The organism is Paeniglutamicibacter sp. MACA_103, from assembly GCF_045798555.1.
Lineage (GTDB): Bacteria > Actinomycetota > Actinomycetes > Actinomycetales > Micrococcaceae > Paeniglutamicibacter.
In genome coordinates, this window is sequence record NZ_JBIXLN010000026.1 from 1 (window position 1) to 56,029 (window position 56,029).

Consider the following 56,029-nt stretch of genomic DNA (forward strand, 5'->3'; position numbering starts at 1 on the left):
ACCCGCGATTTTTTTGTTTCCGGGCGGAAGGTCGCCTGCTATCCCTTGATCGAGGTGATCTCGTTGGGAACCTCGGGCAGGGTGACGCTCTTTGAGACCTTGCCCGCCTTCAGGTCCACGAGGTGCAGCTCCTGGGTGGCAGGCTCGGTGACATAGGCCGTTTCACCGGAGACGTGCACGGTGGGCCGCGGCTGCTGCCAGTCCAGGGGCTCCTCCCAGGCTCCGACCGCGGCGATAGCCCTCTTCTCTTTCCCGGTCTTTGGGTCGTAGACGTGCAGCTTGCCGTCGGTGCCCAGCAGCAGCGCATCACCTTCGGCGCTGCGGGCCAGGGAGCGGAACGAATAGCTGTAGTCGATGTCGACGAGCTTGAGGGTGTTGGCGGCGGTGTCCGTCAGCGAGAAGGTTCGCGGGCGCTCCAGCTCGGCGTCCTTGTCCTTCTTGTAGTCCCCGAGCACCACGCTCGAGGCCTCGGATCCGGCCTGGTTGCCGATCCGCCCGTAGGCATCCGGCGCGTCGAGCTTGGAGATTTTGTCTCCCTTGATGACCAGGATGCCGTCCTGGCAGCCGACGACTATGGCCTCGTTCTTCGCCACGGCCTCGCCGTGGACGCCCGGGCAGTCCCTGGATTCGGCCACGGTGGTGCGCCGGTCCTCGGCGTCCGCGGCGGAGAGCAGCTTGACGGCATTGACGGCCTCCGAAGTGCCGTCGGTGACCAACAATTTCCCGTCCGAGAGCTGCACCGCGACCCCGTGGTGGGCTTCGGGCAACGCCACGTCATCGGTGCGCGGAAGGGCCCCGTTCTCCAGCTTGGCGGAATCGAAGACGTTGATCTTGCCGGTGGCGTCGTCGAAGAGGGCAGTGCGCCCGGCATGGACGACCGCGTGCCCCGGCTTCCCGGCCGGGAACACCAGGTCGGTCAGCGAGGGTTCGGCGGTGTAGTGGTGGGCATGGTCCCCGTGCTTCTCGGACCAGGCCCCGGCGTCCAGGACCTGGAATCCCCCGGAGGTCGAGACGAGGACACGGCGGCCGTCGCCCGCGGGGTTGACGCGGTTGAAGCCTTCCAGCTTGTGGTCCGAGAGGACGGCGCCGTCCCGTGCATTGGCGACCAGCAGTCCCCCGTCGTAGGTGAGCACGAGCCTGGGGGTGGCGGCCCCTGCCTCGGAGACCTTGGTGGTCGGGCTTGTCGCCGGCGCTTCGGGTACGGTTGCGGCCTGGCCCGGCGCGCTGGAGGCGCATCCCGCCAGCAGGGTGCCGGCGGCCATGAGCGCCAGGGCGCCGGTGCCGATGCGCAACCGGCGGGTACTGGCAACGACCTGGCCGCGGCGCTTGGTGATTAATTTTTCGTGTGACATGGAAATCACGGTAAATTAAATGAGAATCATTCACAACAGTGACAGTGACTCGTAACGGTCTTTTACTATTGAGAATGCATCGCATCTAGTATGGGTGGTTAATCGTTGTCACATGCGCCCCGGCCATTGCTTCCGCGCCACCGTGGACACGCGGACCGGCCACCCCTGCACCCTTTACTCGCCGTAGTCGGTGTCCTTCTACGGGTTCCCGGACTTGTCGTAGGTGGTCCAGATCCCCACCTGGCGTCCGCGATCCAGGCGCCCGGAACGCATGCGGGTGCCGTCGATCCTGAACCACTCCCAGTCCCCGTGGAATTCCCCATCCAGGGTGAACCCGCGCGCCCACAAGCTGCCGTCCTTGTGAAGCTTTTCGAAAGGTTGCAGGTCAGGGGCATTGCCCGCGTCGCGACTCGTCATGGCTACATGGTGCCACAGGTGCCCCGCGGGCAGGCTGGCCCCATCCTGCCCGCGTCGAATACCGTGCCCAACAACCCTTGGACTCCGCCCTACCGCTGGGTAGGATCAGCCGCATGCGGCCCCGCCGGTCCACCTGGACGGGACCACACCAACTCGTCACCTTTCTTGAGGGAGAACCAACGTGTCCGAGAAAATTCCCTTGCGGCGCAATGCATTGATCGCCGCCGCAGCATTCACGCTCCTGGCTTCAACGGCCATGACCGCCCCGGCGCAGGCCCAGCCCGCCGGCCCGAACACGCAGGGGCAGGACAACAAGCAGGACAACGCGCCCACCACGACCATCGAGCTGGTGGGCATCAACGACTTCCACGGCCGCATCGAGGCCAACGGCGCCGAGGCCGGGGCCGCGGTGCTTGCAGGTGCCGTCAAGGACTACAAGGACAGGAACCGCAACACGCTCTTCGTATCGGCGGGAGACAACATCGGGGCCTCCACGTTCACGTCATTCTCCCAGCAGGACAACCCGACCATCGATGCACTCGTCGCCGCCGGGCTGGACGTCTCGGCGGTCGGCAACCACGAATTCGACCACGGCTTCAGCGACCTCGTTGAACGCGTAATCCCCCGCTACGGCGCCGGCGATGCAGCCGCCGGAGCCGACTTCGCGCTGGGCGCCAACGTCTATGAGAAGGGAACCAAGAGCCCCGCCCTCAAGGAATACGCCCTGCGGAAACTCAACGGCGTCACCGTTGGCATCATCGGCACCGTCACCGACCAGACCGGCACCTTGGTCACCCCCGCCGGCATCTCCGGGCTCGATTTCGGGGACCAGCTGGAGGCCGCCAACCGGGTGGCCACGCAACTGAGCGACGGTGAGGATTCCAACGGCGAGGCCGATGTCGTGGTGCTGCTGACCCACGAGGGGTCTTCGAGCACCGATTGCGCAGCCATCGGATCCGAGGACACCTCCTACGGGGAGCTGGTCCGCGGGGCATCGCCTCAGATCGACGCCATCCTTTCGGGGCACACCCATGCGGGCTACTCCTGTTCCTACCCGGTGGACGGCTGGGCCAAGGGCCTTGAACGCCCCGTACTGCAGGCACACCAGTACGGCACCACATTGGACAGCCTGAAGGTCACAGTATCCAAGAAGCACAAGCAGGTCGTGGGACTCGACGCGCAGCTGGTGTCGCTGACCACCGTCGGCGACGACGGGGAAGCAGTCCCCCGCTTCGAATCGGTGCCGAAGGTCGCCGAGATCGTCGAGGCCGCAACGGCCCAGGCAGAGATCGTCGGCGCCCAGAAGATCGGGGCCATCAGCGCGAGCATCACCCGCGGCGGAACCGCCGGGTCCAACCGCGGCGTCGAGTCCTCGCTGGGCAACCTGGTGGCCGACATGCACCTGTGGGCGACCTCCAACGACACGTTCGGCGGAATTCCCGCCCAGATCGCCTTCATGAACCCCGGGGGCCTGCGTGCGGACCTGCTCTTTGGGACCGATGGCACCGTCACCTACAAGGACGCAGCCTCCGTCCAGCCGTTCGGCAACACGCTGTTCACCATGGACCTGACAGGCGCCCAGATCAAGTCGGTGCTCGAGGAGCAGTGGCAGCCGGAGGGGTCCAGCCGCCCCAAGCTGCACCTCGGGATCTCCGAGGGCTTCGGCTACACCTACGACCCGAACGCCGCCCGCGGCGAGCACATCCTGTCCATGAGCTACCAGGGCGAGCCGATCGCCAACGACGCGGTGTTCCGGATTGTCACCAACTCGTTCCTGGCGGCGGGCGGAGACAATTTCTCCACCTTCACCGAGGGCAGCAACGTGGCAGATTCCGGCCAGATCGACCTGGTCGCCTGCATCGGGTACTTCCAGGCCCACCCGCTGGTGGACCCCGCCCCCTTGGGCCGGGCACAAGTAGCCCAGTAACCGGCACGGCCACAGCGACCTTCCGCCCCCGGGAGCGGGAGGTCGCTGTCGCATGTTGGGACGAAACGGAACCCGCGATCCCCTGTGCACGCGGCATCCCGCGCCGAACGCGGGACGCCGTTGCCCCGGCCAGTCGAGGCGGCCTCCCCACTGGCTCTGATTCATTGTTTGTGACATTTTCACGTCATAATAAGCTGTGTCGTTTTGGGAACCGGAGCCTTCAAACCGGTGCCCGATCCGGCGCCTGAGGGTCCAGCAGACCCCGGATCAACGACCGCGGCAGGGACTTGGTCCAGCCAGCCAATCAACCGGGAAGCAATCCGTGCATCAGAAACGCTGTGTCTTGGGACACGCAAGAATAAGGTCACTCATTCAATTCCCTACGGCTCACGACGGCGAATTCGGAGCACGGAATGACCTGGGGTATGGTCAACCGCCCCTGGCGGGACCACGCCGGGCCTCCTTTGCACCGATACACCGGGCCACCGCGGCCCCGGCCCGGCGTCGGGGACGCTCCGAGCACCGCCCGGCCATTGTGAGCCAGCTCGCACCAAGGGCCCTTGGTGGTGTTGCATGACACGCATGAGCAGACTTTCCGTAGAACTTGAACCCGAAGCGGCGGCGCAGCGCGAAACCGCGAATGCTGCCGGCGCCAATCCCACCAAGCATGAGAACGAACTCAAGCGCGGGCTAAGCAGCCGGCACCTGCAGATGATCGCCATCGGCGGCGCGATCGGCACGGGACTCTTCGTTGCCTCGGGCGGCACGATTTCCCAGGCCGGCCCGGGAGGCGCCTTGGTCGCCTACGCCCTGGTCGGCCTGATGGTGTTCCTGCTGATGCAGTCCTTGGGCGAAATGGCGGCCAAGATCCCTGTCGCCGGCTCCTTCCAGACCTTTGCCACGCGCTTCGTCTCCCCTTCCTTCGGGTTCGCGATCGGCTGGAACTACTGGTTCAACTGGGCCATCACGGTGGCCGCGGAGCTGGTCGCCGCCGGCATCATCATGGACTTCTGGCTGCCGGGGGTCCCGGGCTGGATCTGGGCCGGAATATTCCTCGTCGTGCTGACGGGACTCAATGCGCTTTCGGCCAGGTCCTTTGGCGAAAGCGAATTCTGGCTCTCGCTGGTCAAGGTTTCCGCCGTGGTGCTGTTCCTGATCGCCGGCGTGCTCATGATCGTCGGCATCTTCGGGGAGAACTCCCTCGGGCTCAGCAACTGGCAGAACCGCGAGGACGTCTTCCATGGTGGATGGGTTTCGATCATTTCCGTCTTCATGATCGCCGGCTTCTCCTTCCAGGGCACCGAGCTGGTCGGCGTGGCCGCCGGCGAGGCAAAGAACCCCCGGCGCGAGGTGCCCCGGGCGATCCGCAACGTCTTCTGGCGCATCATGATCTTCTACATCGGCGCCATCTTCATCATCGGTTGCCTGATCCCGTTCGCGGACCCGAGCCTGCTCGCCTCCGGCGAAGCCGACGTGGCCGCTTCCCCCTTCACCCTGGTCTTCGAGCGCGCAGGCATCGCCTTTGCCGCCTCGCTCATGAACGCGGTCATCCTCACCGCGATCCTCTCGGCGGGCAACTCCGGGCTGTATGCCTCGACCCGCATGCTGTACTCCATGGCCCATGACGGCAAGGCCCCGAAGATCTTCGGCCGAACAAACTCGCGCGGCGTTCCCATTCCGGCGCTGCTGGCCACCGCCGCGGTGGGACTCTTCGGATTCCTCTCCGCGATCGTCGGCCAGGGTGCCGCCTATGCATGGCTGCTCAACGTCTCGGGCCTGTGTGGCTTCATCGTCTGGGCGGGGATCGCAATCTCGCACTACCGGTTCCGGCGCGGGTTCCTGGCCCAGGGCAACAAGGTCAGCGACTTGCCCTACCGGGCGTCGTTCTTCCCGATCGGTCCGCTGCTGGCGTTCGCCGTGCTGATTCTGGTGATTGCCGGGCAGAACTACGAGGCGGTCGTTGCCGGGCGCGGCATGGAGGTGCTCTCCTCCTACATCGGGTTGCCGATCTTCCTGGGGCTGTGGCTTGTGCACCGGCTTGTCACCAAGTCGAGGGTCGTGCCGTTGCTCGAGATGGACCTGGCCGCACCCCAGGACGTCGAAGACGAGATCGCGTCCAAGGTCTAGCCCGAACGGCATCCCGCCGGGGAACCTACTGCACGCGCTGCGGGGATCCCCGGCGATAGCCGCTGGCCACCACGCCGAGCCAGAGCTGGACGCCGGCAACGAGGATCAGCAGCAGCAACGGCAGGGTCCAGTCGCCGCTGAGCGAGTACAACAGCCCCATGCCGAACGGCCCGCTGGTGGCCACCAGATATCCGACCGACTGGGCCAGCGTGCTCATCGCGGTGGTTTCCTCCGCGTTGTCCCCGCTGTATGAGATCACCAGCAGCACCAGGGGGAACACGGAGAACCCGATTCCCATGGCCACCGCGCACAGCCAGGCCAACGAGAGGGGCAGCCACACCAGGCCCCCGAGCCCGGCGGCAACCATGACCGAACACATGATGAAAGCTCCGCGCAGCATCCCGTGCTTGTTGACGAGCCAGAGGGAGAGCATGGTTGCGGGGATCGTCATGGCCTGCAATATCCCGAGGATGATCCCGGCGTCGGCCGGGGCCATGGACCGGGAGATCAGGATGCTGGGCAGCCAGCTCATCATGGCGTAGGCCATCAATGCCTGCACGGTGAAGAGCCCGGTGATGACCAACCCGCGCCGGGTACGGATGAGCGAAAGCGGGCTGACACCCGATGGCGACGGCGCGGCCGCCCTCTCCGAGCGGGCCATGACCATGAAGGGCAGGAAGGCGAGCACTGCGGCCAGCGCCAGGAAGCTCCAGGTGGCAAGGCCCAGCGTGGGGGAACCGGCGGCCAGTGCCAACGGGACGCTTAATGCGGAGGCGGCGGTGGCGCCCACCGACATCGTGATCGTGTACATCCCGGTCATCATCGAGGTCTTCTCCGCAAAGTTCTCGCGGATAAACGACGGCATGGCCACATTGCACAGCGCGATGCCGCACATGGCGGCCACCGTTCCGGCCAACAGGGCCCAGGTGGTCGGCAGCGCCCTGAAGGCCAGCCCGGCGGCAAGCACGCCCAGGGCCAGCAGTATCGTTCCGGAGAGGCCAAGTCGCCGGGCCAGCCAGGCCGTCGCCATTCCGGCCACGGCAAAAACCAGGGTGGGGATCGAGGGCAGCAGCGCCGTGACGAACGGGCCGTAGCCCAGGAATTCCTGCAGGTCCAGAAAGAGCGGCGAGGCGCTGGTGATGCCCGCGCGCAGGTTCAGCCCGACCAAGATCACGGCCAGCAGCGACAACACCATGAATCCACGGGGCGCCGAGCGTGGCATCGGTCGGGAACCGTGGGTTTCAGCTGTCGGGTTATCCTTCTTGGGCATGCTCACAGGGTACTGGGCAAGTCCATTCCGAAGCCTGCGGACCGGGAGCAAGGTTGCTCACACCGCGGCCGCATACCGGGAATCCACCGAGGTGCTGCCTCCCATCCGCAAAGGGGTTGCAGAACGTGGCACGGCCCCGTGGACGGTTGCCGTTTCCCGTGGCCCCGGCTCCGCGATACGGGCCTAGGTGGCTTGCGGGTCCCCGGAAAGCCACAGACGCACTTGCTCCGCGGCGGCCTCAAGAGTGGCCAGGGCCTCAGGCAGATTCAGCCGCGCCATGAGCAGCGCACTCATGGTCAGCCCGGCGACAATGCGGGCCCGGGAAAGAACCAGCGCTTCGGTTTGCATCGGGTCAGCCGCGCGCAGGGCGCCGGCAACGCCGTCCCGCAACTCGATCTGGTAGCCATCGATCAGGAGCCTCAACGCCTCGTCGTTTCCCGCGATGCCCGCCGCGGTGTTCAGCAATAGGCATCCTCGGCTCGTGGTCCGATCCGCGGACTTCACCAGGGCATCTGACAATGACGCCAAGTAGTTCGAAACGCCCAGGGCGGGTTGCGTGGCGCTGTGCAACAGGTTCAACCGAGGTCGCAGGATCGTCTCCATGTAATCCTGGATCACCGCATCAAACAGGCCCCGCTTGGAGCCAAAGCCATGATAAATGCTTGAACGGCCCAGGCCCGTGGCGGACTCAAGATCCGCGATCGATGTTGCATCGAATCCCTTCTCCCAAAAGACGCGCCGGGCATCGCCGAGTGCCTTGCCGGTATCGAATTCTTGCGTTCTGGCCATGGAACCCGAACCCCCTATTTTGTGTAACGGTCGTTCCAGTATATATTGGAATGAGCGTTACACAATCACATTTCCGACCAAGGGGCGCTCCAGATGTTGTTGACAACCATGATTTTCGCCGGCCTGGCCGCCGCGGTCCATGTGTACATTTTTGTATTGGAGTCCCTGCGCTGGGACTTCCCTTCCACCCGCAAGGCCTTCGGGATCAAAACGGACGCCGAGGCAAGCGCGACCAAGCCGCTGGCCTTCAACCAGGGGTTCTACAACCTGTTCCTGGCCGTCCTCACGGTTGCCGGCATGGTCTTTGTACTTGCATCGTCTACGACGGTCGGAGCAACGCTGATCTTTGCAGGCACGGGCTCGATGGTGGCGGCGGGCCTGGTCCTGCTCCTTTCCTCGCCCAAGCTTGCCCGCGCGGCAATGCTCCAGCTCGCTGCGCCCGCCTTGGCCATTGTTTTTGGCGTGCTTGCCTTCGCTCGCTAAGTCCCCCGGTTATCCCTCTGAAAAGGAGCTCCGACTTCATGTCCACTTCCACCAGCACCCAGATCCACCTGGCCAGCCGCCCCACCGGGTGGCCGACGGACTCGAACTTCAGCACCGTCGCGGTGGAACTGCCCGGCCTCGCCGAGGGCGAGATCCGGGTGGCCAACGAATTCATATCCGTTGACCCCTACATGCGCGGGCGCATGAACGACGCAAAGTCCTACGCTGCGCCGTATGCGCTCAACGACGTCATGACGGGCGGCGCGGTCGGCCGCGTGGTCGAATCACGCGCGGACGGATTCACCGTTGGCGACCCGGTGCTGCACCAACTGGGATGGCGGGATGTCTCCCAGGGCGCAGCAAGCCATTTCCGCGTGGTGCACGAGATTCCGGGCCTGCCACTGTCCGCCCACCTCGGCATCCTGGGCATGACTGCCTTCACGGCCTATGTGGGCTTGCTCGAAATCGCCGGGCTCAAGGGCGGCGAAACCGTATTCATCTCCGGTGCTGCGGGGGCCGTGGGAAGCGCGGCGGGACAGATTGCGCGCCTCAAGGGAGCCAAGCGCGTCATCGGGTCCGCCGGAAGCGATGCGAAGGTCGAGCTGCTGACCGAAAAGTACGGCTACGACGCCGCCTTCAACTACAAGGACGGACCCGTCCGCGGGCAGTTGCACGAAGCGGCTCCGGAAGGCATCGACGTTTATTTCGACAATGTGGGTGGCGAACACCTGGAGGCCGCACTGGATTCATTCAACCCCGGCGGTCGCGGCGCCCTGTGCGGAGCCATCTCCGTGTACAACTCGACGAAGGCCCCGGTGGGTCCGCGAAACATGAGCAACATGGTGACGCGGGGACTGAACCTCAAGGGGTTCACCGTGGGGAACTATGCGGAGCACTACCCGGCGTTCATGGCCGACATGTCCGAATGGATCGCCCAGGGGAAGATCGTTTTCGACGAAACCATCGTCGAGGGCCTGGAGAACGCTGTTGATGGATTCCTGGACCTGATGCGCGGGGCCAACACCGGCAAGATGGTCATCAAGCTCTAACGGGCCGGGAAGCCGGTCAGAGTTGCCGTGATTCCGTGTAGAACCATTCAATGTGTTCGCGCAGCAGCTTTGCCGCCATCGAGCCGTCGCCACTCGCGACCGCCGTGTGGATGCCGTGGTGCTGGGCCCGAAGGACCTTGGCGATATTCTGCCAGGCGGCGTCGCTGGCCACCGATTCACTGACATAGTCGCTGATCGACAGGCGCAGCGATTCCATCATGGCCTCGATGACGGCGTTGCCGGCCAGGGACGAGAGCAACACATGGAATTGGGAATCGAGGTCGTGGAATTCCTCGCGGTCCAGGCCCGGTGAGTCCATGGCCTCAAGCAACTCGCCCGTCTTCCGCAGCACCTGGGCGCTGCGTTCGGGGTTGCTGCCCAGGTCGGCGGACTCGGCGGCCCAGGTTTCCAGCAGGATGCGGGACTCGACGATGTCTGCAACCGAAAGCTGGCGCGAGGCAACGTGAAGCCGCAGTGTCGCCGAAAGGCCAACGGCAGGATCGGAAATGACCACGGCACCGGAGTTGGGCCCGGACCCGGAGGACGTGCGCACCACGCCCATGGCGTCAAGAATGCGGATGGCGTCGCGGACCGAGGCCCGGGAGATCCCATGCGATTCGGCCAGGGACCGCTCGCCCGGCAGCTGGTCGCCGATCTTGATCTTTCCCGAGCGCAGGTCGGCTTCGATGCTGGTCAGGACAGTCTCGTAGGCGCGGGCCGGTTGCGGCGAATTCTTTGCTTTGCTTCTCACTGCTTCTTGTCCCCATGGTCATTGCTCATGTGTGGCCCTTGACCGCACGACGAATCATTCAAGCCTAATGGGTTGCGGAGCCGGCGACGGCCCCGTGTTTCGGCGATATTCTTCGCCGACGCACGGGGCCGCTTGCCGGCCGTCGCGGCCGGTGTTGCAGGGCCCGCGTTACGGGGTCGGCAACATCCAGCCCAGGATTGGCGTGGACTGCAGGTACACGAGCACACACAGCACCAGCAGCATGCCCACGGACCAGCCGGCAACCTTCTTCAGGATGACCGATTCCTTGCCTTCCATGCCCACCGCGGTGGCGGCAATGGCCAGGTTCTGCGGGGAAATCAGCTTGCCCACCACGCCACCGGAGGTGTTGGCGGCAACCAGCAGGTTCGGGTCGATTCCGGCGTTGATGCCTGCGGTCTGCTGCAGCTTCGCGAACAGCGCATTGGCCGAAGTGTCCGAACCAGTGACGGCCGTGCCGATCCAGCCCAGCATCGGGGACAGGAAGGCAAAGAACGCGCCGGTTCCCGCGAGCCAGGTGCCGATGGTGATGGTCTGGCCCGACAGGTTCATGACGTAGGCCAGGGCCAAGACGGAAAGGATCGTCGTGGCTGCCCACCGCATGTTGTAGATGGTGCGCCCGATTTCCAGCACGGCTTCCGAGACCTTGATCTTGTACTTTCCCCCGTCGTCATTGAGGGAGTAGACAATGGCGACAATCAGACCGGTGATCAGCAGCAGGGTGCCGGGGTTCGAGAGCCACTGGAAGTTGTAGATCGTCGAGGAAACGGGCTTGCCCTCGCCGTTGAGGACGTGGCCGTAGAGCAGGGGCCACTGGATCTTCACGTCGGTGGAGGCCAGCGCGCCGGGGATGTTCACGCCCAGCTTCCAGAGCTTGGCAATGCCGAAGACGACGATGACCAGCAGGTAGGGGAAGAGTGCCAGGAACGTGGGTCCAACTTCCAACTTTTGCTCGTGTCCGCGGTAAGCGGTGGCCGATCCGGCGCTGCCGCCCTTGCCTGCATGCTTACCTGCGTGCTGCACTCCCTCGGCGGCTTCGCCCACAAGGACGCGGGCACGGGCCTCATCGCGGCCCTTCGGGGTCCAGAAGCGCAGGAAGATCACGGCGGCACCCAGGCCGGCGAGCGAGGCGACGATGTCGGTGAGTTCGTAGGAGAAATAGGTGGCGCAGAGGAACTGGGCCACTGCAAAGGAACAGCCAATGACCAGGGCTGCGGGCCAGACTTCCTTGACGCCTCGCTTGCCGTCAAGAATGAACAGCAGCAGGGTCGGCACGAAGATGGCCAACAGCGGAGCCTGGTGGCCGACGACGGCGCCGATGTGGTTTGCGTCCAAGCCCGTCAGGCCGGCTGCGGTGGTGATGGGGATTGCCACGGCACCGAAGGCCACCGGAGCGGTGTTGGCAACCAGCACCGCGGCGGCCGCACGCAGCGGGGCCATGCCGAGGGCCAGCAGCATCGTCGCGGTGATGGCCACCGGTGCGCCGAAACCGGCCAGTGCCTCGAGCAGGCCACCGAAGCAGAAGGCAATCAGGATGGACTGGATGCGGATATCGCCGCCGCCGATCACGTCAAAGACGCGACGCAGATCCTCAAAACGGCCCGAGACGACGGTGACTTGGTAGAGCCAGATCGCCATGATGACGATCCAGACCACCGGGAAGGCCCCGAAGACCGCGCCCAGTACCCCCGACATCAAGGCCATGCCCAGGGGCATCTTGAAGACAAAGATTGCGACCAGGATGGCAACAAGCAATGAGGTAAGGCCGGAAACGTACGCCTTGGCCTTGACGACTGCCAGCATGACGAAGAACGTCAGCAGCGGCAGCAGGGAAATAATGGCCGAAAGCGCAATGCTTCCTGCCAGCGGATCGGTGGTGGGTGTAAAGGTGTCCACTGGGCGTCCTTCGCGTTGGGAGTGGATCGCGGATAAGGGTGGTTCTTGGTGGACGCCGGTAGACATCCGTGGTCGGACCACTATGGTCCGACCACACCAGCATAACCCAAGGCGTAGCGAAATGGTGAGTGGTGTCACAAAATTTTTTTGCCCCGGCTTCCGGGTGGACGTGGGCCCGATCACGTCCTAGTATGGTCAGACCACATCAATTCCTCGGCTGAGCACGCCGGAAGGATCACTGAATGAAAATCGCACTTTTCGCCACCTGCATCGTTGACGCCATGTATCCGCAAACTGCTCGCGCCACGGTCAAGATTCTCGAACGACTGGGCCACGAGGTCGTCTTCCCCACCGGGCAGGCATGCTGCGGCCAGATGCACATCAACTCCGGCTACATGGACGAGGCACTCCCCGTGGTCACCAACCACGTGAAGGCCTTCGAGGCCGAAACCTACGACGTGGCCGTTGCCCCGTCTGGATCCTGCGTTGCCTCCGTCAAGCACCAGCACCCGGTCCTCGCCGAGCGCTGCGGGGACACCGCCCTGAAGGCACGCGCCGAGGCCGTGGGCGCCAAGACCTACGAGCTGTCCCAGTTGCTGGTCGACGTCCTCGGCGTGACCAATGCCGCCGAACAGCTCGGCTCGCATTTCCCGCACAAGGTCACCTACCACCCGTCCTGCCACGGCATGCGGTCGCTGAAACTGGGCGACCGGCAGCTGGACCTGCTCAAGTCCGTGAGTGGCATTGAGTTCGCGGACCTGCCCGAGGCCGACCAGTGCTGCGGTTTTGGCGGCACCTTCTCCCTGAAGAACGCGGACGTTTCAACCGCAATGCTTCAGGACAAGGCCAGGAACATCGAGTCCACCGGCGCCTCGCTGTGCGCCGGCGGCGACGCCTCCTGCCTCATGCATATCGGCGGCGGGCTCTCGCGCACCAAGTCGGATGCGACGACGCTTCACTTTGCCGAGATCCTGGCAAGCACCATTGACGAGCCGGTCTCGGTGACCGGCGAGATCCTCGTAGGAAAGGCGGGCGTGCGATGAGCAACGTCTTCATGGGCATGCCGACCCTTCCGGTCTTCGGCGACGGCAACCTCCACATCGAGGAACCGTTTCCGGCAGCCGCGCACCGCGAACTGGGCAACACCCAGATGCGTGCCAACCTGCGCCACGCCACCCACACCATTCGCGACAAGCGCCTGAAGGTCGTCGCCGAGCTTCCCGACTGGGAGGAACTGCGCGACGCCGGCTCCGCCACCAAGAACCACGTCATGTCCAACCTGCCGGCGCTGCTGGAGGAGTTCGAAACGAACTTCACCGCACGCGGCGGCGTGATCCACTGGGCCCGCGACGCCCACGAGGCCAACCGGATCGTCGCGGACCTGATCCGCGAGCAGGACACCACCGAGGTCGTCAAGGTCAAGTCCATGGCCACCCAGGAGATCGGGCTCAACGAATACCTCGAGGAACAGGGCATCTCCGCCTTCGAGACCGACCTGGCCGAGCTGATCGTCCAGCTGGGACACGACAAGCCCAGCCACATCCTGGTGCCGGCCATCCACAAGAACCGCACCGAGGTGCGCGACATCTTCCTCAAGGAGATGCCGAACGTGGACCCGAACCTCACCGACGAACCGCGCCTGCTGGCCATGGCCGCCCGCGAACACCTGCGCCGCAAGTTCCTCTCCGCCAAGGTCGCCATCTCCGGTGCCAACTTCGCGCTGGCCGATTCAGGCACCCTGGCCGTGGTCGAATCCGAGGGCAACGGCCGGATGTGCCTGACGCTGCCCGAAACCCTGATCACCGTCATGGGCATCGAAAAGCTGCTGCCCGCCAAGGACGACCTCGAGGTCTTCATGCAGCTGCTTCCGCGTTCCTCCACCGGCGAGCGCATGAACCCGTACACCTCGCTGTGGACCGGGGTTACCGAGGGCGACGGACCGCAGAACGTGCACCTGGTGCTGCTGGACAACGGACGCACCGCGGCCCTGGCCGACAAGTACGGGCGCACCGCGCTGAACTGCATCCGCTGCTCGGCCTGCATGAACGTGTGCCCGGTCTACGAGCGCACCGGCGGCCACGCCTACGGATCCACCTACCCGGGCCCGATCGGCGCGATCCTCACCCCGTTGCTCACCGGCATCAAGTCCGAGGAGAATAGCTCGCTGCCCTACGCGTCCTCACTCTGCGGCGCCTGCTACGACGCCTGCCCGGTGAAGATCAATATCCCCGAGATCCTGGTGCACCTGCGCGGGGAGGACGTGGATTCAAAGCGCGGGGCAAAGAAGCTTCCGAGCCAGATGGACCTGATGATGAAGGGCGGGCAGTGGGCGTTCTCCTCCGGGAAGCACCTGGGCCTGCTGGAGAAGGGTTTGCCGCTGGGCAAGCTCGCGGGGGGACGCGACAAGAAGATCAAGCGCCTTCCCGGCATCGCGGCCGGCTGGACGCAGTCCCGCGACATCCCCGCTCCCCCGTCCCAGTCGTTCCGCGACTGGTGGAAGAAGGACCACGAGCCGGTTGCCCCCATCAACGAGCAGGAGAAGCTGACCAAATGAGTGCCAAGGAAGAAATCCTCTCCCGCATCACCTCCGCCCTGCGCGATGCCCCGGCACCGGGACCGGTCCCCCGCGAGTACCGGATGTCCTCGGACATGCCGGAGGCCGAGCTCATTGAGCTGCTGGTCGACCGGCTCGAGGACTACAAGGCGCACGTGGACGTCGTGGAATCCGGGCAGCTGTCGGCGACCATTGCCGAACGCCTGAAAGACGCCGCCAGCTATGTGGTGCCGCACGGCATCGACGAGACCTGGCTTGTCGATGCCGCGCTGGCCAACGACCCGCGCCGCCGCAACGATGCTCCGGGCGCCGTGCTGAGCGTGGCCGAGTTGGACGGCACCAGCGCGGTGCTCACTTCCTCGGCCGTGTCCATCGCCGAGTCCGGCACCATCGTGCTGGACGGCAGCGGCGACCAGGGCCGCCGCGCGATCTCGCTGGTCCCGGACCACCACGTGTGCGTGGTCCCGGTCTCCACGATTGTGCGCCTGCTCCCCGAGGCGCTGCCGCGCATGGACATCACCCGCCCGCTGACCTGGATCTCCGGTCCCAGCGCGACCAGCGACATCGAGCTCGAGCGCGTCGAGGGCGTGCACGGCCCGCGCCAGCTGGACGTCATCATCGTCAAGGGGCTCTAGGCCCTCAACCACGAAAGCGGTTCCGCGGCTCACACGTATTCGTGCACCGCGGAACCGCTACTCGCGTTGAGGCCGTTAGACTGCGATCCCGTGAACGGGTGCCACGGCACGAAGCCGGCCGAAGCTAGTCGGATGCCGTCCACGCGTCACGTTTGTCCTGCACCGCGAATGAGGTTCACCCCGCGATTTGCACCGGCCCCGAGGAACGAGCCGCCGGCCGGCTCGTTCCCCGGTGAGTCCGACAGGCAGACGGTTATCGTTTGCCGTTGACCATCTGCGGCACGTTCAGCGGGTTGGCATCTTGCAGCGCCTCGGGAAGCAGGCCCTGTGGAAAGCCCTGATATGCCACGGGGCGCAGGAAGCGAGAGATCGCCGCGGTGCCCACGGAGGTGCTGCCCACGGATGTGGTTGCCGGGTACGGGCCGCCATGCTGCTGCGCGTAGGTCACCGAGACGCCAGTCGGCCACTGATTCCACAGCACGCGGCCTGCCTTGCGGGAGAGCACCTCGATCAGGTCGGCGACCTCGCAGTTTTCGGTGCCCACGAGGGTGGCTGTCAGCTGGCCCTCGAAGCTTTCGGCCAGGGCAACGAGTTCCGACTCGTCGGTGTATTCGACGACCAGTGCGGTCGGGCCGAAGCACTCGGTCTGCAGGGACTCCGGGTGTGCCAGCAGGTCGTTGGCGCTGGTGAGCAGCAGGGTCGGGCTCGGCGGCTCGGCCAGCGGGTTCGAGCCCTGGGCCAGGACCTGGACCTTTTCGTGGCCCTGCAGGGCCCCAAGCACCTCGACGTAGCCGGCCTGGATGCGCGCGTTGAGCAGCGCTGCCGCGGCCGGAAGTTCGATGGCGCGCAGAGTTTCCACGATTTCCGATCCGCGCGGGACGAAGATCGTTCCCGGTTTGGTGCAGAACTGTCCGGCGCCCATGGTGAAGGAAGCGACGAATTCGCGGGCGATCGCGGCGCCGCGCTCGGCCGCAGCGGCGGCGGTGACGAAGACGGGGTTGTTGCTGCCGAGCTCGCCGTAGAACGGGATCGGCTCGGGCCGGGCGTTGGCCATGTCGAAGAGCGCGCGGCCGCCGGGGATCGATCCGGTGAAGCCCGCTGCCTTGACGCGGGGGTCCTTCAGCGCGGTGGCGCCGGCCTCGGTGCCCATGACCAGGGCGAAGACTCCGGCGGGGACACCGGCCGCCACTAGCGCCTCGGTGATGGTGGCGGCCGTGGCCATCGAGAGTTCCGGGTGGCCAGAGTGTGCCTTGAGGATGACGGGGTTGCCGGCGGCCCATGCGGAGGCGGTGTCTCCCCCCGCCACGGAGAACGCGAACGGGAAGTTGCTGGCCGCAAACACGACGACGGGCCCCATGGGCTCTAGCACGCGGCGCAGGTCCGGGCGGGGCGCGCCCATCGGCCACTGAGCGTCGGCGTGGTCGATACGGGCGTCCAGGTACGCGCCGTCGCGCAGCACCTCTCCGAAGAGGCGCAGCTGGAAGGTGGTGCGCTTGAGCTCGCCGGTCAGGCGGGCCTGCGGCAGGTTGCTCTCCTCCATGGCGATCGGGATGAGGGTGCTTGCTGCGGTGTCAAGGGCGTCCGCAACCTGGTCCAAGACCTCGGCACGCTCGGACGGGCGCAGGGCGGCCCACGAGGATGCTGCCTGCTGGGCTGCGACGAGGATTTCCTCGAGCTCGGTGGCGGTCGTCGGTGTGACGGTGATGGTGCTCGTCATGATGGGGTTCGTCCTTTCACGGGGGGGGAATTCGGTGGTGACCCGCCGGTCAGAGCCCGGGGGTCAAAACTTTGCGTTCGGTCAGGAGTCCTGGGGCTGCCGGGAGTCCAGGGTACTTATCTCTCCCAGGGTCAGCGGGGCCGCGACGGGGCGCTTGGCGAAAGCCGCAAACGAGGCTTGTTCGGCCCCGGCATCCTCGGTGCACTTGGAGGAGAGGCAGGAGGCGGCATAGCCGCAGACCCTGCCCTGGCACCAGCCCATCCCGGCGCGGGTGAAGGACTTCATGGTGCGCGCATCCGTGGCGCCCAGGGTGTCGCGAGCGTAGACGACCTCGGCGTGGCTAACCTCCTCGCACCGGCACACCAGGGTGTCGTCAGTGAGCAGGTCATCCCACTTTTCGGGGACGGGGTGCGCCCGATGCATGGCCCCGGCGAACCGGCGGTGGCGCTGGATCAGCCGTGCTGTGCCGGCGCTTGGCACCTCGCCATTGGCCGCGGCGGCCCCCGCAACGAGTCCCTCGGCAACGGCCAGTACGGCCCCGCCGACGCCCGTCACTTCACCGGCAAGGTAAAGGCCCGGCACGTTAGACGCCTGTTGGTCGTCGACGACGCATACCAGGGAGCCGTCGGCGTCGATGCGGGTCATGGCCCCCAGGGCAACGGCGAGTTCGACCTGCGGGGTGAAGCCCCAGCCGAAACCAACGACGTCCACATCCTCAAGCAGCAGGTCAGTTCCCGCAATCACGGCTCCCTCGGCGTCTACCTTGGCGATGCGCACCGAGGATGCGCTGGACTCCCCCAGCACCTCGGTGACAACCGTGCGCGTGCGGTAGCGTATGCGTTGCCTGGCAAAGACGGCAGCGTATTCCGCACCCTCGAGGGCCTTGCCCGGAACGCCGCTTGCGGCGCCCAGATGCGGCAGCCAGTTGGCCAGCGAGGAGGATTCGCACACTGCCACGACCTTGCCGCCGGCCTCGGCGATGTTTGCGGCGACCGGCAGCAGGAAGGGCCCTGTTCCTGCCACCACAAAGCGCTTGCCCGGCACGGCTCCGTTGGCCTTGATGAACGCCTGGATCCCGCCGGCAGCCATGACGCCGGGCAGTTCCCATCCCGGCACCGGCAGCTGGCGGTCGTAGCCGCCGCTGCAGGAAACCAGCTTGTCGGCGCGCACCGTTGCGGTGTCGATTGCGGTGCCGGTGGCGGGGGTCAGTCGCAGCACAAAGCGACCTGCGTCCTCACGCTCGACCATCCACACCTGGGTGTTGGGCAAGTATCGCAGCGAGCCGCGTGAGACGGCGTCGTCAAAGCGTGCCCGCAAATCCAGGTAGGTCTTCCAGTCGTGGTGGCCTTGGCCATCGGGGTCCGGGAATACGGATTCGGGACGGTGGCGCCAGAACTGGCCGCCGGGCTGGGCGCCGGCGTCGAGGACGACGACCCTTGCATCGCGTTCGGCCGCGGCAACTGCAGCGGACAGGCCGGCTGGGCCGGCACCAATGACCGCTACGTCGAAGGCAATTTCCTCGTGGGAGCTCATGCGTCGAAGTCCCCTTCAATGTTCATGGAGTCGCAGGCCTCTACCAGGCAGGCACGCTGGTTGGGTTGCCCGTCGATGGTGACCAAGCAGTCGTAGCAAGCACCTATACCGCAGAACAGGCCGCGCGCCTTTCCCTCGTTGCGGGTGGTGCGCCAGGCCTTGATGCCCTCGCCCATCAGGATGGCTCCGACGCTCTGGCCGGCATCGGCCGTCACCCGGGCGTTGTTGAGTGTCACGGTGATCCGCCGCGGTGTGGTGCTCATACTGCTGACTCCTGTGGGACTTTTCCGGTCGGGGTGAATGCGCCGAAGCGTTCGGGGGCGAAGGGCGCCAGTGACATGTCGGGGACCAATCCGGCCAGGGCCTGTGCCACGAGCTTTCCGGTGCCGGCGGACAGACCAATGCCCGCGCCTTCGTAGCCGCTGGCGTGCCAGAGGCCTGGCGCACGCGGGTCGTGCCCGATGACCGGCAGGTGGTCCGGGCAGTAGGGGCGAAAGCCGTGGTAATGGCGGATGATCCGCGTCTTCTCCAGGAACGGGAAGAGCGCGATCGCGTTGGCGGCCATCTGGCGCAGGGCGTCGGTGTTGACGCTGCGGTCGAATCCGACGCGCTCGCGGGAGGATCCGATCAAGATTGACCCGGCGGGGGTGCCCTCGACCACTGGGGAGGACTGCAGCCCGGCGTCGGAGCTGCCGACGTTGTCCACGTACTCGGCCGCGTACACCTTGTGGTGCACCATCGGCGGCAACGGTTCGGTGACCATGACAAAGCCCTTGCGGGGCTTGACCGGCACGTTGACCCCGGCCAGTGCCGCGATGTCCTCGGACCAGCTGCCCGCGGCGTTGACGACGGCCGGGGCGTGGAATTGCCCGCGCTCGGTCTTCACCCCGGCGACGGTTTGGCCGTTGCGTACAAACCCGGTGACCATAGTGTTGGTGATGACTTTTGCGCCGGCGGCTCGGGCCAACTTGAGCAGGTGCCCTGCAACTAGCATCGGCTGGACCTGGCAGTCGTCCGGGTACCAGGCTGCGCCCAGCGCGTCAGGGGAAATGTTGGGCTCGAATTCGCGCAGCCGCGGGATGTCGACTCGTTCTACGTCGATCCCGTTGGCGGCTTGCGCCTTGGTCAGGCGGTCCAGAGAGGCAAGCGAGGATTCGCGCGAGGCGACGATGATCCCACCCTTGGACTCGAATTCCCAGTGAGCTGCGTGTTCGGCCAGGTCGCCGCGCCAGGTGTCCAGCGAGAACTTTGTCAGCTCGAGTTCCGGGCCGAGTTCCTTGTCCGATACCAGAATGTTGCCCTCGCAGGCGGAACTGGTTCCGCCTGCCGGCAGGCCGCGCTCCAGCACTGTCACGGAAAGTCCCTGCATAGTGGCGAAATATGCAATCGCCGAGCCAATGACTCCGGCACCGATGACGATCACGTCGCTGGGCGCATTCATGTTTACTCCTGGTTACTGGGTGTTCTGCTCTGGTGCATCTTGATCCGGGGTGCCGGTGTTCCACATGCCCCGAGCGTGGTTGATATGGCGGATCATCAATTCGTAGATCGCCTCCCCGTCGCCCCGTTCCACACAATCGATCATTTCGTGGTGTTCCTGGGCCGAGCCGTCCAATTGATCGTTCTCCATTAGCGTCTTGAGGCCATACATGCGCGTCCGCAGGCGCAGCGACGTTGCCAGTTCAACGAGTTGTTTGTTTCCCGCGAAGCTCAGCAAACGTGCGTGGAACTCACGGTCAGCGGCAAGGTACGCTTCCGGGTCCTTGTCCCGGGCCGTGCGGACGATGACATCTGCCAGCGAACGGAGGTCGGAAATGCTGTCACTTGGGACCGATTCCAGGGCACGCTTAGTCGCTGCCGGTTCCACCAGCAGCCGGATCTCAGCGATTTCCTCGAGTTCCGCGTCCGTCATGCCCGTGATCCTGAAGCCCTTGTTCTTGACTGTCTCAACCAGCCCCTCACGGACCAGGTCCATCATGGCTTCGCGCACCGGAGTTGCCGAGACGCCAAAGGCCGCACCCAAACTCGGTGCAGAGTACAGTTCCCCTTCCACCAGGTCGCCCGAGATAATCGAGGTTCGGAGCCGCTCGGTGACCGTCTCACGCAGGCTCATCTGGCGATCGAGCTTCTCAATGGTGAATTTTGAATTTCCGCTCATGGTCTGTTCTCCGATTTTCACAGGTGCGCTCATGCTTCTTTACTCCAGTGATCTTCATACACCACTGCGGCGGAAACCAAGTCTTCCCATGCCATGCCCACACCCGTGTAGAGCGTAGGCTTGCCCCCGACACGGCTGAATTTGCCGTTCACCAGGTCCTTGAGGTTTGCCGGGTTGATCTGTTTCCACTCTTCGACGCTACGCGCGGGGATCAAATCCCCGCTTTCGCGCCAGGAGGAAGCACGACCCTCGACGACGACCTCGGAGCGCTTGACGAGCGTCTCGTCGACCTCGCGGGCGTCGAGCCCGTGCTGCCCCACCGAAGCGATGATGGCGTGGGCGGCCGGCAGCGATCCGTCAAAGAGCGGTGTCGGCGAGGAGGTGACGCACAGGATCACGTCCGCGTTAGGCACATCCTCCACGCTGCCGCGGGTGACAGTGATGTCTTCGGCTGCCAGCTGCTCGATCAGTATCTGGATCCGCTCGATCCGTTGACCCACCACGGCGAAGGTGCCGTCGGGGAAGACCGCCTGGGCGGCCCGGATGTGGTTGACAGCTTGGATGCCCGCCCCGAAGACCAGTACCCTGGGCGTCCGCGTGAACGGAGTGCTGCCCGGCGCGTCTGCGATGTTTTTGACCGCCGTCAGTGTCGCCGCCGGGGTGCGGATGGCCGTGAGTTCCGCGCCGTCCATGGAAGCAATGGGCGTGAGGTTCGAGGAACCAAAGAGCAGATAGACGCCCTGGATCTTTTCTTCGCCCTTGGCCGGGTTCAGCGGGGCGATGGTTGCAACCTTGAGCCCGGTATAGCCCTGGCCGATCGCCGGCATCAGAAGGAATTCACCGTCGGGTGCCGGCGCAAAGATGCGCGGGCCGTCGATTTCCGGATCCGTCTGGCCGCGAAGCGCATCCTCGATGGCGGCGATAGCGCGGTCAAAGGGAAGCGAGGCGCGAACCGCGGCAGCGTCAAAATATGGCAGATTCACAGCAGGAATCCCTCCGGGAATGGGTCACTCGGGTCAAGGAAATATTGGGCGGTGCCGGTGATCCAGGCCCGTCCGGTCACGGTGGGGATGACGGCGGGCAGGCCTCCGACGGTGGTTTCCTCAACCAAACGGCCAGTGAATTGCGAGCCGATGTATGACTCGTTGATGAAGTCGGTGTCCATCGCCAGTTCGCCGCGGGCATGGAGTTGGGCCATGCGGGCGCTGGTGCCGGTGCCGCACGGCGAGCGGTCGAACCAGCCCGGGTAGATGGCCATGGCGTGGCGAGAGTGCTCGGCGGTGGAGCCCGGGGCCTTGAGGTAGACGTGGTGGACGCCGCGGATGTCGTCGCGTTCGCGGTGCACGGGCTCGTCGACCACATTGATGGCGTCCATGATGGCCAGGCCGGCGGTGATCAGGTCGTCCTTGCGTTCGCGTTCGAACGGCAGGTCCAGGTCCTCGAGCTCGACGACGGCGTAGAAGTTGCCGCCGAAGGCGAGATCGTAGTTCACAGTGCCGTAGCCAGGGACCTCGACCGATGCGTCCAGGCGGTCGCTGTAGGAAGGCACGTTGCGGATGGTCACAGATTCGGCCTGTCCGTCCTTGACTGCGACCTCGGCGATGACCAAGCCGGCCGGGGTGTCCAGGCGCACGGTGGTCACGGGTTCGTGGACCTCGACCATGCCGGTTTCCACCAGCACGGTGGCCACGCCGATGGTGCCGTGTCCGCACATCGGCAACAGCCCGGAAACCTCGATGTACAGGACGCCGTAGTCTGCGTCGGGGCGCGTAGAGGGCTGCAGGATCGCGCCGCTCATCGAGGCGTGTCCGCGCGGTTCGCACATCAGCAGGGTGCGGATCCAATCGCTGTGCTCCATGAACCAGAGGCGACGCTCTGCCATGGTTTCTCCGGGAATGGTGCCGATGCCTCCGGTGATGACGCGGGTCGGCATGCCTTCGGTGTGGGAATCCACTGCGTGGAAGATCCTGTTGGTGCGCATGTTGCAAACTCTCTAGTGAATCGTCGGTGATTGCGGTGCCGCCGTTGGCCGGCCCCTGTTTGCGGGACAGGCCAACGGCAAGGCAGTTTCGAGGTTACTTGTAGCCCTTGGCCACTGCTGCCTCGGTGTCGGCGATGACTGCGGCACGCACGGCGTCGGTCAGCGGGCCGCGCGGCGGTCGGCACACGCCGCCGTTGAGGCCCACGACGTCCATCGAGAGCTTGATCGACTGGACGAACTCGGTCTTGGTGTCCCAGCGCAGCAGCGAGTGCAGGTCGCGATAGATCTCGCGGGCGCGCTCCAGGTCCGAAAGGTTGCCGGAGGTGGCCAGGCGGTAGAGCTCGACGGTGGCGTGCGGGATGGCGTTCGGGTAACCGGCTACCCATCCAACGGCGCCGGCAAGGCCCATTTCCAGGACGGTGTCATCGGTGCCGATGAGGATGTCCATGCCCGGTGCCAGTTCCTTGATTTCGTAGGCACGGCGCGGATCGCCGGTGAATTCCTTGATGCCGACGATCAGGCCTTCGTGGAACAGGCGTGCCACCAGTGCCGGGGTGAGGTCGACCTTGGTGTCGATCGGGTTGTTGTAGGCGACAACCGGCAGGCCTGCGGAGGCGGCGAGGCGGAAGTGCTCGACTACCTCGTCGTCGGTTGCGCGGTAGGTGTTCGGCGGCAGGCACATAATGGCGTGTGCGCCGGCGTCCTTGGCCTGCTGTGCCCACTTCTGGGTCTGCAGTCCGCCGTAGGCGCCAACTCCGGCCATGACAACGAAGCCCTCAGGTGCCGCGGCAACAGCGGTTTCGATGACCTTGGCACGCTCTTCATCGGACAGGGTCTGGTACTCGCCCAGCGAACCGTTCGGGGCGATGCCGTCGCAGCCGCTGCTGGCAAGGAAGCGAACGTGGTCGGCGAATGCTTCGTAGTCGACCGAGTAGTCGTCCTTGAACTGCAGCGCCGATGCGACGATGACTCCGTGCCAGGGCTTCTTAGTGGTGCTCATGTGGTGTTCCTTTCAAGGGGACTTTTCGGTGTTTTGCAAAGTTGGGGTGATGCCTTGGACTTCATGCCGTACATCACATTTAGATAGTATCATGTGACATTGCACAGGCGGAAGGGGTTCCAATGAATTAGTTCTTCCGAGTTCCGCCAGAAGCCAAAGACGCCTGGTTCTTGGCGATTTCCGCCGCCTCCTCGACCCAGAAGTCGGCACCGCGAATTCCCAGGGAATTGGGGTCGAAGACGGGGTCCAGGCCGGCCTTGCACTGCCTGTCGTAGTCGCGGGTGACCTTGTAGACCACCGATGTGAGCGCCAGCAGGCAGAGCATGTTGATCCAACCAAGGGTTCCGTAACCAATGTCGCCGATCGCCCACATAGCATCGGCACTGGTGATGCCGCCGAAGAAGGTGATGCCGAGCATGCCCAGCTTCAAGGCCCAGTCCAGCACCGGGTTGTCGTCGCGGCCGGTGAGGTAGACCAGGTTGGTCTTGGCGATGTAGAAGAACGCAACAAGCGTGGTGAAGGCGAAGAAGAAAAGTGCGACGGCCACGAATCCCGGGCCGACGCCCGGCAACACGGTACTTATGGCCTGTTGGGTGTACGCGGCGCCGGCTTTGAGGTCCGGTACGCCCTGGATCAGGACCGTGCCATCGGGGGCCGTGACGTTGTAGGAGCCGGTCATGATAATCATTAGGCCGGTCGCGAAGCAGACAACAACGGTGTCGATGTAGATCGAGAAGGCCTGGACCAGGCCCTGCTTGGCAGGGTGGGACACCGAGGCGGCTGCGGCGCCGTAGGTCCCCTCCCCCACGCCAGCGACATTGGAGAACACCGCGCGTCGCACGCCCCAGGCCACGGCCGCGCCGACGATGCCGCCGAAGACCTGGTGGACGCCGAAGGCCGAGGACAGGATCAGCCCGATGGTCGGGATGATCTGATCGAAGTTCACGGCGACGATCACCAGTGCGGCAAGGATGTAACCCACGGCCATGACCGGGACCATCAACTGTGCAGCACCGACGATCCGCTTGGTTCCGCCGATGATGACAAACGCCATGAGTGCGGTGATGCCAACGGCACTGACCCAGGTGGGAACGCTGAACGCTGTCTCGACGCTGGAGGCGATGTTGTTGGACTGGACGCCCGGAAACACGAACCCGTAGCCGACCATGGCCACGAACGACACCGTGACGGCCAGCCACTTGAGCTTCAGGCCGTGCTCGATGTAGAACGGCATGCCACCGCGGTGCTCGCCGTTGATGCGGCGCTTGTAGACTTGGGCCAGTGTGGATTCGGCGAAGGAGCTGGCCGATCCGAGCAGTGCGCAGAGCACCATCCAGAACAGCGCGCCGGGGCCGCCGGCCGCGATTGCCGTTGCAACGCCGGCGATGTTGCCCACGCCCACGCGGCTTGCCAGGGTCAGAAGCAACGCCTGGACCGGCGAGATGCCGTCCGAGCTGTTCTTCTTGCTCATGATCTGGCGGATCATGTCAGGGAATCGCCGGAACTGGACGAAACCGGTTAGTAGGGTGAAGAACAATCCGACGGCCAGGGCGAAGTACGCCATGGGGTTCCAGATCGCATCGTTGATGCTGGTGAGCATGTCCATATTTATTCCTTAAGTCTTTCGGGCAGCTACAGGAGGGAGGGCCTAGGCCGGGACGTTGGTACGCAACGCCGACTCGTCGTCAACATCGCGTAGCGACTTGCCCTTGGTCTCCTTGGCGAACGAAACGGCGACGATGGATATGACCGCTGCTCCGACTAGGTAGAGGGCAATCGGAGTCGACGAATCGAACTTCTGCAGCAGCGAGAGCGCGATGAGCGGAGCCAGGGATCCGGCCAGAATCGGCGCAAACTGGTAGCAAAGCGAAAGCGCTGTGTAACGCACGTTTGTGGGGAACATTTCCGTCATCAGCGCCGAGTATGGCGCGTAGGTCAAGGACTCTATGGCAAGACCAAGGGTGATGGCGGCCATTACGATCCAGTCGTTGCCAGTGTCCATCATCGGGAATCCGACGAATCCCCAGAATGCGGTCAGCACGGCTCCTGTCAGGTAGACGGGCTTGCGGCCAACGATGTCCGAAAGCAAGCCGACGAGCGGGATCATGCAGAAATGCAGGAAGTGCGCGCCGAACATCAGCAGGAGGATCCGCGAGGTATCCATCTCGACGACCAACTTGAGGTAGGTGATCGAGAAGGTGACAACGAGGTAGTAGAGGATGTTTTCCGCGAATCTGGCGCCAATGCCGATCAGGACAGCGCGCCAGTGGTAGCGCAGGACGTGGAGGACGCCCGGTTGGGTTTCCTGCGAAATGGCCTGGCGGGCCTGCGCTTCCTTGAAGATCGGTGCGTCGTCGACCTTGGTGCGGATCCAGTAGCCGATCAAGACCACCACGGCGGAGAACCAGAATGCCACGCGCCAGCCCCATGAAAGGAATGCCTCTTCGGGTAATGCGCTGGAGAGTCCAAGGAGGACGAGCGTGGCAACCAGGTTGCCCATCGGGACACCTGCCTGCGGCCAACTAGCCCAGAAGCCGCGTCTGTTGTCGGGGCTGTGCTCGCTCACCAGGATGATCGCGCCTCCCCACTCGCCGCCGAAGGCAAAGCCCTGGATCAGGCGCAGGGTCACCAGGAGGCCGGGCGCCCAGTATCCAATGACATCGAAGGTGGGCAGGCAGCCCATGAGGAATGTCGTGATGCCAACGACAACAAGACTCAGCTGGAGCAACGCCTTGCGACCAATGCGGTCGCCGAAGTGCCCGAATACGAGTCCGCCGATCGGACGGGCGGCGAAGCCCACTGCGTACAGCGCAAATGCGGCAATGACGCCATCGACCGGATTGCCCGTCTGCCGGAAGAAGTGGGTTCCGAATACCAAGGCCGACGCGGTTCCATAGAGAAAGAATTCGTACCACTCCGCGACGGTACCAGCCATTGCGGCAGCAACGACACGTTTTAGCCCTGCCGGGGTCGAGGGTTTCGATCCGTCGCCGCCCCTGCCGTTTCGGGTCGTTTTTTCAAGCGTTTCGTTACTGGTCATTTGGTCTCCTTGAGAAGGTGGGCTCCGTCACCCATGTGCCCTGCATCACCGAACTATGCAATGGTACATGTCACATTTTCAAGAAACAATGCTTTTCTCAGATCCAGTTCATTTTTGAGTTCAGCGCCTCCATGCAAGATTCCACGTCGCGTTGACCAGTCCCGAATGCCTGAAGGACGCCGCCAGCTATGTGGTGCCACACGGCATCGACGAGACCTGGCTTGTCGATGCCGCGCTGGCCAGCGGTCCGCGCCGCCGCATCGATGCTCCGGGTGCCGTGCTGAGCGTGGCCGAGTTGGATGGGACCGACGCGGTGCTCACTTCCTCGGCCGTGTCCATCGCCGAGTCGGGCACGATCGTGCTTGATGGCACTTCGGATCAGGGCCGCCGCGCGATGTCTCTGGTCCCGGACCACCACGTGTGCGTGGTCCCGGTATCCACGATTGTGCGCCTGTTCCCCGAGGCGTTGCCGCGCATGGACATCACCCGCCCGCTGACCTGGATCTCCGGTCCCAGTGCGACCAGCGACATCGAGCTCGAGCGCGTCGAGGGCGTGCACGGCCAGGGTCAGCTGGACGCCATCATCGTCAAGGGGCTGTAGGCTGCCACCTCCATTCCGCTGCAGGGCAGTTGATCCGAATCTAGAGTCCCCCGATCACTTCTTTCTCAATTGGACGGCCTTCTCCAGGAACCCGGACTTGCGATACCGCTGTCCCGACCGACCGCGCCAAGGAGCGCGCCCTCGTCGCAAGCGCCCGTAGCGCCTGGGCCACCGAACCGGCGAATAGGACCTGCCGGCTCCAGCGACAACCACTGCCCGCGCAGGCCAACTCGGGATGTGAAGTGCCGCCGCACCAAGAGACCCCATGCCGAACCCGGCACACGTCCACAACCCGCGTTCCGCCCACGCCTTTTGATAAAAGAAGTTGTGAAGCCTTGATTTTATCCAACAAAATTTATCAAGGAATTATTTGATAAGTACTTCCTTCATAAAGCCATGACAGGTTACGCTCCCTAGCGGCACGCGCCGCTACCGACTGATCACCGGGGGTCCGGCGCGGGCATAAAAAACAACAAGGAGAACATTCATGGCACGTTTTTCCACCCCCCTCAGACGGACCCTGGTCGTTTCCGCGGCCGTTGCCATCGGCTTCGCCAGCTTGGGGGCCGGCGCGTTCCCCGCGGTTGCGATCCCCACCGCGGTTCCAGCCGCAAAGTCCACCCCGACACCGAGCGGCGAGACAACGGTCGCCATTGGCTCAGTCCAGCCCGGTGAGGCGTACGACCAGTTCATCGTCACCTACAAGCCATCCGTGAAGAACGCAGGCAAGTCCGAGCGCGCCAAGGCCTGGGGCAAGGCCGCCAGGGACGCGGGCGTCTCCGTCAAGGAACTGCGTGCCATGGGCACCGGCGGCTTCGTGGTCCAAGCCAGCATGGAACTCCGGGGCAACGACGCCAAGGCGTTCATGGCCGATTTTGCCGCTTCCGGCCTCATCGAAGCCATCGAGCCAGATGCAATGATGAAGATTTCGATGAACCCGAACGACACCCGGTATGGCGAGCAGTGGCATTACAGCGGCACCAACGGCATGCGGCTGCCGGCCGCATGGGATTCCTCCACGGGCTCCGGGAGCGTCGTCGCCGTGCTCGATACCGGCATCACCTCGCATTCGGACCTGAACGCGAACGTCCTGCCCGGATACGACTTCGTCTCCAACTCCACCTCGGCCCGCGACGGCAACGGCCGCGACTCCAACGCCCTTGATCAGGGCGACTGGTACCTGGCCGGCGAGTGCGGAGGCAGCACGGCGGGCAATTCCTCGTGGCACGGCACGCATGTTGCCGGTACGGTTGCGGCCGTCACAAACAACTACAAGGGCGTTGCCGGCGTCGCACCGGACGCAAAGATCCTTCCCGTCCGTGTGCTCGCCAAGTGTGGCGGCAGCCTCTCGGATATCGCCGACGCCATCATCTGGGCCTCCGGTGGCAGCGTTCCCGGAGCGCCCGCCAACGCGAATCCCGCCGACACCATCAACATGTCCCTCGGCGGTGGTGGTGCCTGCGGCACCACGTACCAGGCAGCCATCGACACCGCGGTGTCCCGCGGCACCTCGGTGGTCGTCGCCGCGGGCAATGAAAGCCAGAACGCAGCCAATGTGCGCCCCGCCAACTGCACCAATGTTGTCGTGGTCGCCGCAAGCAACCCCTCCGGCGGCCCGTCCTTCTACACCAACTACGGTTCCGTCATCGACGTAACGGCCCCGGGCGGCGACACGCGCTACGCCGGCCAGGGCGTGTTGTCCACCATCAACACCGGCACCACGACCCCGTCCAGCGAGGGTTATGCCTTCTACCAGGGCACCTCGATGGCCACCCCACACGTTGCCGGCATGGTTGCACTCATCAAGTCCACGGCGCCATCGTTGTCGCCGGCCCAAGTCGAGTCCACGCTGAAGAACGGAACCCGTCCAATGCCGGCGGGCTGCAGCATCGGATGCGGCACCGGACTTGTTGACGCCACCAAGATCATGGCTGCCTTGGGCGGGACCACACCCACCCCGGAGCCCGATCCGGAACCGAGTGGCAACCTGCTGGCCAACCCGGGCTTTGAGAGCGGCTCGACCGGCTGGACCTCAAACCGCACCGACACGTTCGAGACCGGTACCGCCGCCCGCACGGGCAGTGGTTTCGCCGGCCTGAACGGTTGGGGCAATTCCAACACCTACACGCTGGACCAGAAGGTCACGATCCCATCCACGGCCACCAGTGCGGACTTGAAGTTCCACCTGCGGGTCCTGACCAATGAGGGCACGACCTCCTACGCCTATGACAAGCTGACTGTCCAGATCCTTGACGGCACCGGCACCTACAACATGGGCACCTGGTCCAACCTGGACGCCGGTTCCACCTACCAGGAGCGAACCGTGAACCTGGACAACTACCGCGGCAAGACCGTCACCTTGCGTTTCAAGGGCGTCGAGGACTCGTCGCAGTCAACGCTGTTCCGCATTGATGACGCCTCCGTGGCCACTACGTAGCGCGTCTTAGGGACCGGGGCTGTCCGTCGAGTGCGGACAGCCCCGGTCCCACATTTCCTCGCTTGCCGATGCGGCCTCAGCCCGGCTTTGAGTCCTCGTCAACCTCTCGCAGGATCCCTTCCAGACGCTTGACGGGGCGGGCGGCATCCCCGAACAAGCCGGCATCGAAGACCTGCCGAAAACCGATCTTCGGGATGGCCACCCTGATGCCGCAGAAGACCTGCCCCGCGGCGTCGGAATCGGCCATCCCCAGTGCACTGACGCCTCCCCCGGTTCCCTCGGAGTTGGCTGCGAACCCGCGCTCGCGAAAGATGCCCAGCTCGCGCACCAACGCCGCGAATTCGAGGTCGGAAAGGCTGAACGCACTGGCGTTCTCCCCGTGGAAAAGTCGTTCGATTTCTTGGGCATCGAGGCGGGCGTTATCGGCCGAGCCACATACCGCTGAACTTCCGAGTCGCTATTCGACCAATTTCCCGGCCGTCGACACTTCCTTGATCAGCTCCGCGATTTCTTCCGGAATCTCCGGGATCGCCTCGCGAACCACACCCGACTTCGGGGACCACACGAGGTTGACTTGCAGCGACGGGTCCATCGCCGGGTAGTCGCTGCGGTTGTGGCAGCCGCGGGTCTCGCGGCGCTCGATGGCCGCCTCGAGGGTGGCTCGGGCGGCCAGGGCGGATCCCTTCAGGTCGAATGCGTGGGCCAGGTCCTGGTACCCGGCGATGTCCGGGTGGATCCCGACGTTCCCCATGCGCTCCTCGATGTCGTCCAGCTTGGCGAGCCCTGCCAACAGGCCTTCCTCGTCCCGCACCACGCCGGCGTGGTCTGTCATCATGTTCCGGATGGCACGCTGCAGTTCACGAACGTTTTCCTGCCCTTCTGCCGCGAGCAAGTCATCGATCTCCGCCCGGGCGCCGGCGAGCGCCTCGGCCGACCGTGGCTGGGCACCAAGCGCGGCCGAGTACTTGGCCGCGGCCCGTGCGACGATGCGGCCAAAGACCAGCAGCTCGATCAGCGAGTTGCCGCCCAGTCGGTTGGCGCCGTGCAGTCCGCTGGAAGCCTCTCCTATGGCATAGAGGCCAGAGACGTCGGTGCTGTGGTCTTCCGGGCGCACCCAGACCCCGCCCATGGAGTAGTGCGCGGTGGGTGCGATTTCGATGGGTTCGGCGGTGATGTCGAGCATCTGCACTTCCATCATGGTCTGGTAAACGCGCGGCAGGCGCTCCATGATGGTTTCGCGCGGCAGGTGCGAGATATCCAGCCAGACTCCGCCGTTCCTGGTGCCGCGGCCTTCCTTGATCTCGGTGTAGGCGGCCAACGCCACGCGGTCCCGGGTCGAGAGTTCCTTGCGCACCGGGTCGTAGCGTTCCATGAACCGCTCCCCCAGCGCGTTGCGCAGGATGCCGCCCTCGCCGCGGGCGGCCTCCGAGATCAGGGTGCCGGCGGCATTCTCCGGTTCGATGATGCCCGAGGGGTGGAACTGCACCAGCTCGGGGTCGCGCAAGCGGGCTCCGGCATCCACGGCCAGGCGGAACGCGTCCCCGGTGTTCTCGTCGCGGCGGGAGGAGGTGCGGCGCCAGATGCGGGTGTGGCCGCCGGCGGCCAGGATGACCGAGTCGGCATGGATGAGGTAGCGCTTGCCGGTGTTGATGTCGAAGCCGTACGCGCCGAAGACCTGGTTGTCGCGCACCAGCAGCCGGGTGACGTACACCGAGTCCAGGATCGGGATCCGCAGCTGCTCGGCCCGGTTCACCAAGCTGCGCTGGATTTCCAGGCCCGTGTAGTCGCCGGCGAACGCGGTGCGGCGGAAGGTGTGTGCACCGAAGAAGCGCTGCGAGATGCGGCCGTCCTCCTCGCGGGCGAATCCCATGCCGTAGCGTTCCAGGTCGTGGATCCCCTCTGCCGCACCGCGGGCGACGATTTCCACGGTGTGCGGGTTGGCCAGGTAGTAGCTTTCCTTGATGGTGTCGGCGGCATGCTGCTGCCAGCTGTCGTCCTTGTCCATGGTGCCCAGGGCCGCGTTGATGCCCCCGGCGGCAAGCGAGGTGTGGGCGTCGTTTCGCGGGCGCTTGCCCAGGGCGAGGACATCCACCCCCATTTCCGCCAGCTCGATGGCCGCCCGGAGGCCCGATCCGCCGGTGCCGATGACCAGGACGGTGGTGGAAATCTGTTGCTCGTTCGCGTTTGTTGTTCTCATGTCTTCAACGCTAGGAACGAGACCTTGATCCGTCCAATGAATTGTTTGACTCGTTTCAATGCGGATACGCTATCGAACATGAACCTGGAACAGCTCCAAAGCTTCGTGGAAGTCGCACGCATCGGCCATTTCACGCGCGCCGCCGCCCAATTGCACCTGGCCCAGCCTTCATTGAGCAGACAAATCTCCACCCTCGAATCGGACCTTGGTGCCGAACTTTTTCATCGGGCACGGGGCAACATCACACTGACCGATGCCGGGGAATCGCTCCTTCCGTTGGCCAAGCGCATGCTCGCCGATGCGGATACGGTCCGCTACGAGATGCAGGAACTTGCCGGCCTGAAGAAGGGGCGGGTTCGCCTCGGCGCCACCCCGACACTGTGCATCAGCTTGGTTGCCGACGTGCTGACCTCGTTTCATTCCGCATACCCGGGCATCGATCTCCACCTGACCGAGCAGGGCTCGCGCGGCCTGCTCGATGAGTTGGCCGGAGGAGCCCTCGATATCGCGCTCATCACCACCTCGCAGGACAGAGCATCCACTGCCTCCAGCCTCCAGCGAACCCCGCTCCTCACGGAGGAACTCGTGGTCATCTCCTCGATGCGGAGTCCGATCCTGGAGGATATCCAGTCCCTCACGTTGGAAGAACTGGCGGCCATCGAACAAATCACCTTCCATGAAAGCTACGACCTGCGCGCAACAACCATGCAGGCCTTCCACGCCGCGGGCCTCACACCCAAGGTCGTTCTCGAGGGCGCCGAAATGGACGCGGTGCTGCGGTGCGTGGAGCGCGGGCTTGGTGTCGCGGTCGTTCCCGCCATGGTCATGCTGGACAGGCCCGGGCTGCGCTCGGCCAGGCTCACCGCTCCGAGCCTTTCTCGCACCATCAGCCTCGCCCACCGCAACGACGTGACCCTGACACGCGCAGCCCAGGCTATGCAGGAAATGATCATGGACACCGCGGACATCCTCGCATCGGCCAACCCCGCCACGACCGGATTGATCACCCGGGCGCCGCAGCAATGAACAGCGCATTGCCCGCCGCATAATGGCAGGACTCGCTGCCGGCCCCAACGTGGCGGTCCCAACACCAGTTTCTGTCCGGAACGCGGCCGTGGACGATTAGGCTGGTGGTAGGCCCATTCGCGCCAGGCAGCTGATGCTCCGTGGGCCCTGAAACAACTTTTCGAGGAATCCCTTGCCTTTCACCCTGGCCCACCCGGCTGCCGTCCTGCCGTTCCTGCGTCAACCCTTCGTCCCGATTGCATTGGTTGCCGGAGCCATGGCCCCGGATGTCCCCTACTTCGCGTTGGTGTCCTCCACGAGCACTGCCTGGTACGCGCCTATGCTCAACGGCGCCAACTCGCATGATTTTTCCCAGATCCTGACCGTTGGCTTGCCGCTCGCGCTGGTGCTGGCCGGTTTCCTGTGGCTTGTGGTGAAACCGCTGCGGTGGGCACTTCCCGACGCGTGGGTCCCGGACAAGCCAGCGCTCAAGGGACGTCCGCCCACGAGTGCCCGGGTTGCGCTGTGGACCTTCTACTCGCTGATGCTCGGACTCCTCACCCACCTTGCGTGGGATTCGTTCACGCACTCCTACGGCTGGGTCGTTGAACACGTGCCGTTGCTGGCCAGCGAGCCTTTTGCCGGGATTGCCGTCTACCGGCTCCTGCAACATGGCAGCACCCTGGCCGGATTGGCGATCCTGGCCCTCTGGTATCTCAAACGGCAAAAGGTCTCCGGGCATCGTGGGAAGACCAATGTTTCGGCGGGCCGGAAAGTGCGCGCCATCCTGCTGTCCCTGTTCCTGGTGGTTCCCGCCGTGACCGCAGCTGTCCTCGGCCTGGGCGCGAATCCCGTCATGGAGGATGCGGCGAGCGCCGGGTCTTTCCTGTGGATCATCATCACCCGTGGCGGAGCCGCACTGGTTCTTGCCTTGACGGCCTATGCCGTTGTTTGGCATGCGGTGGCCATGTTCCGGAAGCTTCGCGCGAGCGCCAGGGCCCGCGACTAGCCTTGCCAGAGTGGTGGCGCCGTACATCTTCACTTGCTATGTTGATGATTACCGACGCCGGCTTCCCTGCGAAGGGGAAGGCATCGACCAAGCGATGCTATTCCACCGGCCGTTTCGAAGCTGCGGAGTGTTGCCTCGGACCAATCAAAGCCAAGGCATCCTTTCTCCGGTGCTTCGCCTGAGGGGTAAGGAAGTCGCCACCATGACGGGCACCACCGATTCAGCAGAAAACCTCGCGGCAGCCATCGCCATTGCCGCGGACAACGTCCGCAACGCAGGCGGACCCTTCGGGGCACTGATCGTGGCCGCCGACGGGTCACGCTTCGAGGGCGTCAACCGGGTCACGGCCAACAACGACCCCACCGCCCATGCCGAAGTCACCGCCATCCGCGCTGCGTGTACCGCCCTAGGCACCTTCGATCTCTCCGGCGCGGTTCTGTACTCCAGCTGCGAGCCCTGCCCGATGTGTCTTGCCTCGGCACTCTGGGCCCGCGTTTCGCGTGTCGTCTTTGCCTCCGACAGGCACGAAGCGGCCGAGGCCGGATTCGACGACGCGGCCTTCTATGAATACTTCGAGGGTGGCGAGGAAGAGCGCTCCGTCCTCATGCCGGTCGAACGCCTCAGCGACGCCGGATTCGACCGTCACGAACCATTCGCCCTGTGGGCGGCCCTCGACACCCGCATCGAGTACTAGGCACGGCGAGCTCGATGACAGCCGCCGACCTGAATCGGGAGCTGGCGAAAGCGCGCCCGCCCCGGTCCTCCACCGGATCCTTCCGGTTGGAATGCGCAGCAGGAAATGCTTCCAGCCCAGCTGCACGCCCACTGGTGTGGTGGGCGGCTCCGTCCCGGAAACGCCAAAGCCCGGCAGGAACGTTTGCAATCCGTTCCTGCCGGGCTCCCGGTGCTTCTCGCTTGACGTCTAAGGCTTGGTGATGAAGCCCTCGGCGACCATCCACTCGAAGGCCACGTCAGCGGGTTCGCGGCCCTTGACGTCAACCTCGAGGTTCATGGTCTGCAGCGCCTCGTCGGTGAGCTTCGGGGAGATCTGGGCAAAGACTTCCTCGATGCCCGGGTACTTGTCCGCGAACTTCCCGAAGAAGACCGGGGAGACATTGTATGCAGGGAAATATCCCAGGTCGTCTTCCAGCACCGTCAGGTCCAGGGCCTTGATGCGCCCATCGGTGGTGAAGACCTCTCCGAAGTTGCAGGCACCGTTGTCGGTGGCGCTGTAGATCGCCCCGGTGTCGTAGAGCCCAACGTTCGAGTCCGGCACCGACTTGGGATTGCCTCGCTCGAGCCCGTAGAGCTCCAGCATCGGATTCAGGCCATCGGAGCGGGAGTTGAACTCCGCGTCGACGCAAAACGTCAGGTCCTTGGGATCCAGGTCCTTGAGCTCGGAAAGCTTGGAGATCCCGCCAAGGTCCTCGACCGCCTCGCTGCGCACGGCCATGGCATAGGTGTTGTTCATGGGCGCGGGGCTGCCCCAGACCATCCCGTTGCCCAGGTCCTGGTCATGCACCGACTTCCACATCTTGGCCTGGTCGGCAATGCCTTCCTCGTGCCCCAGATAGGTCATCCATGCGGTGCCGGTGTATTCCCACATCATGGTCGCCTGGCCGGACTTGATCAGTTCTCGGGCGGGCTGGCTGCCGGGAACATTCGTCAGGTCCTTGACCTTGAATCCGGCGGCCTGGCCGGCCAACACGGCGATCTTGCCCAGGATCAGCTGTTCGGTGAACGACTTGCTGGTCACGGTCATGGTCGGGTTCTCCGGCAGGTCCGGAAGCGGGCTGATGCTGCCCGGTCCGGCAGGCGGGACGTACGAACCCGCCGAGGACAGCCCACAACCGGTCAGCAGCACGCCGGCCGCCGCCGCGAGCGCGGTTGACTTGATCCACTTTGCTGCATTCATCTCTAAAGTCCTTTCGGCCGGGCAAGCTGTTCCACGACAAGGCCAAGCCAGTCGATGAGCAGCGCCAGCAATGCCACCAGCAGGGATCCGGCAATCAGCACGACCGTGAGGTTAAGGTTCACGCCGGTGGTGATCAGGATGCCCAGCCCGCCGCCGTTGATGAAGGCGGCGAGGGTGGCGGTGCCGACCAGCAGCACCAGGGCGGTGCGGATACCCGAAAGCATGACCGGGACCGCCAGCGGCAACTCGACCTTGAACAGCACGGCCATGGGGCTCATGCTCATGCCGCGGCCCGCCTCGACGAGTCGTTCGTCAACCTGCTTGAGGCCGACCATGGTGTTGGTCAGCACCGGCAGGACCGCGTACAGCACCAGCGAGATGACGGCGGCCCAGTATCCGAAGCCCATCCAGAAGGCCAGGATGACGACCAGGCCAATGGCCGGGGCCGCCTGGCCGATGTTGGCCACGGCCAGCACCGGGTTGGTGAACCGGCGCATGGAGGGCCGGGTAAGGACGATTCCCAGCGGGATGGCGATCGCCAGCACGATCAGCGCGGCGACCACCGTGAGGTTCAGGTGTTCGACGGTGTAGCCCCAGAGGACCGCCGGATCCAGCGTGGTGCGTTCGGTCTCGGTCAACTCGGCATTGGCCAGCCAGATGACCACGGCGGCCAGTGCCGCGAGGATCCCCAGCAGCTGCAGGCCCAGCACCCGCCAGGGGCGTTCAGCCGGGCGGCTGGGCTCGGTGAGCTGGGCCAGGTTGGAGCCTGCGGCCAGGGTGCTCATCGCGGTTCCTCCGTGTTGCGCTGCTCCGCCGCCACCGCGTCCTCCACGGAAAGTGCGGGGATGGCGCCGGAGTTCAGGCCGACGGGGGCATCGGAACCGTCGGCGGATGCGGAGTTGGCCTGGGAGATGGCCTCCATGATGGTCTGCACGTTGATCTGGCCGCGGAAGACGTCGCGCCGCCCGGTGACCACCGCGGTTTCGGAGCTTGAGACCAGCATGGTGTCCAAGGCGTCGTTCAGCGTCGATTGGTCGCTGACCAAGGGCATGGACTCGTCGATGGTGTCGTCGATCAGCTGCAGGCGGGAGAGCTGGCGACGGGTGAGGCGGCGGATGGGGCGGCGGCGCTTGTCCAGCACCACCGCATACGAGGCGCCCTCTCCCTGAAGCCGGGAGAGCACGTCGCTGGCCAGCTCGCCGGGCTGCGCGGTGATCGCGTCCATGAGCGCGACCTCGTTCACCCGGGTGAGGGTGAGTTGCTTGAGGCCGGCGCCGGAGCCGATGAAGTTCTCCACGAACTCGTTGGCGGGGTTGGCGAGGATGCGCTCGGGCGAGTCGTACTGGACGAGCTGGGCGCCCTCGTCGAAGACGGCGATCCAGTTTCCGAGCTTCACGGCCTCGTCGAAGTCGTGCGTGACCATGACGATGGTCTTCTGCACCTCGGATTGGATGTTCAGCAGTTCGTCCTGCAGGCGCTGGCGGGTGATCGGGTCCACCGCGCCGAAGGGCTCGTCCATGAGCAGCACGGGCGGATCGGCCGCCAGTGCACGGGCCACGCCCACGCGCTGCTGTTGCCCGCCTGAGAGTTCCTTCGGGTACCGGTCGCGGTAGATGGACGGATCCAGCGAGACCAGCTCGAGCAGCTCGTCGACGCGGGCGGCGATCTTGTCCTTCTTCCAGCCCAGCATCTTGGGGACAATGGCGATGTTCGCTGCCACGGTCATGTGCGGGAAGAGCCCCCCGGCCTGAATGACATATCCAATGCGGCGGCGCAGCGTGTCGCCGTCCATCTTGGTGACGTCCTCGCCGTTGATGACGATCTTTCCGCCGGTGGGTTCGATGAGGCGGTTGATCATTTTCAGGGTGGTCGTCTTGCCGCAGCCGGAGGGGCCGACGAACATGACAATGCTTCCGGCGGGGATTTCAAGGGTGAGTCCGCCGACGGCCGGCTTGATTTGGCCGGGGTATTGCTTGGTGACTACGTCAAGCAAGATGGATGCGCCAGTGATGGCGTCAGAGGATTCAGACACGGATACCTCGCGGGGTGGTAAGTCGGCCGATGCCGAGCAGAATGAGATCAAGAATGAAGGCCAGGATGACCACGCCGATGACGCCGACAAGCACGGAGTCGAAGGCCTTGGCGCCGCCCAGGCGGGAAAGGCCGGAGAAAATGAATCCGCCGAGGCCGGGGCCCAGGGCGTAGGCGGCAATCGCAGCAACGCCCATGACCATCTGGGCCGATACCCGGATGCCGGAAAGTATGACGGGCCAGGCCATCGGAAGTTCAACGGTGGCCAGGGTGCGCAATCGGCTCATGCCGATGCCGCGGGCGGATTCAACAACGGAGGGGGAAATGCCTGCGAGGCCGACAATGGCGTTGCGGATAATTGGAAGTGCGGCAAAGAACGAGACCACGATGACCGCCGGGGTGACGCCGAACCCGAATGGTGCGATCAGCAAGCCGATCGCGGCGAACGAGGGGATGGTCAAGCCGATGGCCGAGACCCCGTTGGCCAGGGAGGATAGAGACTTATTGCGGTAAACCAGCGCAGCGATCACCACGGCGATGATCGTTGCGAGGATCAGACACTGCGCAACGAGCGAGAAATGCTGCCAGGAGGCAAACAGTATTTGGCGGATTCTTTCGCCAATAAATTCAAACACATCAAAACCTGCTTCACTTTAGTTACGTAGCCTGCTCTCGTCGGCCCGAAAGACCTTGGATACCGTGTAAACATACGTGACTGGACGCCCCGTATCTACCTGAGAGTGCCCTGGCCATCGCATCGTGATTGGTTCGTAATTGATGGATTTATCCAGAAAATATCCCTTCAACTCACCATTTGAAGAGTCCGGGGATAGCAACATGAAACACTGGAAAATCCTTGCAGCCAAAGGGCAGGCAATCGATTCGGCCGGATCCGGCGGCAACGTCCAGGTCCTTCTGCACGCGCCCGCAGCCCACCCGCCCGACGGACGTTCATCCGGGTCTGGCCGTGGATGAAAAAAGTATTGACCCTCACACCAAGGCACCGGGTTCCGATCCACATTCAGCCCTCTCCGCGGCACGCACTTTAACGCCATGGGACGTTGTCTCGAGCACCGTTTTCGATGTCTCTGGATCGGTCACGGGTACGGAGCCGGAACACCGGGCATCGTCGGCATTTTCCCGCCATCCGAGTGGATCATGAATTACGCCCCTCTACATACCGGAATAGGGATTCCGATTCAGTTGCTCGACAAATTTCGGAATGTTTGCACGGAGCCAACCAAAGGGTTCGTGAACTTTGCCTGAATGTTCTCTGTACTCTTTGGATACGGGTATGCCCCGTCCCGCGACCACGCCGGTGTGTAGGTCGAACCGGCTTCGTTGCCTGCCACCCGCTATCAGCCTTCCGCCGCGCAGCCTTGTGGCCCGGTAGCTCCATGCCGGGAACCATCGCCCCGGATGACGCCCCGTTCGCGTTTGCCCAAATCGCTGGTCCCGGAGGCCTCAGCCGTTCCGGAAATTATTGACGGATTTTTCACGCCCGTGTTAGACATGGAGTCTGTGTGTCCGTAACTCCCCATGACCATCCAGCACAGTGCCTCTGGCCGAATCAATAAGGAATTAGCCGTGGATGATCTTGCACAATCGGAACGTATGACCCTGGCGTCCCCCGCCTACGCACTCGACATGATGGCCAATCTGGGCCGCGTCACCCTTGACTGGCGGCACAAATCGATCCCTGCCACCTTTCATGGGCAAAGCGCCGCCGAATTTGTCTCCCGTGGCGTGGAGCTTTCCCAGCTCCAGACGCCGCTGTTGACCCTGGACCTCATGGCCATGACCCACAACCTCAAGCAGATCTCCGCATGGGGCAGCGCCCGCGGGGTGCTGTTGGCCCCGCATGGCACCACCACCATGGCCCCGCAGCTGTGGGCCGAGCAGTTGGAACGCGGTGCCTGGGGAATCACCCTGGCCAACTACGCCCAGATGCGAGTGGCACACGCCCACGGCATTGCCAAGGTTCTTCTCCCCAACACGCTTTCCGATCCTGGGGCAATCGCCTGGGTGGCCTCGGTGACCGGGGACGACTTCGAGGTCGTTTCGTGGGTCGACTCGTTGCAGAGCGTGGAGATGCTTGAAGCCACGCTCACGCGGCTGGCAACAACCACGGGACGCGTGCCCACTCCGCTGCGGGTGATGGTGGAACTGGGCGGGGCCGTCGGCCGTACCGGCGCCCGTTCCATCAATGCAGTGCTGGACATCTCCCGCGCCGTGGCAGCGGCCACGCACCTCGTCCTGGTCGGCATCGGGGGCTATGAGGGGGCACCGGCGCACAGCGCCGACGAGGCCGCCCTGCAAACGGTGCGCGATTACCTGGTCGAAATGCTCAAGGCTCACAAGCTCATTTTGGCGTCGGGGCACTATTCCGAGGGATCGAACCTGATCCTGAGCACCGGCGGCCGGGCCAGCTTCGAAGACGTCGCCTCCATGCTCACCACCGCCATCGATTCCGATGCCGGTGGCCGGCGAATCGATGTCCTGATCCGTTCCGGGGACTACCTGGTGCACGACGACCGGTTCCACCGCGGCATCTCGCACTTCGCCCGTCGGGGCCTCGCCCCGTTCCGTGCCGCCATGCACGGCTGGGCGCGCGTGGTTTCCCAGCCGGAGGAGGGGCTGGCCCTGCTCGACGGCGGCAAGCGCGACTTCCCCTTCGACGAGGGCCTGCCCGAACCCCAGATGATCGGGGCCGACCTGGGCAGTGACATGGCCGAACTTGTCGGTGCGAGCATCGTGACGCAATACGACCAGCACTCGTTCTTGCGCTTTGATCCGGCCACCACCACGGTGAAGGTCGGCGACGTGGTCAGGCTCGGGCTTTCCCACCCCTGCACCGCCTTCGACAAGTGGACGCTGATCCCGGTCCTGGAGGACGCCACCGAGGACCAACGCGTCGTCTCCCTAGTTCACACCTTCTTCTAATGCGGAACGATGCCGTGCGCCCGGTCCCGGTGCGCACCGCCATCACCCGCACCCTCGTCATCGACGGCACCGGCGCCGCCCCATACCCCGGCGACGTCCTGCTGGAAGGCGGCCTCGTCGCCGGGATCCTTCCGGAGGGGAGCTTCGTCGACGACGGGGGCACCCTGGTCATCGACGGCTCCGGCCTGGCGACCTGCCCGGGATTCATCGACCTGCACGCGCGGCCGGACCCGCCCCTGCCGGCGGATCCGGAACGCCTGGCCGCCCTCACCCAGGGCGTGACCACGGAGGTGCAGTGCCAGGAGCTGCACTCCCGGGACACCGTCGCCCAGTACCTTGACCGGCTCGATCGGGGCCGCGGCACCAATGTCGCAATTCTGCTGCCGCAGGGCAGGGTGCGGGCCTTGGCCAGGGGAAGCAAGGAGGGTGCGCCGACGGCCGAACAGCTTGTAGCCCAGGTCAAGGCCGTGGCCGACGCCCTGGAACAGGGCGCGGTGGGGCTGTCCCGGGGCCCGGAACCCGTACCCGGGGCAGACGGTGCATCCGTGGAGCTCGAGGCCCTGTGCACCGCGGTTGCCGCCTACGGCGGCTACCTCTCCGCCTGCCACGACCCGAGCAGCGGCCCGCTGCTGGGCGCAGTCGGCCGCAGCATCAGGCTGGCCGCCAAGACCGGGGTTTCCCTGCAGCTTGCCCAGGTGGGCCTCGGTGCCGGGGAGGACCCCGGAACGGCCGCGGAATTATTGTCCGTGTTGGACTCGGCCATGGACTCCGGGATCGACCTGGGCTGCGATTCCCACCCGTACCTGGAAAGCGCCGTACCGCTGTCCTCGCTGCTGCCGGAGTGGGCACGGGACGGCACGGCGACCGACGTCCTGGCGCGGCTCAACGATGCCGCCGCGCTCGCCCGGATCCGTGCCGAGCTTGAGGCCGACGAAACCCTTGACTGGGACGGTGTGCGCATCGCCTCGGTGGGCTCCGGGCAGCTGTCCATGCTGGTGGGCCAAGACATCGCCCGCATCGCCGCGATCCAGTCCACCGACGCCGTCACCGCCTTCGTGCGGATCCTGGACGCCGATTCACTGGCCACCGGAATCCTGCGGCGCACGGGCAACGAGGAAAACCTGCGGGCGATCATGGCGCACCGCAGCCACAGCGGTTCCGGCGTCGGGTTCCCCGATACCGCCGCCCATCCCGGCACCTGGGGATCCTTTCCGCGCATGGTCGGCCGCTACGTCCGGGAGACCGGGACGATGGACCTTCCGGCCATGATCCACCAACTCACGGGCCGTCCCGCGGCCCGGCTGCGGCTGGCCGGGCGCGGGATTCTTGCCGCGGGAAACGCCGCCGATGTGGTGGTCTTCGACGCGGATGCCATTATTGATGTGGCCACCTTTGCCGAGCCACGGCAACCGGCGGCAGGAATCAAGCACGTGTTCGTCAACGGCGTGGCCGCCGTTTCCGGGCATCTACCCACTTCGGCCCTGGCTGGCCGGGCGCTGCGCCGCAGCGCGGAAGGAATAACACAATCCACATGAATACGCCGGAAATGATTCAGTTGCTCCACCGGGACAAGGCACTGGCGGTGGTGCGCTCCGAGGCCATCACCGACGCCGCTCAATTGTGCGGCGCACTGGTCTCCGGGGGCATCAACGCGGTGGAACTGACGTTCACGACCCCCGGGATGCTCACCCACCTGGCCCGTGCGGCCGAGACCGCGCAGACGCACGGCGCGGTGGTCGGGGCCGGGACCGTGCTGCACGCCGACCAGGCGCGTGCGGCCATCGATGCCGGGGCCCGGTTCATCATCGCCCCGGGGATCCGCCCGGAGGTTGCGGAGGTCGCCGCGCAGGCCGGGGTGCCCTTCTGCCTGGGGGCCATGAGCCCCACCGAGGTGGCCATGGCCCTGGACCTGGGCAGCGCCATGGTCAAGATCTTCCCCGCGGCCATCATGGGCTCGCAATACCTCACCGAGCTGCAGGGCCCCTACCCGGGCGTGCGCCTGCTGCCCACCGGCGGCGTCACCCTGTCCAACGCCAAGGAGTTCCTGGAGGCCGGCGCGCTGGCGGTCTGCGTCGACTCCTCGGTGGTCCCGGCCGCACTGGTCGCCGCCGGCGAACACGACGCCATCGCCAGGCTCGCTGCCGAATTCACCGCGGCCCTGCACTAGCGGCGCCCTCGGGCGCGGGGGAAGACAAACTCCGTCACCGGTGCCCGCACCCGGAGGGGCATGTGATGGGATAAGGGCATGAAACTAGCTACGCTGCGCCGGGCCGGTGCGCCCGAAACCACCTTTGCCGCCCTGATCACCGAGAAGCACTTCACCGAGCTCGACGGCTTCGCCGACGTGGGAGCGTTCCTGGCCGCCGACGCGCAGGCGCGCACCTCCGCCCTGGGCGCGGCAGCCACCGGCACCGCCACCGACCTGGCGGAGGCCGACTACGCCCCGCTGATCACCAACCCGGCCAAGGTGTATTGCATCGGCCTGAACTACCGCAACCACATTGCGGAGGTCGGCAAGGAGGAACCCGAGTTCCCGACGGTCTTCACCAAGTTCGCTTCCTCGCTGACCGGTGCCAACGATCCCATCGAGATCCCGGCCGAGGACCACCGCATCGACTGGGAGGGCGAGCTGGCGGTCATCATCGGGGAACCGGGGCGCCGCATCACCGAAACCGAGGCGCACAAGCACATTGCCGGCTACGCGGTCTCCAACGACGTGTCCATGCGCGGCTACCAGGGCCGCACCTCCGAGTGGACCCAGGGCAAGTGCTGGGACGCGGCCTCCCCGCTGGGCCCCTGGCTGGTCAGCCCGGAGGACTTCGCCACCGGCGCGAAGATCACCACGCGCGTGAACGGCGAGGTGGTCCAGGAGGACTCCACCTCCGACCTGGTCTTCTCCCCCGCCGCGCTGGTGGCTTACCTGTCGGTGTTCAACGAGCTGCGCCCGGGCGACGTGATCCTCACCGGGACCCCTGCGGGCGTGGCCCTGGGCCGCCGCAACGAGGCCGGACGCCACCCGTGGCTGAAGGCAGGGGACGTGCTGGAGACAACCATCGAGTCCCTGGGCACCAGCAGCAACACCTTCCTCTAGGCGACTGCTTCACCGGGCCATTCCCCAAGTGCCGGCGGTCCTCCGCGGCCGCCGGCGGGAGCGGGTCAGCCTGCCTCAGGGGATGAGGACGAGCCGTCCGCGCAGGCCGCCGTCGGCCAACCGGGCGTGGGCTGCCACCGCCTCCCCCAGCGGGTAGGCCTGTGCGACGGAGGTGCCGATCTTGCCTTGGTCCGCGAGTCGAGAGAGCTCGGCGAGCTGGGCACCGTCGGCCCGCACCGTGAGCGCGTCGACACGGACGCCGCGTTCCGCATCGGGTTCCCGCCCCGGCCACAAGCCAACGTAGGAACCACCATCCCGGACGGCGGAGATCGCCGCGTGCCCCAGACCGGCGGCGTCGAACACGCCGTCGAAACCCGCACGCTCCAGGGCCGTCCCCCCGGCTCAGGAAGTGGCTGGCTCCGCGAGAGACGAGGGAGGGTTCGTCGCCGGCCGAGGCCAGCGCGGTGACCTCCAGGCCCTGCCAGTGGGCCAATTCCACGGCGTATCCCCCGACCCCGCCGGCCGCGCCCGTGACGAGCAGGCGTTGCCCCGGTCGCAGCGCCAGCAGGCCCAGGGCCTGCGCCGCGGACAGCGCGTTCAGGGGCAGCACCGCGGCGTGGACGTCGTCGAGTGAGGCAGGGGCGGGGGCGACCGCCTCCGCATCGAGCACGACATAATCGGCGTGTGTGCCCAGCGGCTCGTGGTGGCCCGTGGCCAGGCCCACGACCCGGACCCCGAGCGTCCAGTCGACCCCGGTCCCCACGGCATCAATCGTGCCGGCAACATCCCAGCCCAAGCCGATTCGCTCCCCGTCGCCGCCGAAGACCCCCGAACGCATGGCAACATCCACCGGGTTCAGCGCCGCCGCGCCCACCTTGACCCTCACCTGGCCGGGTCCCGGTACGGGTACCGGGACCTCGGTGATCTCGACTGTCTCGGGTCCACCGAAGCGGGAAACTGTTGCGGCGCGCATGAACATGGCATTCCTTACGGGTTGGGGGTGGGGCGGGCGATTCTGCCGCATCGGATGAAGCCTCCGCGGTGACTTGCGGGCGAAACCGAAGCCCGGTACGAACCGCCGAGCCGATGGTCGCGGCCCAGGACCTGGCCCGCTTTCGCCTGCATGGCGTGTAACTCCATACTGGGACAGTATTGAAATCGATACAAAAGGCACACGCGTGTGCGTAAGCGGAATGGCAGGTGCGCCATGGAACACGACCCGAGCACAGGGCAGGCCGGGGCACTGTCCGGGCCATGCTCCCGCTGGCCGGCGGAACACGGGGAAACCATCCGGCAGATCATCGAGCGCGCGGGCAACAAGTGGGCCGTGCTCGTGGTCAGCTCGCTCAATGGCGGGCCGCTTCGCTACACCGACCTGCTGCACTCCATTGAAGGCCTGTCCCAGCGAATGCTCACCCACACGCTGCACCAACTGCTGCGTGACGGGCTGGTCACCAGGACTTCCTATCCAGAGGTGCCCCCACGGGTGGAGTATGGGCTGACGGATCTGGGCACCACCCTGCTCATCGCCGTCACCACACTGATCGACTGGGCAGGCACCCACCACGACGAGATCCAGGACCACCGCACCCGATTCGACCAGGCGGAGGGCACCGCCTGAGACCCGGTGCCAGGCACGCGCCGGATCCGGAGAGACATGCCGTTCCCTCTCGGCCGATCCCCCTGACGGCGCGAACATGCCACGCCAATCCGGGGCCCGGACCAAAAATCGGCTCCGACGTAACCGCGCATGGATATTGCCGCCACAACTCGTAGGCTGGGGCACATGACGTTTACCACCTGCGACCTCTTCGACAACGATGAAACCCTGCAATCGGTTTCCCTGCAATTTGAGAACCTCGGTGCCCATCCCCGCTTCAGCGGCCCGGTGCGCACGGTGCGCTGCTATCGGGACAACGGTCTGGTCAAGTCCCTGCTCAACTCCCCCGGAAACGGCGCCGTACTGGTCGTCGACGGCGCCGGGTCGCTGGAATCCGCGCTGATGGGCGACATGATTGCCGCCGCCGCGGTGGAAAACGGCTGGGCGGGTGTCGTGATCTTTGGCGCGATCCGCGACCGCGTGGCCCTGGCCGACACCCCGCTGGGGATCAAGGCCCTGGGCTCGAACCCGCGCAAGAGCGCCAAGGACTCGGTCGGCGCGGTGGATTTGGTCGTGGCCTTTGGCGGCGTCACGTTCGTACCCGGTGCGATGCTCTATTCGGACGAGGACGGGATCCTGGTCGCCGCCTGATCGCCCCGGCTGCCGCTACCGCGTGAAAGCGGCCGTCCGTCGGGTCGGCGGGCGGCCGCGGGAACAAGCCATGCCCCATCCTTGTTCTTGTGTAGGCTCGACGGCAGGAACAAATCCGTGGCCACTGCCACGGTGTAGAACCAAATGAGGGGCAGGTAATTCATGAAGGTCACGATCATTGGCGGCCACGGCAAGGTCGCGCTGCTTGCAGCCGCCCAATTGGCCAAGCGCGGCGATGCGGTCACCTCCATCATCCGCAACCCCGACCACGCCGCGGATGTACAGGACACCGGCGCCACGGCCCTGGTGCTGAATGTCGAAAACGCGACGGCCACCGAAATGGCCGAGGCCTTCAAGGGCGCCGACGCGATTGTCTGGTCGGCCGGGGCCGGTGGCGGAAATCCCGACCGCACCTATGCAGTTGACCGCGACGCCGCCATCCGTTCCATGAACGCGGCCGAGATCGCCGGGGCCAAGCGCTTCGTCATGGTCTCCTTCCTCACCGCCTCCACCGAATACCTGGTGCCGCTGGATGACCCGTTCTACCCGTACATGGCCGCCAAGATCGCCGCCGACGAACACCTGCGCGCCAGCGCCCTGGACTACACCATCCTGGGACCCGGCGCCCTGACCCTGGCGGAGCCCACGGGGCTGCTGAACCCGGAGCCGGACCCGGCGGCCGACACCTCCACCTCCCGGGCCAACACCGCCCTGGCCATCGTGGCCGCACTGGACGAGCCGGCAAGCATCGGCCGGACCATCAACTTCAGCGACGGCGACGTCCCCGTCGCCCAGGTCATGGCCTCCGGCAGCTGACCGCCTTCGCCGGGAGGCGCCCCGCCTGCCGCAACGGCGCGACGGCGACCGAGGGCACCGTCCAATTCACCGACGGCACGCTTTCGGTCGCCGGCTCCGCCTCCACCGCGCGCCGCTGACCCCGGGGCCGCCCGCAGCCCGACATAAATGGAACTCAGTTCCTTGACATGAGATGGAGTTCCACGGAAGACTGGTGTGACACAGCCCACATCGATCCATGGAGCCGCAGCAGTGAGCACCCCCACAGCAAACGCAACCCTCTCAGTCGCAGCAATCCTGGCCGAATCGGCCCGACGCCACGCCACCCGCCCGGCCATCACGTTCGGCGGCGCGAGCACCAGCTACGAGGAACTGTGGGACCAGACCCGCGCCTACGCCGGCGCCCTGCGGGACGCGGGAATCGGCGAGGGCGACCGCATTGCCGTGCTCATCCCCAATGTCACCGACTTCGCGCGCGTCTACTACGCAATCCTGTCATTGGGAGCCGTCGTCGTTCCGATCCACGCGCTGCTCAAACGCCACGAAATCCAGTACATGCTCACCGACGCGCAGGTGAAGCTCATGGTCTGCGCGGCCCCGCTGCTGGGCGAGGGAGCACCCGGCGCCCAATCCGCGGGCGCCGAGGTACTCACCGTCATGGCGCCGGAGGCCGGCGACCTGCCACGCCTCGAGGACCTGGCCGCGGCGGCGACGCCCATCGACACCTATCTGCCGCGCAACCCGCTGGACATCGCCACCATCCTCTACACCTCGGGCACCACCGGCAAGCCCAAGGGCGCCCTGGGAACCCACCTGGCACTGGTGGAACAAGTCAACGTCATCCTGCTCAACACCCTGGACATCCGCGCCGGCGACAAGATCTTCGGCGGCCTGCCGCTCTTCCACACCTTCGGGCAGACCGTGGTGCTCAACGCCGGGCTGCGCGCCGGCGCCGAACTGCTGCTGTTGCCCAAGTTCACCGGCGAGGCTGCCCTGTCCATGGTGCTCGATGAGGGCGTACACATCTTCGCCGGCGTCCCCACCATGTACCTGGGACTGCTGGAGGCCGTTAAGTCGCGCCCGGAAACCGCCCCGGAACTGCGCTACGCGGTCTCCGGCGGCGCCTCGCTGCCCATGGTGGTGCTCGAGGCCTTCAACGCCCGCTTCGGCGCGCTCATCCACGAGGGCTACGGGCTGACCGAGACCTCGCCGGTCGCCAGCTTCAACCATGTCGGCAAGGAACCGAGACCCGGAACCATCGGACAGCCGATCTGGGGCGTGGAGGTGGAAATCGCCCGCGCCGAGTTCCACGACACCGTCGAGCTGCTGCCGCGCGGGGAACTCGGGGAGCTGGTGGTGCGCGGGCACAACCTCTTTTCCGGGTACCTGAACCGTCCGGAGGCCACCGCGGAGGCCATGGTGGACGGCTGGTTCCGCACCGGGGACCTGGGAACCAAGGACGCGGACGACTACCTCACCATCGTGGACCGCAAGAAAGACATGATCCTGCGCAACGGCTACAACGTGTACCCGCGCGAGGTCGAGGAAGTGCTGGTGGCCCATCCGGAGATCACCAATGCGGCGGTCTTCGGTGTCCCCGACGAAAAGCACGGCCAGGAGATCGTGGCGGCGGTGACCCTGCTGGCCGGAAGCCTACTGGATGCCACGGCCATCGGCGACTACGCCAGGGAGCGGCTTGCAGCGTACAAGTATCCGCGGCTGGTGGAGATCGTGGCCGAGTTCCCGCTGGGTCCCAGCGGCAAGGTGCTCAAGCGTGAACTGGTCACCCGGTACGGCAAGGAGTAGCCGACGTCATCGGGAACGGGTTGCCACCCCCAGGCTGTAGGCGCTTTCGAAACGCGGGGCACCGGGAAAGTAGAACGTGTCCAGCTCGGTGATCTCAAACCCGGCATCGCGAATCATTTGCGCGGTGGAGCGGGTGAGGTGGCAGCCGCCGGCCAGTGCCTTCTGGATGGGTTCGACCCGTCGCTGGAAGCGTTGGACCTTTTCATCGGGCGCCAGCCCGTGTTCCAGGAAGTGCAGCGCCCCGCCGGGCTTGAGCACCCGCCGGACCTCGGCCAGGGCCGCCGCGGCATCCGGGATGGTGCACAGCGTAAAGGTGCTCAACGCGTCATCGAAGGAGCCGTCGGGCTCCGCCAGATCCTGGCCGTCCGGCGACCCGCGAACGATCCGCGTGCCCGAGGAGGCACGCACGCCGTCCGAAAGCCGCCAGGCGGTGTCTGAGGGTTCAATGGCCACCACTTCGGTGGTGGCCGCCGGGTAGTGGGCCACGTTGCTGCCCGAACCGAAACCCAGTTCCAGCACCCGCCCGCCGAGCCCCGTACACACCCTGGCGCGCAACGGGTCCAGGGACCCGTTGCCGCAGGCGAAAGCGACGATCCGCGGCAGCACGTACTTCGCGTAGAGGCCGGCCATCAGGCGCAGGCCTCGGACTGGTTGGATCCTTTGTCGCCCATGTCAACAGTCTCTGCCCCCTGCGCCGTGCAAGCAAGCGGACGGAGATCCGCCACGTCGCGCGGCACAAAAGAAACGGGCCCGGCGGGTGCGCCGTGATGCGCGCCTGCCGGGCCCGAGGTCACCCGGAGGCGACCGGAAGTCTTAGGCGTTCCACAATCCGTAGGAATCGGCCAGGTCCGCGATCTTCTGGGCACGGGCCAGACGCGGGAGGTAGGACCCGTCGCCGACCGTGGCACCGGCCGCGTGGGCGTCAAGCATGTCGTGGGCCCAGGACAGCTCGTCGGTGCTGGGCGAAAGGCCGAGGTTGATCTCATCGACCTGGGTGCGCGAGAGCGCCAGCTTGCCGGTCATGCCCATGGAGGCGGTGATCGCGGAGTCCGCCAGGACCTCGGCGGCGTCTGCGCCGGGAGCAGGCGGGCCGTCAATGGCGCCGGGGAGCTTGCCCACGCGCGATGCCACCACGAGCTTGCCGCGGGCATAGGCCAGAGCGAGCGGGTCGCCGGAGACGCCGGTGTCCTTGCGGAAGTCGTTCACGCCGAAGGCCAGGCGGAAGGTGCCGGGGGCCGAGGCGATCGCCGTGGCGTTCTCGATGCCGAGTGCGGATTCAACCAGGGCGAGCACCGGGGTGCCTGCCTGCAGGCGCATGGCCGTGTAGGTGACCTGCTCGGGCTTTTCCGTCATGGCCAGCATGACCCCGCGCAGGCCCGGGGCCTTGGACAGCTCGGCCAGGTCCTTGGCCCAGAAGTCGGTGTCGATTCCGTTGACGCGCACCCAGGCGGTCATGCCGGTGGACAGTGCCTCGACCACGGCCTCGCGTGCGGCATCCTTCTTGTCGTCCGGAACGGCGGCTTCCATGTCAAAGATGACCGAGTCGGCCTCGGACGCGAGCGCCGGGGCGAAGTCCTCGGGCTTCGAGGCGTTGACTAGCAGCCAAGAGCGGGAAAGTTTTGCCGGAAGGTTAGCTGCGCGACGGTTACGGAATGCCATGCCTCCAGCCTACCGACTTCGCGCACCAAGGTACCAACGCGGAAGGGTCGGCGCGTACACAAAGCCGCGAAAGGCCGAGAAATGGGCCTTCGGTGTGACTAACTCGACGCCCATGTTTCGCGCGACACCCAAATTGAAGTAGGGTTTTTGAGGCTCTGTATCGGCCGTCACAACGAAGCGCCACCAATCCCCAAGGATAGTCAGCACCATGACAGAACAAACGCTCACACAAGCATCGGGTGGTGAGTCCCCCGACGGCAATCCGCCTCTCGAGCGGGCACTTTCAAACCGCCACATCCAGCTCATGGCCATCGGCGGTGCCATCGGCACGGGCCTGTTCATGGGCTCGGGCAAGACCATCTCGGTCGCGGGCCCCTCGGTCATTTTCGTCTACATGATCATCGGATTCATGCTGTTCTTCGTCATGCGTGCCATGGGCGAATTGCTGCTGAGCAACCTGAAGTACAAGAACTTCGGGGACTTCGCCGGCGACCTCCTGGGCCCGTGGGCTTCCTTCTTCACCGGCTGGACCTACTGGTTCTGCTGGATCGTCACCGGCATCGCCGACGTGGTGGCCATTGCCCACTATGTCGCCTTCTGGTGGCCCGACCTCGCGCTGTGGATCCCGGCCATCCTCTGCATCCTGGTCTTGCTGGCATTGAACCTTCCCACGGTCCGCGCCTTCGGCGAGACCGAGTTCTGGTTCGCGCTGATCAAGATCATCGCCATCATGGCCCTGATCGTCGTCGGCCTGGTCATGATCATCATGAGCTTCGAAACCGATGGCGCACGCGCCTCCTTCACCAACCTGTGGGAGCACGGCGGAATGTTCCCGACCGGCTTCATGGGCTTCGTTGCAGGTTTCCAGATCGCGGTGTTCGCCTTCGTCGGCATTGAATTGGTCGGCACCGCGGCGGCGGAGACCAAGGATCCGGAAAAGAACCTTCCCCGCGCCGTGAACTCCATCCCGATCCGTGTGCTGCTCTTCTACGTCGGCGCCCTGGTCATCCTCATGGCCGTCCGCCCGTGGACCAGCTACTCGGCGGACGAATCACCGTTCGTTGGCATGTTTGCCCTGGCCGGCCTGGTCGGCGCCGCGGGCGTGATCAACTTCGTGGTACTCACCTCGGCGACGTCCAGCGCGAACTCTGGCATATATTCCACTTCACGCATGGTTTACGGGCTGGCCCGAGAGGGCGATGCACCCAAGGCCTTCGGAAAACTCTCGAGCCGCAAGGTCCCCAAGAACGCGCTGATCTTCTCCTGCATGTTCCTGCTCGCCGGCGTGGCACTGCTCTACGCGGAGGGCTCGGTTGCCGAGGCCTTCACCTTGGTCACCACGATCTCCGCGCTGTGCTTCATGTTCGTGTGGTCGATCATCTTGATCAGCTACATCGTCTACCGCCGCCGCCGTCCGGAGCTGAATGCGGCCAGCAAGTTCAAGATGCCAGGCGGATCGTTCATGCCCTATGTGGTGCTGGCCTTCTTCGGTTTCATCATCTGGGCCCTGACCACCCAGCCCGACACCATGATGGCCCTGATCTTCACCCCGATCTGGTTCGTTGCGCTGGGCATCGGCTATCTAGTGCTGCGCCGCAACCCGGCGCACGCGGCAATCCGTGCCGAGCACGACGCCAAGGTCGCTGCCGAGCACGCCGCACGCAGGGCCCGCCTGCGCGCCTAGCATTCCGCAACACGTCAAGACGGCGGCTGGGAGAACCCTATTTACGGGTTCTCCCAGCCGCCGTCTTTCATATGGGAGGGGAAGCCGGCCAGGCCTTTCAAGGCCCGGAACGTCAATTAAGGCAAATCGGCTGGGCATGCTTGCGTTCCGTCGGCTCCGGGGAGCAGGCAGCGACCTGAAGCAGGGAGAACTTTTCGCCGTAAAGCCCGAGGTTCACGTCGCAGTGCGCCATATACAGGGATTCGGGTACCAGCCGGATCCACTGCCCGTGAAACTCGAAGACGTCGCCTTCCCCGTAGCTCGCGCCGCGTGCCAGCAGCGTACGGACCAGGTGGTGCATCAAGCTCGGGGTCCCCTGGGGAAATTCGGTGAAGTCCTCCATTCCGGCAATCAACTCGGGAAGGCCCTTTTCCGTCAGGCCGACCGAATAGCAAACCTGCAGCCGGTGCTCCGAATCCGAGTCGATGACGATGCCGTAGTCCTCCCGGCGGATCATCTCCCGAAACGGTTGCAGCATCGCCAGGTGTTCGGGATCCACGGCTGGTCCAAACAACATGTCCTTGCCCCCTGCCCTTAGCGTTTCCGGCCGGCGACCGGGCCGTAGCCTGCCGGTGCTGAAATGGACGCGAACATCAAGGCGGACGAGGGCGGCGGCACGTCGCGGTCCATGAAATGGATTTCCAGGACCCTCGTGCCGTGCCCGTAGCGGGCATAAGCCCCCAGGGCGAACTTGGTGGCCCCGTGCATGGTGGAGAAGTACAGCTTCTGGCCGGTGGGCCCATTGGAGGTGTGGCCGTCGTCGAAGTGTTCGTGGCGGCGGGCCACCGACGTCGCAAAGCAGTTAAGCAGTTGGTTGGTCTCCTCCATGTCCAGGCCGCGGACCAGGAACTCGGGCTCGCCGCGCTTCGTGAGCCCCATGGTGTAGCCAAAGCACCTGCGGGGGTTGGGGTCCTCCACGTATTGGATGGCCCAGCCGTGCTGCTCGATCAGGTTGTTAATGCGTCGCTCGACTGCTTCGGCCGACCACCCATCGCACTGGAGGCACATGGTCCTGCTCCTGGTTCGTCTCGATGTTTCACTGACATCACCAAGTGTTCGCCGTTCCATCGGGCCGTGGGGCGCTTTTGCGCAGATTGTGGATAACTTCCCGAAACCGGGAAGACGGCCAATCCGCCGTCCAGATCTCGGCGATCGCGGTGGCGGGCAGTGGCTACACCCCGGCCACCACGGCTTCCTGCCTTGACGCTGTGCCCAGCGGCCCGAAGGCGTTGCGGTAGGCGGCACCCGGGTGGTTCTCCGGAAGCCGGTCGTGCCCGAAGATCTTGCTCCGCAGCGTCCCTTCGACGTATTCGGTCTTGGCCAGGCCGCGCTTCTGCTGCGTGGGCAGGATGTGTTGGTTCGGCTTGGATATGCACTTGCGCCAGGGGCCGATGGTGCGAACCTGTCTTGCCGCCGACGGCGGCGGGTCCCCTGCGTGGGATCCGGGTCCGAACGGACCCAGCAATTCTCGCCGTGTTCAAGGCGCCCGCCGGCCAGGGCCCCGAGCCTGCCAGGGGGATCGCCGACGGTCGATCATTTCTAGGGTTGTGCGGCGAATCCGACCGGCACCGCGGCGGCCGTCCACACGCTTCCGTCCTTGGCGCTGGACACGAACAGCAGCAGCGCGCCGGAGCCGGTGCCGGGGTTGCCCCACTGGACGCTCCCGCTGAACGGACCCAGGTCGGGTCCGGATCCGCCCATGACGATCCCGGTTCCGAGCGGCTCCGCCGTTCCGTGGGCACGGACTTCGACGTTCACGGTCGCTTCGAAGGCGCGGGAGGATCCGGAAAGCGCCACCGGGGCGCTGATCATCTCACCGGCCGCCGGCACATCAAGCTGGATCTCGCTGCTGGTCGCCCCGATGGCGTACCACTGGCCGTCGGACAGCTGCCGCAGCAAGACGGTGGTCACGGCCCCGTCCGCGAGGGCACGGATCTCCAGTTCACCGGAGCGTGCGTCCCCCTGCATGAATTCGCCATAGACCGGGTCGGTGAACCCGGCGAAATCCTCGGCGAATCCCTCGGCCGCGTCTTCCGGGGTCCCATAGCGCAGGGTGCCTCCCGGATCCGGCCAAACGACAGTGGCCGCCTCGGCGGCGGGCAGGGTCGGGGTGCCGGGCAAATCCGAGGCACTCGCCGTCGGTGACGGGGTCGGGGCGGAAGTGACCGGAGAGCTGGGCGAGGCGGTGGTTTGAGGGGCCGCGGTCGTTCCCGGGCCGTCCTGGCCGGGGCCGCCGGCCTGCTGCATCAGCATGATCGCGATCCAGACAGCCGCCGCCACGAGTGCCGCGGCAAGCAGTACGATGACGGTTTTCCGGCCACGGTCGGACGGGGCTGTGTTCTCGTTCATGGCTGCACCGTAACTATCGGAACACCATGCAAACAAGGCCGGGCAGGCCGCATTTCGGTGACGTTTTCGATGCACGCCGCCACCCCGGCAAGCGCCTCCGCCGTGTCGGCGCACGAGCCGGTTTCCCCGACCTCCCCGCCGGCGGATGGTCCGTTAACCCCGGACGGCTCTGGCCCGGCCACCCGTAGGCGGCCGGCCAGAGCCGTTGAATGAATCCGAGGCGCTACTGGCCCTTCGAAGCCTCCGCGACGGCGGCGGAGACGGCCGGCATGACGCGCGGGTCAAGCGGCGACGGAACGATGTAGTCGCTGGAGAGCTCGTCCTGGGCCAGCTCGGCGATGGCGTGCGCTGCCGCAATCTTCATTGCGGAGGTGATGCGGCGCGCGCCGGCATCCAGGGCACCGCGGAAGATGCCCGGGAAGGCCAGGACGTTGTTGATCTGGTTCGGGAAGTCCGAGCGGCCCGTGGCCACGACGGCAGCGTACTTGCGTGCGACATCCGGCATGACCTCCGGGTCCGGGTTGGACAGCGCGAAGATGATGGCGTTCTCGTTCATCTTCGCCAGGTCCTCTTCCACGAACTTGGAGGAGGAAACTCCAACGACGACGTCGGCGCCGTCGAGGGCCTCGCGGATGCCGCCGATCAGGCCGTCCTTGTTGGTGACGGCGGCGTACTTGGCCTTCACGGCATTCAGGTCGTCGCGGTCGCGGTGGATGATGCCCTTGGAATCGACCAGCACCACATCGCCCAGGCCGACGCTGATGAGGATCTCCGCAATGGCGATGCCGGCGGCGCCCGCACCCGAGATCACGGCGCGCATCTGGCCCAGTTCCTTGCCGGCGACCTTGGCCGCGTTGATCAAGGATGCCAGGACGACCACGGCGGTGCCGTGCTGGTCATCGTGCATGACCGGGCAGTCGAGGGCCTCGATGAGGCGTTCCTCGAGCTCGAAGCAGCGCGGGGCCGAGATGTCCTCGAGGTTCACGGCGCCGAAGCTCGGGCGCAGGCGAATGAGGGTCTCGATGATCTCGTCGACGTTGGTGGTGTTCAGCACCAGCGGGATGGAATCCAGGCCGCCGAATTCCTTGAAGAGCGCGCTCTTGCCTTCCATGACCGGAAGCGAGGCGGCGGCGCCGATGTTGCCCAGGCCCAGCACTGCGGTTCCGTCGGAGACCACCACGACCAGGCGGGAGGCCCAGGTGTGCGTGGCGTGCATGGCCGGGTCCGCGGCGATGGCGCGGGAAACCTGCGCGACGCCCGGGGTGTAGGCAATGGAGAGGTCGCGCTTGGTGGTCAGCGGCATCTTGGACTGAACGCTGAGCTTGCCGCCGATGTGGGCGTCGAAGATGTCGGCTTCGGTGATGGTGGCGGCAGCGTTAAGTGAGGTGTCGATGGACATGGATGTCTCCTTGAAAGTTCTGAATTGTGTCGGAGCGAGGAATCGATTCGATGATCGTAGATGTCGCAGGTTTCGGCAGATCCACGTCGACGTGGTGATCGCTTACTAGTTGGCCTCGCTG

Annotated in this window: 52 protein-coding genes and 1 pseudogene; 22 read left to right on the top strand and 31 right to left on the bottom strand. The window is 65.4% G+C overall.

All coding sequences use genetic code 11. From position 1 onward, the window contains the following. Window positions 1–38: 38 nt before the first annotated feature. Window positions 39–1,352: a zinc metallochaperone AztD gene (aztD, locus tag ACIPVK_RS13125; protein ID WP_407612489.1), complete on the bottom strand. Its 1,314-nt coding sequence runs from the start codon at window positions 1,350–1,352 to the stop codon at window positions 39–41. 198 nt (window positions 1,353–1,550) lie between these two features. Continuing rightward, the gene (locus ACIPVK_RS13130; protein ID WP_407612422.1) at window positions 1,551–1,769 is read right to left on the bottom strand and encodes a toxin-antitoxin system YwqK family antitoxin; all 219 of its coding nucleotides are present in this window, start codon (window positions 1,767–1,769) and stop codon (window positions 1,551–1,553) included. 181 nt (window positions 1,770–1,950) lie between these two features. Here ACIPVK_RS13130 and ACIPVK_RS13135 point away from each other — a divergent pair, with 181 nt between their 5' ends. Both ACIPVK_RS13135 and ACIPVK_RS13140 read left to right on the top strand, forming a co-directional pair. After that, a complete protein-coding gene (locus ACIPVK_RS13135) occupies window positions 1,951–3,696 on the top strand; it encodes a bifunctional metallophosphatase/5'-nucleotidase (protein WP_407612423.1) in 1,746 nt (581 codons plus the stop codon). Between the two features lie 582 nt (window positions 3,697–4,278). Further along, window positions 4,279–5,823 (top strand): amino acid permease, encoded by a 1,545-nt coding sequence (locus tag ACIPVK_RS13140; protein WP_407612424.1) that lies wholly within the window; start codon window positions 4,279–4,281, stop codon window positions 5,821–5,823. Between the two features lie 25 nt (window positions 5,824–5,848). Here ACIPVK_RS13140 and ACIPVK_RS13145 read toward each other — a convergent pair whose 3' ends face one another. Further along, entirely contained in the window at window positions 5,849–7,018 is a 1,170-nt protein-coding gene (locus ACIPVK_RS13145) for an MFS transporter (protein WP_407612425.1), read from the bottom strand. A gap of 258 nt (window positions 7,019–7,276) precedes the next feature. Continuing rightward, entirely contained in the window at window positions 7,277–7,882 is a 606-nt protein-coding gene (locus ACIPVK_RS13150; RefSeq protein WP_407612426.1) for a TetR/AcrR family transcriptional regulator, read from the bottom strand. A gap of 93 nt (window positions 7,883–7,975) precedes the next feature. Between ACIPVK_RS13150 and ACIPVK_RS13155 the strand changes: the two genes are divergently transcribed. Next, window positions 7,976–8,365 (top strand): DUF1304 domain-containing protein, encoded by a 390-nt coding sequence (locus tag ACIPVK_RS13155; protein WP_407612427.1) that lies wholly within the window; start codon window positions 7,976–7,978, stop codon window positions 8,363–8,365. A gap of 38 nt (window positions 8,366–8,403) precedes the next feature. Next, window positions 8,404–9,414, top strand: coding sequence for an NADP-dependent oxidoreductase (locus ACIPVK_RS13160; RefSeq protein WP_407612428.1), 1,011 nt, complete (start codon window positions 8,404–8,406; stop codon window positions 9,412–9,414). A 16-nt stretch (window positions 9,415–9,430) separates the two neighbouring features. On the opposite strand, the gene ACIPVK_RS13165 is transcribed toward ACIPVK_RS13160, so the two are convergent. Both ACIPVK_RS13165 and ACIPVK_RS13170 read right to left on the bottom strand, forming a co-directional pair. Beyond that, a complete protein-coding gene (locus tag ACIPVK_RS13165; RefSeq protein ID WP_407612429.1) occupies window positions 9,431–10,165 on the bottom strand; it encodes a FadR/GntR family transcriptional regulator in 735 nt (244 codons plus the stop codon). Window positions 10,166–10,333: 168 nt separating this feature from the next. Further along, on the bottom strand, window positions 10,334–12,079 hold the full coding sequence (locus ACIPVK_RS13170; RefSeq protein ID WP_407612430.1) for an L-lactate permease: 1,746 nt from the start codon (window positions 12,077–12,079) through the stop codon (window positions 10,334–10,336). Window positions 12,080–12,321: 242 nt separating this feature from the next. On the opposite strand from ACIPVK_RS13170, the gene ACIPVK_RS13175 reads away from it, so the two are divergent. The 3 genes from ACIPVK_RS13175 to ACIPVK_RS13185 are packed head-to-tail and all read left to right on the top strand — an operon-like array spanning window position 12,322 to window position 15,268. Continuing rightward, complete coding sequence (locus tag ACIPVK_RS13175) at window positions 12,322–13,122, top strand: (Fe-S)-binding protein (protein ID WP_407612431.1); 801 nt, start codon at window positions 12,322–12,324, stop codon at window positions 13,120–13,122. Beyond that, a complete protein-coding gene (locus ACIPVK_RS13180) occupies window positions 13,119–14,633 on the top strand; it encodes a LutB/LldF family L-lactate oxidation iron-sulfur protein (protein WP_407612432.1) in 1,515 nt (504 codons plus the stop codon). The genes ACIPVK_RS13175 and ACIPVK_RS13180 overlap by 4 nt, the downstream gene beginning before the upstream one ends. Then, entirely contained in the window at window positions 14,630–15,268 is a 639-nt protein-coding gene (locus ACIPVK_RS13185) for a lactate utilization protein C (RefSeq protein WP_407612433.1), read from the top strand. Before ACIPVK_RS13180 ends, ACIPVK_RS13185 begins: the two co-directional genes overlap by 4 nt. A 253-nt stretch (window positions 15,269–15,521) precedes the next feature. Here the strand turns inward: ACIPVK_RS13185 and ACIPVK_RS13190 are convergent, their stop codons facing one another. The 10 genes from ACIPVK_RS13190 to abaF form a co-directional block, all read right to left on the bottom strand. Next, window positions 15,522–16,988 carry an aldehyde dehydrogenase (NADP(+)) gene (locus ACIPVK_RS13190; RefSeq protein ID WP_407612490.1) on the bottom strand — a complete coding sequence of 489 codons (1,467 nt, stop codon included), beginning with the start codon at window positions 16,986–16,988 and terminating at the stop codon, window positions 15,522–15,524. Window positions 16,989–17,066: 78 nt separating this feature from the next. Then, complete coding sequence (locus tag ACIPVK_RS13195) at window positions 17,067–18,518, bottom strand: FAD-dependent oxidoreductase (protein WP_407612434.1); 1,452 nt, start codon at window positions 18,516–18,518, stop codon at window positions 17,067–17,069. Next, window positions 18,515–18,781, bottom strand: coding sequence for a (2Fe-2S)-binding protein (locus ACIPVK_RS13200; protein WP_407612435.1), 267 nt, complete (start codon window positions 18,779–18,781; stop codon window positions 18,515–18,517). The genes ACIPVK_RS13195 and ACIPVK_RS13200 overlap by 4 nt, the downstream gene beginning before the upstream one ends. After that, on the bottom strand, window positions 18,778–19,959 hold the full coding sequence (locus ACIPVK_RS13205; protein WP_407612436.1) for an NAD(P)/FAD-dependent oxidoreductase: 1,182 nt from the start codon (window positions 19,957–19,959) through the stop codon (window positions 18,778–18,780). The genes ACIPVK_RS13200 and ACIPVK_RS13205 overlap by 4 nt, the downstream gene beginning before the upstream one ends. A gap of 12 nt (window positions 19,960–19,971) precedes the next feature. Next, a complete protein-coding gene (locus ACIPVK_RS13210; RefSeq protein ID WP_407612437.1) occupies window positions 19,972–20,709 on the bottom strand; it encodes a GntR family transcriptional regulator in 738 nt (245 codons plus the stop codon). Then, window positions 20,706–21,659, bottom strand: coding sequence for an ornithine cyclodeaminase family protein (locus tag ACIPVK_RS13215; protein WP_407612438.1), 954 nt, complete (start codon window positions 21,657–21,659; stop codon window positions 20,706–20,708). The genes ACIPVK_RS13210 and ACIPVK_RS13215 overlap by 4 nt, the downstream gene beginning before the upstream one ends. After that, window positions 21,656–22,657, bottom strand: coding sequence for a proline racemase family protein (locus ACIPVK_RS13220; protein ID WP_407612439.1), 1,002 nt, complete (start codon window positions 22,655–22,657; stop codon window positions 21,656–21,658). Before ACIPVK_RS13220 ends, ACIPVK_RS13215 begins: the two co-directional genes overlap by 4 nt. Before the next feature lie 94 nt (window positions 22,658–22,751). Continuing rightward, window positions 22,752–23,657 (bottom strand): dihydrodipicolinate synthase family protein, encoded by a 906-nt coding sequence (locus ACIPVK_RS13225; protein ID WP_407612440.1) that lies wholly within the window; start codon window positions 23,655–23,657, stop codon window positions 22,752–22,754. Window positions 23,658–23,784: 127 nt separating this feature from the next. Further along, window positions 23,785–25,263, bottom strand: coding sequence for an alanine/glycine:cation symporter family protein (locus ACIPVK_RS13230; protein ID WP_407612441.1), 1,479 nt, complete (start codon window positions 25,261–25,263; stop codon window positions 23,785–23,787). Between the two features lie 42 nt (window positions 25,264–25,305). Then, window positions 25,306–26,697, bottom strand: coding sequence for a fosfomycin efflux MFS transporter AbaF (gene abaF, locus ACIPVK_RS13235; RefSeq protein WP_407612442.1), 1,392 nt, complete (start codon window positions 26,695–26,697; stop codon window positions 25,306–25,308). A gap of 151 nt (window positions 26,698–26,848) precedes the next feature. Here abaF and ACIPVK_RS13240 point away from each other — a divergent pair, with 151 nt between their 5' ends. After that, window positions 26,849–27,298 (top strand): lactate utilization protein C, encoded by a 450-nt coding sequence (locus ACIPVK_RS13240; protein WP_407612443.1) that lies wholly within the window; start codon window positions 26,849–26,851, stop codon window positions 27,296–27,298. Window positions 27,299–27,785: 487 nt separating this feature from the next. Then, on the top strand, window positions 27,786–29,735 hold the full coding sequence (locus ACIPVK_RS13245; protein WP_407612444.1) for a S8 family serine peptidase: 1,950 nt from the start codon (window positions 27,786–27,788) through the stop codon (window positions 29,733–29,735). A 76-nt stretch (window positions 29,736–29,811) separates the two neighbouring features. On the opposite strand, the gene ACIPVK_RS13250 is transcribed toward ACIPVK_RS13245, so the two are convergent. Next, window positions 29,812–30,063, bottom strand: a complete 252-nt coding sequence (locus ACIPVK_RS13250; protein ID WP_407612445.1) for a hypothetical protein — start codon at window positions 30,061–30,063, stop codon at window positions 29,812–29,814. Window positions 30,064–30,192: 129 nt separating this feature from the next. Continuing rightward, entirely contained in the window at window positions 30,193–31,902 is a 1,710-nt protein-coding gene (locus tag ACIPVK_RS13255; protein ID WP_407612491.1) for an L-aspartate oxidase, read from the bottom strand. A gap of 108 nt (window positions 31,903–32,010) precedes the next feature. Here ACIPVK_RS13255 and ACIPVK_RS13260 point away from each other — a divergent pair, with 108 nt between their 5' ends. From ACIPVK_RS13260 to ACIPVK_RS13270, 3 genes are all read left to right on the top strand, one after another. Then, a complete protein-coding gene (locus tag ACIPVK_RS13260; protein WP_407612446.1) occupies window positions 32,011–32,958 on the top strand; it encodes a LysR family transcriptional regulator in 948 nt (315 codons plus the stop codon). Window positions 32,959–33,130: 172 nt separating this feature from the next. Then, window positions 33,131–33,946, top strand: a complete 816-nt coding sequence (locus tag ACIPVK_RS13265) for a DUF4184 family protein (RefSeq protein ID WP_407612447.1) — start codon at window positions 33,131–33,133, stop codon at window positions 33,944–33,946. Between the two features lie 202 nt (window positions 33,947–34,148). Beyond that, window positions 34,149–34,640: a nucleoside deaminase gene (locus ACIPVK_RS13270; RefSeq protein WP_407612448.1), complete on the top strand. Its 492-nt coding sequence runs from the start codon at window positions 34,149–34,151 to the stop codon at window positions 34,638–34,640. 228 nt (window positions 34,641–34,868) lie between these two features. On the opposite strand, the gene ACIPVK_RS13275 is transcribed toward ACIPVK_RS13270, so the two are convergent. Genes ACIPVK_RS13275 through ACIPVK_RS13290 form a run of 4 tightly spaced genes read right to left on the bottom strand, consistent with a single transcriptional unit; the run spans window position 34,869 to window position 38,527 of the window. Further along, a complete protein-coding gene (locus tag ACIPVK_RS13275) occupies window positions 34,869–35,861 on the bottom strand; it encodes a glycine betaine ABC transporter substrate-binding protein (protein WP_407612449.1) in 993 nt (330 codons plus the stop codon). 2 nt (window positions 35,862–35,863) lie between these two features. Then, window positions 35,864–36,646 (bottom strand): ABC transporter permease, encoded by a 783-nt coding sequence (locus ACIPVK_RS13280; protein ID WP_407612450.1) that lies wholly within the window; start codon window positions 36,644–36,646, stop codon window positions 35,864–35,866. Further along, the gene (locus tag ACIPVK_RS13285) at window positions 36,643–37,893 is read right to left on the bottom strand and encodes an ABC transporter ATP-binding protein (protein ID WP_407612451.1); all 1,251 of its coding nucleotides are present in this window, start codon (window positions 37,891–37,893) and stop codon (window positions 36,643–36,645) included. Before ACIPVK_RS13285 ends, ACIPVK_RS13280 begins: the two co-directional genes overlap by 4 nt. Next, a complete protein-coding gene (locus ACIPVK_RS13290) occupies window positions 37,886–38,527 on the bottom strand; it encodes an ABC transporter permease (RefSeq protein WP_407612452.1) in 642 nt (213 codons plus the stop codon). Before ACIPVK_RS13290 ends, ACIPVK_RS13285 begins: the two co-directional genes overlap by 8 nt. A gap of 952 nt (window positions 38,528–39,479) precedes the next feature. Here ACIPVK_RS13290 and ACIPVK_RS13295 point away from each other — a divergent pair. The 4 genes from ACIPVK_RS13295 (at window position 39,480) to ACIPVK_RS13310 (ending at window position 43,926) form a co-directional block, all read left to right on the top strand. After that, window positions 39,480–40,835 carry an amino acid deaminase gene (locus ACIPVK_RS13295; RefSeq protein ID WP_407612453.1) on the top strand — a complete coding sequence of 452 codons (1,356 nt, stop codon included), beginning with the start codon at window positions 39,480–39,482 and terminating at the stop codon, window positions 40,833–40,835. Then, window positions 40,835–42,370, top strand: a complete 1,536-nt coding sequence (locus tag ACIPVK_RS13300) for an amidohydrolase family protein (RefSeq protein ID WP_407612454.1) — start codon at window positions 40,835–40,837, stop codon at window positions 42,368–42,370. The genes ACIPVK_RS13295 and ACIPVK_RS13300 overlap by 1 nt, the downstream gene beginning before the upstream one ends. Then, window positions 42,367–43,002: a bifunctional 4-hydroxy-2-oxoglutarate aldolase/2-dehydro-3-deoxy-phosphogluconate aldolase gene (locus ACIPVK_RS13305; protein WP_407612455.1), complete on the top strand. Its 636-nt coding sequence runs from the start codon at window positions 42,367–42,369 to the stop codon at window positions 43,000–43,002. Before ACIPVK_RS13300 ends, ACIPVK_RS13305 begins: the two co-directional genes overlap by 4 nt. Before the next feature lie 78 nt (window positions 43,003–43,080). After that, the gene (locus tag ACIPVK_RS13310) at window positions 43,081–43,926 is read left to right on the top strand and encodes a fumarylacetoacetate hydrolase family protein (protein WP_407612456.1); all 846 of its coding nucleotides are present in this window, start codon (window positions 43,081–43,083) and stop codon (window positions 43,924–43,926) included. 75 nt (window positions 43,927–44,001) lie between these two features. On the opposite strand, the gene ACIPVK_RS13315 is transcribed toward ACIPVK_RS13310, so the two are convergent. After that, window positions 44,002–44,313 (bottom strand): zinc-binding dehydrogenase, encoded by a 312-nt coding sequence (locus ACIPVK_RS13315; protein WP_407612492.1) that lies wholly within the window; start codon window positions 44,311–44,313, stop codon window positions 44,002–44,004. A gap of 97 nt (window positions 44,314–44,410) precedes the next feature. Between ACIPVK_RS13315 and ACIPVK_RS13320 the strand changes: the two genes are divergently transcribed. After that, window positions 44,411–44,560, top strand: coding sequence for a hypothetical protein (locus ACIPVK_RS13320; protein ID WP_407612457.1), 150 nt, complete (start codon window positions 44,411–44,413; stop codon window positions 44,558–44,560). Between the two features lie 15 nt (window positions 44,561–44,575). Here the strand turns inward: ACIPVK_RS13320 and ACIPVK_RS13325 are convergent. After that, window positions 44,576–44,950 (bottom strand): annotated as a pseudogene (locus ACIPVK_RS13325) (alcohol dehydrogenase catalytic domain-containing protein); the annotation flags it as partial. Between the two features lie 183 nt (window positions 44,951–45,133). Between ACIPVK_RS13325 and ACIPVK_RS13330 the strand changes: the two are divergent. From ACIPVK_RS13330 to ACIPVK_RS13345, 4 genes are all read left to right on the top strand, one after another. Next, a complete protein-coding gene (locus ACIPVK_RS13330) occupies window positions 45,134–45,547 on the top strand; it encodes a winged helix-turn-helix transcriptional regulator (RefSeq protein ID WP_407612458.1) in 414 nt (137 codons plus the stop codon). Between the two features lie 165 nt (window positions 45,548–45,712). After that, window positions 45,713–46,177 carry a ribonuclease E activity regulator RraA gene (gene rraA, locus ACIPVK_RS13335; RefSeq protein WP_407612459.1) on the top strand — a complete coding sequence of 155 codons (465 nt, stop codon included), beginning with the start codon at window positions 45,713–45,715 and terminating at the stop codon, window positions 46,175–46,177. 162 nt (window positions 46,178–46,339) lie between these two features. After that, on the top strand, window positions 46,340–46,993 hold the full coding sequence (locus ACIPVK_RS13340; RefSeq protein WP_407612460.1) for an SDR family oxidoreductase: 654 nt from the start codon (window positions 46,340–46,342) through the stop codon (window positions 46,991–46,993). Window positions 46,994–47,224: 231 nt separating this feature from the next. Beyond that, complete coding sequence (locus tag ACIPVK_RS13345) at window positions 47,225–48,778, top strand: long-chain-fatty-acid--CoA ligase (RefSeq protein ID WP_407612461.1); 1,554 nt, start codon at window positions 47,225–47,227, stop codon at window positions 48,776–48,778. A 6-nt stretch (window positions 48,779–48,784) separates the two neighbouring features. On the opposite strand, the gene ACIPVK_RS13350 is transcribed toward ACIPVK_RS13345, so the two are convergent. Together ACIPVK_RS13350 and ACIPVK_RS13355 are read right to left on the bottom strand one after the other, a co-directional pair. Continuing rightward, complete coding sequence (locus ACIPVK_RS13350) at window positions 48,785–49,408, bottom strand: class I SAM-dependent methyltransferase (protein WP_407612462.1); 624 nt, start codon at window positions 49,406–49,408, stop codon at window positions 48,785–48,787. Between the two features lie 183 nt (window positions 49,409–49,591). Then, the gene (locus ACIPVK_RS13355; protein ID WP_407612463.1) at window positions 49,592–50,437 is read right to left on the bottom strand and encodes an HpcH/HpaI aldolase/citrate lyase family protein; all 846 of its coding nucleotides are present in this window, start codon (window positions 50,435–50,437) and stop codon (window positions 49,592–49,594) included. 208 nt (window positions 50,438–50,645) lie between these two features. Here ACIPVK_RS13355 and cycA point away from each other — a divergent pair, with 208 nt between their 5' ends. Next, window positions 50,646–52,121 carry a D-serine/D-alanine/glycine transporter gene (cycA, locus tag ACIPVK_RS13360; protein ID WP_407612464.1) on the top strand — a complete coding sequence of 492 codons (1,476 nt, stop codon included), beginning with the start codon at window positions 50,646–50,648 and terminating at the stop codon, window positions 52,119–52,121. A 112-nt stretch (window positions 52,122–52,233) separates the two neighbouring features. On the opposite strand, the gene ACIPVK_RS13365 is transcribed toward cycA, so the two are convergent. From ACIPVK_RS13365 to ACIPVK_RS13385, 5 genes are all read right to left on the bottom strand, one after another. Beyond that, window positions 52,234–52,677: a hypothetical protein gene (locus ACIPVK_RS13365; RefSeq protein ID WP_407612465.1), complete on the bottom strand. Its 444-nt coding sequence runs from the start codon at window positions 52,675–52,677 to the stop codon at window positions 52,234–52,236. A 17-nt stretch (window positions 52,678–52,694) separates the two neighbouring features. Beyond that, window positions 52,695–53,168 carry a DUF4262 domain-containing protein gene (locus ACIPVK_RS13370; RefSeq protein WP_407612466.1) on the bottom strand — a complete coding sequence of 158 codons (474 nt, stop codon included), beginning with the start codon at window positions 53,166–53,168 and terminating at the stop codon, window positions 52,695–52,697. A gap of 163 nt (window positions 53,169–53,331) precedes the next feature. Further along, window positions 53,332–53,625, bottom strand: coding sequence for a hypothetical protein (locus ACIPVK_RS13375; RefSeq protein WP_407612467.1), 294 nt, complete (start codon window positions 53,623–53,625; stop codon window positions 53,332–53,334). A 74-nt stretch (window positions 53,626–53,699) separates the two neighbouring features. Beyond that, window positions 53,700–54,509: a Gmad2 immunoglobulin-like domain-containing protein gene (locus ACIPVK_RS13380; protein ID WP_407612468.1), complete on the bottom strand. Its 810-nt coding sequence runs from the start codon at window positions 54,507–54,509 to the stop codon at window positions 53,700–53,702. Window positions 54,510–54,732: 223 nt separating this feature from the next. Continuing rightward, window positions 54,733–55,908, bottom strand: a complete 1,176-nt coding sequence (locus tag ACIPVK_RS13385; protein WP_407612469.1) for an NADP-dependent malic enzyme — start codon at window positions 55,906–55,908, stop codon at window positions 54,733–54,735. Between the last annotated feature and the right edge of the window lie 121 nt (window positions 55,909–56,029).

What these genes read in the sequence shown, in the direction of transcription:
- ACIPVK_RS13205 (WP_407612436.1), bottom strand. Translation starts at nt 19,959, where the DNA reads ATGAATGCGCCCAGCGACGTGATCGTCATCGGTGCCGGAGTCATTGGC.
- ACIPVK_RS13300 (WP_407612454.1), top strand. Translation starts at nt 40,835, where the DNA reads ATGCGGAACGATGCCGTGCGCCCGGTCCCGGTGCGCACCGCCATCACC.
- ACIPVK_RS13305 (WP_407612455.1), top strand. Translation starts at nt 42,367, where the DNA reads ATGAATACGCCGGAAATGATTCAGTTGCTCCACCGGGACAAGGCACTG.
- aztD (WP_407612489.1), bottom strand. Translation starts at nt 1,352, where the DNA reads ATGTCACACGAAAAATTAATCACCAAGCGCCGCGGCCAGGTCGTTGCC.
- ACIPVK_RS13330 (WP_407612458.1), top strand. Translation starts at nt 45,134, where the DNA reads ATGGAACACGACCCGAGCACAGGGCAGGCCGGGGCACTGTCCGGGCCA.
- ACIPVK_RS13220 (WP_407612439.1), bottom strand. Translation starts at nt 22,657, where the DNA reads ATGCGCACCAACAGGATCTTCCACGCAGTGGATTCCCACACCGAAGGC.
- ACIPVK_RS13365 (WP_407612465.1), bottom strand. Translation starts at nt 52,677, where the DNA reads ATGTTGTTTGGACCAGCCGTGGATCCCGAACACCTGGCGATGCTGCAA.
- ACIPVK_RS13385 (WP_407612469.1), bottom strand. Translation starts at nt 55,908, where the DNA reads ATGTCCATCGACACCTCACTTAACGCTGCCGCCACCATCACCGAAGCC.
- ACIPVK_RS13245 (WP_407612444.1), top strand. Translation starts at nt 27,786, where the DNA reads ATGGCACGTTTTTCCACCCCCCTCAGACGGACCCTGGTCGTTTCCGCG.
- ACIPVK_RS13200 (WP_407612435.1), bottom strand. Translation starts at nt 18,781, where the DNA reads ATGAGCACCACACCGCGGCGGATCACCGTGACACTCAACAACGCCCGG.
- ACIPVK_RS13150 (WP_407612426.1), bottom strand. Translation starts at nt 7,882, where the DNA reads ATGGCCAGAACGCAAGAATTCGATACCGGCAAGGCACTCGGCGATGCC.
- ACIPVK_RS13195 (WP_407612434.1), bottom strand. Translation starts at nt 18,518, where the DNA reads ATGAGCTCCCACGAGGAAATTGCCTTCGACGTAGCGGTCATTGGTGCC.
- ACIPVK_RS13340 (WP_407612460.1), top strand. Translation starts at nt 46,340, where the DNA reads ATGAAGGTCACGATCATTGGCGGCCACGGCAAGGTCGCGCTGCTTGCA.
- ACIPVK_RS13380 (WP_407612468.1), bottom strand. Translation starts at nt 54,509, where the DNA reads ATGAACGAGAACACAGCCCCGTCCGACCGTGGCCGGAAAACCGTCATC.
- ACIPVK_RS13160 (WP_407612428.1), top strand. Translation starts at nt 8,404, where the DNA reads ATGTCCACTTCCACCAGCACCCAGATCCACCTGGCCAGCCGCCCCACC.
- ACIPVK_RS13185 (WP_407612433.1), top strand. Translation starts at nt 14,630, where the DNA reads ATGAGTGCCAAGGAAGAAATCCTCTCCCGCATCACCTCCGCCCTGCGC.
- ACIPVK_RS13225 (WP_407612440.1), bottom strand. Translation starts at nt 23,657, where the DNA reads ATGAGCACCACTAAGAAGCCCTGGCACGGAGTCATCGTCGCATCGGCG.
- ACIPVK_RS13230 (WP_407612441.1), bottom strand. Translation starts at nt 25,263, where the DNA reads ATGGACATGCTCACCAGCATCAACGATGCGATCTGGAACCCCATGGCG.
- ACIPVK_RS13350 (WP_407612462.1), bottom strand. Translation starts at nt 49,408, where the DNA reads ATGGCCGGCCTCTACGCGAAGTACGTGCTGCCGCGGATCGTCGCTTTC.
- cycA (WP_407612464.1), top strand. Translation starts at nt 50,646, where the DNA reads ATGACAGAACAAACGCTCACACAAGCATCGGGTGGTGAGTCCCCCGAC.
- abaF (WP_407612442.1), bottom strand. Translation starts at nt 26,697, where the DNA reads ATGACCAGTAACGAAACGCTTGAAAAAACGACCCGAAACGGCAGGGGC.
- ACIPVK_RS13155 (WP_407612427.1), top strand. Translation starts at nt 7,976, where the DNA reads ATGTTGTTGACAACCATGATTTTCGCCGGCCTGGCCGCCGCGGTCCAT.
- ACIPVK_RS13260 (WP_407612446.1), top strand. Translation starts at nt 32,011, where the DNA reads ATGAACCTGGAACAGCTCCAAAGCTTCGTGGAAGTCGCACGCATCGGC.
- ACIPVK_RS13280 (WP_407612450.1), bottom strand. Translation starts at nt 36,646, where the DNA reads ATGAGCACCCTGGCCGCAGGCTCCAACCTGGCCCAGCTCACCGAGCCC.
- ACIPVK_RS13275 (WP_407612449.1), bottom strand. Translation starts at nt 35,861, where the DNA reads ATGAATGCAGCAAAGTGGATCAAGTCAACCGCGCTCGCGGCGGCGGCC.
- ACIPVK_RS13175 (WP_407612431.1), top strand. Translation starts at nt 12,322, where the DNA reads ATGAAAATCGCACTTTTCGCCACCTGCATCGTTGACGCCATGTATCCG.
- ACIPVK_RS13140 (WP_407612424.1), top strand. Translation starts at nt 4,279, where the DNA reads ATGAGCAGACTTTCCGTAGAACTTGAACCCGAAGCGGCGGCGCAGCGC.
- ACIPVK_RS13355 (WP_407612463.1), bottom strand. Translation starts at nt 50,437, where the DNA reads ATGGCATTCCGTAACCGTCGCGCAGCTAACCTTCCGGCAAAACTTTCC.
- ACIPVK_RS13180 (WP_407612432.1), top strand. Translation starts at nt 13,119, where the DNA reads ATGAGCAACGTCTTCATGGGCATGCCGACCCTTCCGGTCTTCGGCGAC.
- ACIPVK_RS13130 (WP_407612422.1), bottom strand. Translation starts at nt 1,769, where the DNA reads ATGACGAGTCGCGACGCGGGCAATGCCCCTGACCTGCAACCTTTCGAA.
- rraA (WP_407612459.1), top strand. Translation starts at nt 45,713, where the DNA reads ATGACGTTTACCACCTGCGACCTCTTCGACAACGATGAAACCCTGCAA.
- ACIPVK_RS13270 (WP_407612448.1), top strand. Translation starts at nt 34,149, where the DNA reads ATGACGGGCACCACCGATTCAGCAGAAAACCTCGCGGCAGCCATCGCC.
- ACIPVK_RS13210 (WP_407612437.1), bottom strand. Translation starts at nt 20,709, where the DNA reads ATGAGCGCACCTGTGAAAATCGGAGAACAGACCATGAGCGGAAATTCA.
- ACIPVK_RS13145 (WP_407612425.1), bottom strand. Translation starts at nt 7,018, where the DNA reads ATGGTGTTGTCGCTGCTGGCCGTGATCTTGGTCGGGCTGAACCTGCGC.
- ACIPVK_RS13310 (WP_407612456.1), top strand. Translation starts at nt 43,081, where the DNA reads ATGAAACTAGCTACGCTGCGCCGGGCCGGTGCGCCCGAAACCACCTTT.
- ACIPVK_RS13370 (WP_407612466.1), bottom strand. Translation starts at nt 53,168, where the DNA reads ATGTGCCTCCAGTGCGATGGGTGGTCGGCCGAAGCAGTCGAGCGACGC.